General features: G+C 64.9%; 64 protein-coding genes and 4 tRNA genes (1 of these 68 only partly in view). 39 read left to right on the top strand and 29 right to left on the bottom strand.

The genetic code is table 11. The features are described from left to right. Positions 1 to 41 precede the first annotated feature (41 nt). The 5 genes from ACZY1I_RS26805 to ACZY1I_RS26825 all read right to left on the bottom strand — a co-directional run bounded on the left by ACZY1I_RS26805 (position 42) and on the right by ACZY1I_RS26825 (position 3164). The gene (locus ACZY1I_RS26805) at positions 42 to 518 is read right to left on the bottom strand and encodes a GreA/GreB family elongation factor (protein WP_463759616.1); all 477 of its coding nucleotides are present in this window, start codon (positions 516 to 518) and stop codon (positions 42 to 44) included. Positions 519 to 722: 204 nt separating this feature from the next. Then, on the bottom strand, positions 723 to 1865 hold the full coding sequence (locus tag ACZY1I_RS26810; protein WP_463759618.1) for an SPFH domain-containing protein: 1143 nt from the start codon (positions 1863 to 1865) through the stop codon (positions 723 to 725). 28 nt (positions 1866 to 1893) lie between these two features. Beyond that, a complete protein-coding gene (locus ACZY1I_RS26815; protein ID WP_463759621.1) occupies positions 1894 to 2115 on the bottom strand; it encodes an NfeD family protein in 222 nt (73 codons plus the stop codon). A gap of 60 nt (positions 2116 to 2175) precedes the next feature. Continuing rightward, the gene (locus ACZY1I_RS26820; RefSeq protein WP_463759623.1) at positions 2176 to 2694 is read right to left on the bottom strand and encodes a 6-carboxytetrahydropterin synthase; all 519 of its coding nucleotides are present in this window, start codon (positions 2692 to 2694) and stop codon (positions 2176 to 2178) included. Further along, a complete protein-coding gene (locus tag ACZY1I_RS26825; protein ID WP_463759625.1) occupies positions 2691 to 3164 on the bottom strand; it encodes a GTP cyclohydrolase I in 474 nt (157 codons plus the stop codon). The genes ACZY1I_RS26820 and ACZY1I_RS26825 overlap by 4 nt, the downstream gene beginning before the upstream one ends. Before the next feature lie 121 nt (positions 3165 to 3285). On the opposite strand from ACZY1I_RS26825, the gene ACZY1I_RS26830 reads away from it, so the two are divergent. Beyond that, positions 3286 to 3987, top strand: a complete 702-nt coding sequence (locus ACZY1I_RS26830) for a C39 family peptidase (protein WP_463759628.1) — start codon at positions 3286 to 3288, stop codon at positions 3985 to 3987. Between the two features lie 87 nt (positions 3988 to 4074). Here ACZY1I_RS26830 and wzm read toward each other — a convergent pair whose 3' ends face one another. Genes wzm through ACZY1I_RS26855 form a run of 5 tightly spaced genes read right to left on the bottom strand, consistent with a single transcriptional unit; the run spans position 4075 to position 9217 of the window. Then, on the bottom strand, positions 4075 to 4905 hold the full coding sequence (gene wzm / locus ACZY1I_RS26835; protein ID WP_463759630.1) for a galactan export ABC transporter permease subunit Wzm/RfbD: 831 nt from the start codon (positions 4903 to 4905) through the stop codon (positions 4075 to 4077). Further along, complete coding sequence (gene glfT1 / locus ACZY1I_RS26840) at positions 4902 to 5816, bottom strand: galactofuranosyltransferase GlfT1 (protein WP_463759633.1); 915 nt, start codon at positions 5814 to 5816, stop codon at positions 4902 to 4904. The genes wzm and glfT1 overlap by 4 nt, the downstream gene beginning before the upstream one ends. Next, on the bottom strand, positions 5813 to 6661 hold the full coding sequence (gene wzt / locus ACZY1I_RS26845) for a galactan export ABC transporter ATP-binding subunit Wzt/RfbE (protein ID WP_463759635.1): 849 nt from the start codon (positions 6659 to 6661) through the stop codon (positions 5813 to 5815). The genes glfT1 and wzt overlap by 4 nt, the downstream gene beginning before the upstream one ends. A 3-nt stretch (positions 6662 to 6664) precedes the next feature. Beyond that, positions 6665 to 7234: a bacterial proteasome activator family protein gene (locus ACZY1I_RS26850; protein ID WP_463759638.1), complete on the bottom strand. Its 570-nt coding sequence runs from the start codon at positions 7232 to 7234 to the stop codon at positions 6665 to 6667. Between the two features lie 3 nt (positions 7235 to 7237). Then, the gene (locus ACZY1I_RS26855) at positions 7238 to 9217 is read right to left on the bottom strand and encodes a DUF6541 family protein (protein WP_463759642.1); all 1980 of its coding nucleotides are present in this window, start codon (positions 9215 to 9217) and stop codon (positions 7238 to 7240) included. 120 nt (positions 9218 to 9337) lie between these two features. On the opposite strand from ACZY1I_RS26855, the gene ACZY1I_RS26860 reads away from it, so the two are divergent. Both ACZY1I_RS26860 and ACZY1I_RS26865 read left to right on the top strand, forming a co-directional pair. Beyond that, entirely contained in the window at positions 9338 to 10534 is a 1197-nt protein-coding gene (locus ACZY1I_RS26860; protein WP_463759644.1) for a cysteine desulfurase-like protein, read from the top strand. Further along, positions 10531 to 12906, top strand: a complete 2376-nt coding sequence (locus ACZY1I_RS26865; protein ID WP_463759647.1) for an ATP-binding cassette domain-containing protein — start codon at positions 10531 to 10533, stop codon at positions 12904 to 12906. The genes ACZY1I_RS26860 and ACZY1I_RS26865 overlap by 4 nt, the downstream gene beginning before the upstream one ends. Here ACZY1I_RS26865 and ACZY1I_RS26870 read toward each other — a convergent pair. Continuing rightward, positions 12903 to 13880 carry an NAD(P)H-quinone oxidoreductase gene (locus tag ACZY1I_RS26870; protein WP_463759651.1) on the bottom strand — a complete coding sequence of 326 codons (978 nt, stop codon included), beginning with the start codon at positions 13878 to 13880 and terminating at the stop codon, positions 12903 to 12905. The two genes, ACZY1I_RS26865 and ACZY1I_RS26870, sit on opposite strands and share 4 nt — an antisense overlap. 37 nt (positions 13881 to 13917) lie before the next feature. Here ACZY1I_RS26870 and ACZY1I_RS26875 point away from each other — a divergent pair. Then, positions 13918 to 14004, top strand: a tRNA-Ser gene (locus ACZY1I_RS26875). Between the two features lie 86 nt (positions 14005 to 14090). On the opposite strand, the gene ACZY1I_RS26880 is transcribed toward ACZY1I_RS26875, so the two are convergent. From ACZY1I_RS26880 to lipE, 3 genes are all read right to left on the bottom strand, one after another. After that, positions 14091 to 14816 carry a DUF6882 domain-containing protein gene (locus ACZY1I_RS26880; protein ID WP_463759654.1) on the bottom strand — a complete coding sequence of 242 codons (726 nt, stop codon included), beginning with the start codon at positions 14814 to 14816 and terminating at the stop codon, positions 14091 to 14093. A gap of 130 nt (positions 14817 to 14946) precedes the next feature. After that, complete coding sequence (locus ACZY1I_RS26885; protein WP_463759657.1) at positions 14947 to 16053, bottom strand: Rv2629 family ribosome hibernation factor; 1107 nt, start codon at positions 16051 to 16053, stop codon at positions 14947 to 14949. 48 nt (positions 16054 to 16101) lie between these two features. Beyond that, positions 16102 to 17346, bottom strand: a complete 1245-nt coding sequence (lipE, locus tag ACZY1I_RS26890) for a lipase LipE (protein ID WP_463759911.1) — start codon at positions 17344 to 17346, stop codon at positions 16102 to 16104. A 60-nt stretch (positions 17347 to 17406) separates the two neighbouring features. Between lipE and ACZY1I_RS26895 the strand changes: the two genes are divergently transcribed. Next, complete coding sequence (locus ACZY1I_RS26895; RefSeq protein WP_463759661.1) at positions 17407 to 17805, top strand: hypothetical protein; 399 nt, start codon at positions 17407 to 17409, stop codon at positions 17803 to 17805. On the opposite strand, the gene ACZY1I_RS26900 is transcribed toward ACZY1I_RS26895, so the two are convergent. Continuing rightward, complete coding sequence (locus tag ACZY1I_RS26900) at positions 17792 to 18616, bottom strand: crotonase/enoyl-CoA hydratase family protein (protein ID WP_463759663.1); 825 nt, start codon at positions 18614 to 18616, stop codon at positions 17792 to 17794. The genes ACZY1I_RS26895 and ACZY1I_RS26900 overlap by 14 nt on opposite strands. Positions 18617 to 18639: 23 nt before the next feature. On the opposite strand from ACZY1I_RS26900, the gene ACZY1I_RS26905 reads away from it, so the two are divergent. Continuing rightward, positions 18640 to 19227, top strand: a complete 588-nt coding sequence (locus ACZY1I_RS26905; RefSeq protein ID WP_463759666.1) for a TIGR03086 family metal-binding protein — start codon at positions 18640 to 18642, stop codon at positions 19225 to 19227. A 71-nt stretch (positions 19228 to 19298) separates the two neighbouring features. On the opposite strand, the gene ACZY1I_RS26910 is transcribed toward ACZY1I_RS26905, so the two are convergent. Beyond that, a complete protein-coding gene (locus ACZY1I_RS26910; protein WP_463759669.1) occupies positions 19299 to 20354 on the bottom strand; it encodes a histidinol-phosphate transaminase in 1056 nt (351 codons plus the stop codon). Between the two features lie 81 nt (positions 20355 to 20435). Here ACZY1I_RS26910 and ACZY1I_RS26915 point away from each other — a divergent pair. The 3 genes from ACZY1I_RS26915 to ACZY1I_RS26925 all read left to right on the top strand — a co-directional run bounded on the left by ACZY1I_RS26915 (position 20436) and on the right by ACZY1I_RS26925 (position 21830). Further along, a tRNA-Ser gene (locus ACZY1I_RS26915) sits at positions 20436 to 20527 on the top strand. Positions 20528 to 20573: 46 nt separating this feature from the next. Continuing rightward, a tRNA-Arg gene (locus ACZY1I_RS26920) sits at positions 20574 to 20646 on the top strand. 335 nt (positions 20647 to 20981) lie between these two features. Next, positions 20982 to 21830 (top strand): PE family protein, encoded by an 849-nt coding sequence (locus ACZY1I_RS26925; RefSeq protein WP_463759673.1) that lies wholly within the window; start codon positions 20982 to 20984, stop codon positions 21828 to 21830. Between the two features lie 20 nt (positions 21831 to 21850). On the opposite strand, the gene ACZY1I_RS26930 is transcribed toward ACZY1I_RS26925, so the two are convergent. Next, positions 21851 to 22891, bottom strand: coding sequence for a phosphotransferase family protein (locus ACZY1I_RS26930; RefSeq protein WP_463759676.1), 1041 nt, complete (start codon positions 22889 to 22891; stop codon positions 21851 to 21853). After that, on the bottom strand, positions 22888 to 23235 hold the full coding sequence (locus ACZY1I_RS26935; protein ID WP_463759680.1) for a nuclear transport factor 2 family protein: 348 nt from the start codon (positions 23233 to 23235) through the stop codon (positions 22888 to 22890). The genes ACZY1I_RS26930 and ACZY1I_RS26935 overlap by 4 nt, the downstream gene beginning before the upstream one ends. 115 nt (positions 23236 to 23350) lie before the next feature. Between ACZY1I_RS26935 and ACZY1I_RS26940 the strand changes: the two genes are divergently transcribed. Continuing rightward, positions 23351 to 24292: a class I SAM-dependent methyltransferase gene (locus ACZY1I_RS26940; protein WP_463759683.1), complete on the top strand. Its 942-nt coding sequence runs from the start codon at positions 23351 to 23353 to the stop codon at positions 24290 to 24292. 94 nt (positions 24293 to 24386) lie between these two features. Here ACZY1I_RS26940 and ACZY1I_RS26945 read toward each other — a convergent pair whose 3' ends face one another. Then, a complete protein-coding gene (locus tag ACZY1I_RS26945; RefSeq protein WP_463759685.1) occupies positions 24387 to 25208 on the bottom strand; it encodes a hypothetical protein in 822 nt (273 codons plus the stop codon). A 79-nt stretch (positions 25209 to 25287) separates the two neighbouring features. Between ACZY1I_RS26945 and ACZY1I_RS26950 the strand changes: the two genes are divergently transcribed. From ACZY1I_RS26950 to ACZY1I_RS26970, 5 genes are all read left to right on the top strand, one after another. Then, the gene (locus tag ACZY1I_RS26950; RefSeq protein WP_463759689.1) at positions 25288 to 25719 is read left to right on the top strand and encodes an MmcQ/YjbR family DNA-binding protein; all 432 of its coding nucleotides are present in this window, start codon (positions 25288 to 25290) and stop codon (positions 25717 to 25719) included. 120 nt (positions 25720 to 25839) lie between these two features. Continuing rightward, positions 25840 to 26091, top strand: a complete 252-nt coding sequence (locus ACZY1I_RS26955) for a hypothetical protein (RefSeq protein WP_463759691.1) — start codon at positions 25840 to 25842, stop codon at positions 26089 to 26091. A 12-nt stretch (positions 26092 to 26103) separates the two neighbouring features. Beyond that, the gene (locus tag ACZY1I_RS26960) at positions 26104 to 26259 is read left to right on the top strand and encodes a DUF6131 family protein (RefSeq protein WP_463759694.1); all 156 of its coding nucleotides are present in this window, start codon (positions 26104 to 26106) and stop codon (positions 26257 to 26259) included. A gap of 180 nt (positions 26260 to 26439) precedes the next feature. Next, the gene (tcrX, locus tag ACZY1I_RS26965; protein ID WP_463759915.1) at positions 26440 to 27144 is read left to right on the top strand and encodes a two-component system response regulator TcrX; all 705 of its coding nucleotides are present in this window, start codon (positions 26440 to 26442) and stop codon (positions 27142 to 27144) included. Next, positions 27122 to 28615: a sensor histidine kinase gene (locus tag ACZY1I_RS26970; protein ID WP_463759697.1), complete on the top strand. Its 1494-nt coding sequence runs from the start codon at positions 27122 to 27124 to the stop codon at positions 28613 to 28615. The genes tcrX and ACZY1I_RS26970 overlap by 23 nt, the downstream gene beginning before the upstream one ends. Positions 28616 to 28681: 66 nt before the next feature. On the opposite strand, the gene ACZY1I_RS26975 is transcribed toward ACZY1I_RS26970, so the two are convergent. Then, positions 28682 to 29158 (bottom strand): lipoprotein LpqH, encoded by a 477-nt coding sequence (locus tag ACZY1I_RS26975; protein WP_463759700.1) that lies wholly within the window; start codon positions 29156 to 29158, stop codon positions 28682 to 28684. Positions 29159 to 29337: 179 nt separating this feature from the next. Here ACZY1I_RS26975 and ACZY1I_RS26980 point away from each other — a divergent pair, with 179 nt between their 5' ends. Continuing rightward, positions 29338 to 31218 (top strand): alkyl/aryl-sulfatase, encoded by a 1881-nt coding sequence (locus ACZY1I_RS26980; protein ID WP_463759702.1) that lies wholly within the window; start codon positions 29338 to 29340, stop codon positions 31216 to 31218. A 20-nt stretch (positions 31219 to 31238) separates the two neighbouring features. Here the strand turns inward: ACZY1I_RS26980 and ACZY1I_RS26985 are convergent, their stop codons facing one another. Genes ACZY1I_RS26985 through ACZY1I_RS27005 form a run of 5 tightly spaced genes read right to left on the bottom strand, consistent with a single transcriptional unit; the run spans position 31239 to position 35962 of the window. After that, complete coding sequence (locus ACZY1I_RS26985; protein WP_463759705.1) at positions 31239 to 32207, bottom strand: NADPH:quinone oxidoreductase family protein; 969 nt, start codon at positions 32205 to 32207, stop codon at positions 31239 to 31241. Further along, complete coding sequence (locus ACZY1I_RS26990; RefSeq protein WP_463759707.1) at positions 32207 to 32809, bottom strand: TetR/AcrR family transcriptional regulator; 603 nt, start codon at positions 32807 to 32809, stop codon at positions 32207 to 32209. Before ACZY1I_RS26990 ends, ACZY1I_RS26985 begins: the two co-directional genes overlap by 1 nt. Continuing rightward, positions 32806 to 34113: an acyl-CoA dehydrogenase family protein gene (locus ACZY1I_RS26995; protein ID WP_463759711.1), complete on the bottom strand. Its 1308-nt coding sequence runs from the start codon at positions 34111 to 34113 to the stop codon at positions 32806 to 32808. The genes ACZY1I_RS26990 and ACZY1I_RS26995 overlap by 4 nt, the downstream gene beginning before the upstream one ends. Positions 34114 to 34143: 30 nt before the next feature. Continuing rightward, positions 34144 to 34908, bottom strand: coding sequence for an SDR family NAD(P)-dependent oxidoreductase (locus ACZY1I_RS27000; RefSeq protein ID WP_463759716.1), 765 nt, complete (start codon positions 34906 to 34908; stop codon positions 34144 to 34146). 4 nt (positions 34909 to 34912) lie between these two features. Continuing rightward, entirely contained in the window at positions 34913 to 35962 is a 1050-nt protein-coding gene (locus tag ACZY1I_RS27005; protein ID WP_463759718.1) for a phosphotransferase family protein, read from the bottom strand. An 86-nt stretch (positions 35963 to 36048) separates the two neighbouring features. Here ACZY1I_RS27005 and ACZY1I_RS27010 point away from each other — a divergent pair, with 86 nt between their 5' ends. Further along, a complete protein-coding gene (locus tag ACZY1I_RS27010; RefSeq protein WP_463759720.1) occupies positions 36049 to 36657 on the top strand; it encodes a histidine phosphatase family protein in 609 nt (202 codons plus the stop codon). A gap of 111 nt (positions 36658 to 36768) precedes the next feature. After that, positions 36769 to 37818, top strand: a complete 1050-nt coding sequence (locus ACZY1I_RS27015) for a phosphotransferase family protein (protein WP_463759722.1) — start codon at positions 36769 to 36771, stop codon at positions 37816 to 37818. Between the two features lie 6 nt (positions 37819 to 37824). Here the strand turns inward: ACZY1I_RS27015 and ACZY1I_RS27020 are convergent, their stop codons facing one another. Further along, on the bottom strand, positions 37825 to 38202 hold the full coding sequence (locus tag ACZY1I_RS27020; RefSeq protein WP_463759724.1) for a LapA family protein: 378 nt from the start codon (positions 38200 to 38202) through the stop codon (positions 37825 to 37827). Positions 38203 to 38317: 115 nt separating this feature from the next. On the opposite strand from ACZY1I_RS27020, the gene ACZY1I_RS27025 reads away from it, so the two are divergent. Genes ACZY1I_RS27025 through ACZY1I_RS27045 form a run of 5 tightly spaced genes read left to right on the top strand, consistent with a single transcriptional unit; the run spans position 38318 to position 42433 of the window. Beyond that, a complete protein-coding gene (locus tag ACZY1I_RS27025; RefSeq protein ID WP_463759918.1) occupies positions 38318 to 39250 on the top strand; it encodes an ABC transporter substrate-binding protein in 933 nt (310 codons plus the stop codon). Between the two features lie 9 nt (positions 39251 to 39259). Then, complete coding sequence (locus ACZY1I_RS27030; protein ID WP_463759726.1) at positions 39260 to 40351, top strand: ABC transporter ATP-binding protein; 1092 nt, start codon at positions 39260 to 39262, stop codon at positions 40349 to 40351. Then, on the top strand, positions 40351 to 41028 hold the full coding sequence (locus ACZY1I_RS27035; protein ID WP_463759729.1) for an ABC transporter permease: 678 nt from the start codon (positions 40351 to 40353) through the stop codon (positions 41026 to 41028). Before ACZY1I_RS27030 ends, ACZY1I_RS27035 begins: the two co-directional genes overlap by 1 nt. Continuing rightward, positions 41025 to 41777, top strand: coding sequence for an ABC transporter permease (locus ACZY1I_RS27040; protein WP_463759731.1), 753 nt, complete (start codon positions 41025 to 41027; stop codon positions 41775 to 41777). Before ACZY1I_RS27035 ends, ACZY1I_RS27040 begins: the two co-directional genes overlap by 4 nt. A gap of 56 nt (positions 41778 to 41833) precedes the next feature. Further along, positions 41834 to 42433, top strand: a complete 600-nt coding sequence (locus ACZY1I_RS27045) for a putative glycolipid-binding domain-containing protein (RefSeq protein WP_463759734.1) — start codon at positions 41834 to 41836, stop codon at positions 42431 to 42433. On the opposite strand, the gene ACZY1I_RS27050 is transcribed toward ACZY1I_RS27045, so the two are convergent. Next, positions 42396 to 43340 carry a prephenate dehydrogenase gene (locus ACZY1I_RS27050; RefSeq protein ID WP_463759921.1) on the bottom strand — a complete coding sequence of 315 codons (945 nt, stop codon included), beginning with the start codon at positions 43338 to 43340 and terminating at the stop codon, positions 42396 to 42398. The genes ACZY1I_RS27045 and ACZY1I_RS27050 overlap by 38 nt on opposite strands. Positions 43341 to 43533: 193 nt before the next feature. Here ACZY1I_RS27050 and ACZY1I_RS27055 point away from each other — a divergent pair, with 193 nt between their 5' ends. The 3 genes from ACZY1I_RS27055 to ACZY1I_RS27065 all read left to right on the top strand — a co-directional run bounded on the left by ACZY1I_RS27055 (position 43534) and on the right by ACZY1I_RS27065 (position 44727). Further along, positions 43534 to 44055, top strand: a complete 522-nt coding sequence (locus tag ACZY1I_RS27055; protein WP_463759736.1) for a tRNA adenosine deaminase-associated protein — start codon at positions 43534 to 43536, stop codon at positions 44053 to 44055. Positions 44056 to 44149: 94 nt separating this feature from the next. Next, positions 44150 to 44608 carry a nucleoside deaminase gene (locus ACZY1I_RS27060; RefSeq protein ID WP_463759740.1) on the top strand — a complete coding sequence of 153 codons (459 nt, stop codon included), beginning with the start codon at positions 44150 to 44152 and terminating at the stop codon, positions 44606 to 44608. Between the two features lie 29 nt (positions 44609 to 44637). After that, positions 44638 to 44727 (top strand) — tRNA-Ser (locus ACZY1I_RS27065). A 37-nt stretch (positions 44728 to 44764) separates the two neighbouring features. Here ACZY1I_RS27065 and ACZY1I_RS27070 read toward each other — a convergent pair. Beyond that, positions 44765 to 45901 carry a tyrosine-type recombinase/integrase gene (locus tag ACZY1I_RS27070; protein ID WP_463759745.1) on the bottom strand — a complete coding sequence of 379 codons (1137 nt, stop codon included), beginning with the start codon at positions 45899 to 45901 and terminating at the stop codon, positions 44765 to 44767. Next, complete coding sequence (locus ACZY1I_RS27075; RefSeq protein WP_463759748.1) at positions 45888 to 46544, bottom strand: helix-turn-helix domain-containing protein; 657 nt, start codon at positions 46542 to 46544, stop codon at positions 45888 to 45890. The genes ACZY1I_RS27070 and ACZY1I_RS27075 overlap by 14 nt, the downstream gene beginning before the upstream one ends. Positions 46545 to 46681: 137 nt before the next feature. On the opposite strand from ACZY1I_RS27075, the gene ACZY1I_RS27080 reads away from it, so the two are divergent. From ACZY1I_RS27080 to ACZY1I_RS27140, 13 genes are all read left to right on the top strand, one after another. Continuing rightward, complete coding sequence (locus tag ACZY1I_RS27080) at positions 46682 to 46894, top strand: helix-turn-helix transcriptional regulator (protein ID WP_463759924.1); 213 nt, start codon at positions 46682 to 46684, stop codon at positions 46892 to 46894. Beyond that, on the top strand, positions 46894 to 47073 hold the full coding sequence (locus ACZY1I_RS27085) for a hypothetical protein (protein ID WP_463759750.1): 180 nt from the start codon (positions 46894 to 46896) through the stop codon (positions 47071 to 47073). Before ACZY1I_RS27080 ends, ACZY1I_RS27085 begins: the two co-directional genes overlap by 1 nt. Before the next feature lie 43 nt (positions 47074 to 47116). After that, on the top strand, positions 47117 to 47533 hold the full coding sequence (locus ACZY1I_RS27090) for a hypothetical protein (protein ID WP_463759752.1): 417 nt from the start codon (positions 47117 to 47119) through the stop codon (positions 47531 to 47533). Between the two features lie 361 nt (positions 47534 to 47894). Then, positions 47895 to 48275 carry a hypothetical protein gene (locus tag ACZY1I_RS27095; RefSeq protein WP_463759754.1) on the top strand — a complete coding sequence of 127 codons (381 nt, stop codon included), beginning with the start codon at positions 47895 to 47897 and terminating at the stop codon, positions 48273 to 48275. Beyond that, on the top strand, positions 48272 to 48649 hold the full coding sequence (locus ACZY1I_RS27100) for a hypothetical protein (protein ID WP_463759756.1): 378 nt from the start codon (positions 48272 to 48274) through the stop codon (positions 48647 to 48649). Before ACZY1I_RS27095 ends, ACZY1I_RS27100 begins: the two co-directional genes overlap by 4 nt. Then, positions 48646 to 48813 (top strand): hypothetical protein, encoded by a 168-nt coding sequence (locus ACZY1I_RS27105; protein WP_463759759.1) that lies wholly within the window; start codon positions 48646 to 48648, stop codon positions 48811 to 48813. Before ACZY1I_RS27100 ends, ACZY1I_RS27105 begins: the two co-directional genes overlap by 4 nt. Continuing rightward, entirely contained in the window at positions 48806 to 49192 is a 387-nt protein-coding gene (locus ACZY1I_RS27110) for a hypothetical protein (RefSeq protein ID WP_463759761.1), read from the top strand. The genes ACZY1I_RS27105 and ACZY1I_RS27110 overlap by 8 nt, the downstream gene beginning before the upstream one ends. Positions 49193 to 49215: 23 nt before the next feature. Further along, positions 49216 to 49779 carry a hypothetical protein gene (locus tag ACZY1I_RS27115; protein ID WP_463759763.1) on the top strand — a complete coding sequence of 188 codons (564 nt, stop codon included), beginning with the start codon at positions 49216 to 49218 and terminating at the stop codon, positions 49777 to 49779. Between the two features lie 96 nt (positions 49780 to 49875). Beyond that, entirely contained in the window at positions 49876 to 50139 is a 264-nt protein-coding gene (locus ACZY1I_RS27120) for a hypothetical protein (RefSeq protein WP_463759767.1), read from the top strand. Positions 50140 to 50275: 136 nt separating this feature from the next. Further along, the gene (locus tag ACZY1I_RS27125) at positions 50276 to 50584 is read left to right on the top strand and encodes a hypothetical protein (protein WP_463759769.1); all 309 of its coding nucleotides are present in this window, start codon (positions 50276 to 50278) and stop codon (positions 50582 to 50584) included. A gap of 790 nt (positions 50585 to 51374) precedes the next feature. Further along, complete coding sequence (locus ACZY1I_RS27130) at positions 51375 to 52457, top strand: hypothetical protein (RefSeq protein WP_463759771.1); 1083 nt, start codon at positions 51375 to 51377, stop codon at positions 52455 to 52457. A 110-nt stretch (positions 52458 to 52567) separates the two neighbouring features. Then, positions 52568 to 53416: a hypothetical protein gene (locus ACZY1I_RS27135; protein WP_463759773.1), complete on the top strand. Its 849-nt coding sequence runs from the start codon at positions 52568 to 52570 to the stop codon at positions 53414 to 53416. 19 nt (positions 53417 to 53435) lie between these two features. Further along, on the top strand, positions 53436 to 54684 hold the 5' portion of the coding sequence (locus tag ACZY1I_RS27140) for an AAA family ATPase (RefSeq protein WP_463759775.1). It continues 626 nt past the right edge of the window; only the first 1249 of its 1875 coding nucleotides appear in the window; it begins with the start codon at positions 53436 to 53438; its stop codon lies beyond the right edge, outside the window.

Consider the following 54684-nt stretch of genomic DNA (forward strand, 5'->3'; position numbering starts at 1 on the left):
CGGGCCCGCCGCGCCCGGCTGCGCCGCGCTTGCGACCCGAGCTAGCTGGGCAACTTCACCGAGAGCAGTTCGACCTGACTTTGACCCTGCGGGGTCGAGTAGGTCACCGTCTCGCCCGGCTGACGGCCGGCCAGCGCCTGACCCAGCGGGCTCCGGGCGGTCAGGGTCTCGCCCTCGTGGCCGGCCGGCGTTTCCTCGACGATCGAGATCACGTGCATCGTGACCACTTCGCCGTCGGAGAACCGCACCGTCACCTGCGTGCCACCCGGCAGCGTTCCCGACGAGTTCGACCGGGACGGCGGGGCCTTCAGCCGCCGGTCGAGTTCGTTGATCCGATCGGTGAGTACGGCGAGTTCCTCGGCGCGCTGGATAGCCTCGGCAGCGTCGCCGTGATCACCGATCATCCCGCGGTCGTTCTTGACCTCGATTTCCAGCAGCTCGCGTCGATGTTTGAGTCGGTCGAGTTCGGCTGCGAGGTTCTCGCGCGCGGCTATCGCCAGGTCCAATGACTCGCTCACGTCCGCCGACCTTTCGCCCTGTGGGGCCTGCCTTTGGGTGCCGGTTACCACGTGCTCCGAAAGGGGGTCGGAGTGCGCGGCGATTAAGTGATACACCACAAAGTGCCGGTCGTCACCGGTATTTGGCAGACGTTTACCGCCCCGTAGCGCGGCTCGTATCTGGGCGTCGGCCTAGTCAGCTAGCCTGCGAGGCGAATCAGCCTGTCAGGAACCATCTTTCGGCACAAACGGCACGATGGAGTTGCTGGTTGAACCGTCGGTTTCGTCGTCGTACGACGAAAGCCCATTGCGCACTGCGTCAAAAATTGCTAGACCCTGCGAAACCAGCCCGCTGGTCACCTGACTCAGGCCCTCGGCTCCGTTGAGCACGGTCAGGTTGGAGCCGGCCAGACCCCGAGCCGCCTTGTCCACGATCTCGGGCAGCTGGTCGATGATCATCCGGTCCAGTGCCACCCGATTGTGCGACGCCGCCGCTTCGGCCTGAATCTTCATCTTCTCGGCATCGGCGACCGCGAGGATCCGAACGCGTTCGGCTTCGGCCTCAGCAGGTTTCACGACCTCGGCGACCAACTCCTGCTGGCGCAGCTCGGCGGCTCGCTCAGCCAACTCGGTGCGCATCGCCAGCACCTCACGCTGCGCCTGGGCTTCGGCCAGCGGGCCGGCCTGAGCTGCCTCCGCCTGAGCCTTGTCGACCTCCGCCTTGTACTGAGCCTTGACAACGGCTGTCTTACGGGCGAATTCGGCTTGCTGGCGTTGCGACTCCTGCTCGGCCTCCGCGGATCTTTGGTTCGCCTGCGCCTGTGCGATCTGTGCCTGCTGCTGCACGGCTGCGTTGTGCGGGGCGGACATCGCCTTGATGTAGCCCAAGCCGTCGTCGTCGATCGACTGGATCTGCAGCGCGTCGACGCTCAGTCCGATCCGGGCCATCTCTTCTTTGGATCCGTCGAGCACCTCGGTGGCCAGCTTCTGGCGCTCCCGGATGATCTGCTCGACGGTCATCGAGCCGATGATCGAGCGCAGGTGGCCGGCGAAGATCCGCCCGGTCAGCACCTGCATCTGGTCCTGTTCGGACAGGAATCGTTGCGCCGCGGAGATGATGCTCTCCGGGTCGTTGCCGACTTTGAACGCGATGACGGCCCGGACATTGAGGGTGATGCCCTGCTGCGTCACGCACTTTTCGGCGACCTCGGCCTCACACATGGCCAGCGTCAGGAAGGCAGCCTTGCGGAAGAAGGGCGCGACGAAGGCGCCGTGGCCGGTGACCACCCGGAACGGCGCGTTGCCCTTGGCTTTGCCGCCGGATATCAGCATGGCCTCATCCGGAGCGGGCACCCGATAACCGAGCATTGTTGTACTCCTTGTGTTTTCGTCGTAATCAGGGCACTGGGGTGTTGTCTTGCCAGGGTTCCACGATGACCGTTCGGGCGCCGTGGGTGTCTACGACAAGAACCTTGGTGCCCTTGGGTAGCGGCTCGTCCGAGCGAGCCAGGAACGCCTCTCTGGAACCTCGCACCGTCACCAGGACCTCGCCGGCTCCGTCGGCACCGCGCGTGGGCACGATCAAGATGCCCACGCAACCGATGACAGAGGCGCTCACGACTGCATACTCCCCCTTACCGTGGCCAGCGTCGACCCCAGGATTGCAGCAGACGGGGAATCAATTGGCGGCGCTCAGGGTGAAGACATTGTTGCGATCCTCCCGGGCCTCCACTCGCGATACCCAGACCCGTCCGCCAGTTGCCAGCCCGACAATGCGCTCCACGGTGTCGAACACCCAAGCGGCCGATGCCTCGATTCCGGTGCACCGCATTATCCGCAGGTCGATGACTCCCTGGCCGGCCAACTGTTCGAACAACTCGAGCTGTGGGTCGTCGGCCGCGATCAGCGTGGTGTGGTCGAACTGCCCTCGCAGGGTGGCGCGGACCTCTTTGAGATAGTGGCCGTCTAACACCAAGTTGGTTTCGGGATCCATTTCGGCGCAAGCGAATTCGACATCGAAGAGGCGCTCGTAGCCGTGCAGGAAGAAGCGCTTGTCCTGCCGGGACCACGAGCGATGGCAACACGGCAGGTCACCGAAGCGCTTGCGTAGGTGGAACCGGGCGCTCCGACCGACGGGTGCGTCGGCGCGGTGCATGGCCGAGGTGTGGACGCTGTCGACGAACGTGAGGTCAGTCATGGTCGTCCAACTTCGACAGCGGCCTTTTCCCTGGTGCGGGTGAGGAACTCGCGTTGCTGGTCGGCGCTGTCGAGCATCGAGCCGTAGAACGCCATGGTGGTGGTCGGCCCGGCCAGGGCGGCGCCGTCCCGGACCGGCGTGCAGGCGTACCCGGCCTCCACCAGCACGCCCACCCCTCGTGAGGCGAGCTGGTGGTCCAGCCAGAGGCCGATCCGGGTCGTCATCTTCTGTTGCACCTGGACACCGCTTGAGCAGGCTTCGACAATTCGCGCGAGTTCAGGCTGACTCAATCGGATTTCGCCCTTCACATAACCCACGTGCACCACCCCGTAGAACGGCAGCAGGTGCTCTTCGCAGATCGACTGGAACGGAACCGCACGCAGCAATTCGATGCGACGGACGGGAAGCTCCGGCACTGATCCGAGACTGTGGGCGGAGTCATGCTCGTAACGGACGAGTGTTTGTGGCACCGCCATAGCCTCCGGGGAGGTTCTTGGAAGATTCTTGGAGGATTCTTGGCGACCGCCCGCCGCAGGGGGCCGTCAAGAAATCGCAGAGCTTTTCCAGAGGCCGGCGTCCGAGCCTTCTGGCATGAGAATCAACCGTATCGGCCGTGTCGTGCTGGCGATTGTCGCCGCCGCCATGGCACTGGGATTGGCAACCGCAGTTGCCCACGCCGCATCGCACACGCACACTTCCCAGTCCCGCAAGGTATACGGCAACCCGGCCGCTGCCGCCGCCTACTGGCGGCAGCAATCCTTCGACGACTGCGCCCTGATGGCCGCCGCGGACGTGATCGGGCAGCTCACCGGACGCCAGCCCACCGAGCAGGAGATCATCGGCGTGGCGCAGCGGCTGGGCAGCCGGTCGCACCCGGGCCCGATCTACACGCTGCCCCGCGATGTGAACAACCCGAACGGCACGGGATACGGCACCGACCCCGACGACATTCCGACGTTGCTGGGTCAGTACGGCATCTACGGTGTGGCAGTCGGCCAGGAGGACTCCGGCCTGGACGCCCTCGAGCACTACCTGGCCGACGGCCACAAGGTCATCGTCGGGGTCAATGCCGAACTCATCTGGGGCATACCGGTCCAGACCAGGGACGCCGGCGGCAACCCGATGAGCGACCACGCCGTCGTCGTCACCGGGGTGGACCTCGCCACCGGCAAGGTGCACCTCAACGACAGTGCCAACCCGAACGGCCAGGACGAGACGGTGTCGATCGAGGTCTTCCAGCGGTCGTGGGCTACCGGCAACGACGAGATGGTCGTCACCCGGGAAACTGCCTGACCCGTCGGTTGCCGGCCGTGTGGGTCACGCTGGCGTGACGCTCGGCGGTCACGGTTGCTCTGGCGTGACGCTCGGCGGGCCGAAAAGCTAGACCCAGTAGGGCACCCGCGCCCGATACTGCCGCATCGCGAACGCCGCCATGATCCAGCCGATAATCGTCAGCGCCACGACCACCGCCCAGTGCCGCAGCTCCTGATGAGCTCCCAGCAGCGGTGCCCGCACGATGTCGAGGTAGTGCAGCAGCGGGTTGAGCTCGACGATCTTGGCCCACTGTCCCGCGCCTTGCTGCCGCAGTGTGCTGTCGTTCCAGATGATCGGCGTCATGAAGAACAACAACTGCACCAAGGAGTTCAGCAGCGGTCCGATGTCGCGGTAGCGGGTCGCGAGGATGCCGAAGCACAGCGATACCCACACGGCGTTGAGCATGATCAGCAGCAGCGCCGGGAACACCGACAGATCGGCCCACGACCAGGGCTTGGGAAAGATGATGGCGACGACGACAAAGATCACGATGTTGTGCAGGAACAGGATCATCTGCCGCCACACCAGTCGGTAGACGTGCACGCTCAGTGGTGTCGGCAGTTGCTTGATCAGGCCTTCGTTGGCGACGAAGACGTCGGCGCCCTCCAGAATGGCGGCGTTGATCAGGTTCCAGATGATCAGCCCGAGCGTGACGTACGGCAGGTGCACAGACAGGTCGAGGTGAAACAGCTTCGAGTACAGCCCGCCCATCGCGACCGCAGTGGTTCCGGTGGCGATGGTGATCCAGAACGGTCCCAGCACCGACCGGCGGTAGCGCTGCTTGATGTCCTGCCAGCCCAGGTGCAGCCACAGTTCGCGGCGCCGGAACCCGGCGTCCAGATCACCCCAGGCGCGGGCAAAGGTCTTGGACTGGGCCGCCGCGTCAAAGAACGTCATGCCGAACCTCCTGGGCGTCCGAACTTCTCCTGGCGCCCCAGCCGGCGCAGTCGAAACCACTCCAGCAGCCCCTTCGGGTCGCGACGGGTCACCAGGAAGAACCAGCTGAACCGGACCCATTCCTGCGGCAGCAGTTTGCGCAGGCCCGGCTGCGACAGCACGTAGCCGCGGTTGCGGTAGGTGAAGAACCGTTTGGTCGGATTGTCGGGATACTGCGTATGCATGCGGCCGCCGAGGATCGGCTTGAACTCATCCGAGCCGCAGGGGTGCAGGTAGACCGCGTCCAGACAGGTGCCGAAGGGCAAGCCGGAGCGGACCAGTCGGCGATGCATCTCCACTTCGTCGCCGCGGATGAACAGGCGCAGGTCCGGAACGCCGATCGCTTCCAGCGTCGACGCCCGGAACAGCGCTCCGTTGAACAGCGACGCGATCCCGGGCAACAGGTCCTGCGTGGTTTCGGTACGCAGTTCGCTGACCAACCTGCGCCAGACCAGGCCCCGACGCAACGGAAACGCGAGCCGTTCCGGGTCGTCCATGTTGCACACCATCGGTGACACCTCGGCCAGGTCGTGCTTCTTCGCACACGCGAGCAGAGTCTGCAGCACGCCGGGGTCCTGCGCGTGTCCGTCGTCGTCGGCCAGCCACACCCAATCGGCCCCGTGCGCGAGCGCGAGCAGGATGCCGAGCGCGAAACCTCCTGCGCCACCCAGGTTCCGGCGGGAATTCAGATATACCGACGGGATCTCTTGTCCGGCGACCATGTAGTGCACACGGCTGTCACCGGAGTCGTCGTTGTCGATGACGATGAGCTTCTCCGGTGCCACGGTCTGCGTGCTCAGCATGTCCAGTGAGCGGGCGAGTTCCTCTGGGCGCCGGTGGGTGACCACGACGGCGATGACGGCGTCATTCAACGTTGCTCATCCACCGACGTTGTTTGCTGAGTCGCCTTCTGCAGGGCGGTCTGCGCTTCGGTTTCGGCGAGCACCTCGCGGACGTGACGGGCCGCGTCTTCGCCCTCGTAGGCGCGAACCACGTCCTCGATACCGCCGGTCTGCCTGATGACGCCGTGGTCGATCCACATCGCGGTCTTGCACAGTCGCGCCAGGAATTCGTTGGAGTGGCTTGCGAATACCAGGATTCCGGAGCGCTCCACGAGTCCCTGCAGGCGCGATTGCGCCTTCTTCAGGAACTCCGCGTCGACGGCGCCGATCCCTTCGTCGAGCAACAGGATCTCCGGATCGATGCTGGTGACCACGCCCATCGCCAGCCGAACCCGCATGCCGGTGGAATAGGTGCGCAACGGCATCGACAGGTATTCACCCAACTCGGTGAAGTCGGCGATCTCGTCGACCTTGGCCAGCATCTGCTTGCGCGTCTGCCCCAGGAACAGACCGCGAATGATGATGTTCTCGTAGCCGGAGATCTCGGGGTCCATGCCGATTCCGAGATCGAAGACCGGCGCCACCCGGCCGGTGACTTTCGCCCAACCGCGGGTCGGTTCGTAAATACCCGAAAGCAGCCGCAGCAGCGTCGATTTCCCGGCTCCGTTGTGCCCGACCAGGCCGACACGATCACCGAGTTCGAGCGACATGGTGATGTCGCGCAACGCCTCGATGACCACGACGTTGGAGTTGTTGCGTCCGATGGTGCCGCCGGCCTTGCCCAGCACCGCCTTCTTCAACGACCGCGACTTGGCGTCGAAGATGGGAAATTCCACCCACGCGTCGCGTGTCTCGATGTGCGGACCGCTTGCCACGGATTACAGATACTGTCCGGTGCCGTGCGCGCCACCGGGGGGCCCCGGTATGCCCATGCCCGGGGGTAGGGCGCCCTGGCGCATCTGTTCCAGCTGTGCACGTGCGGCCATCTGCTGCGCGAACAAAGCGGTCTGGATGCCGTGGAAAAGCCCTTCCAGCCAACCGACCAGCTGAGCCTGCGCAATGCGCAACTCGGCGTCCGAGGGCGGTCTTTCCTCGCTGAACGGCAATGTCAGCCGTTCCAGCTCCTCGCGGAGTTCGGGTGCCAGCCCGTCCTCGAGTTCGCGGATGCTGGCGGCGTGAATGTCGCGCAGCCGGGTGCGGCTCGCGTCGTCGAGCGGTGCGGCGCGCACCTCCTCGAGTAACTGCTTGATCATGGTGCCGACCCGCATCACCTTGGCGGGCTGCTCGACCAGATCGGTCAGGGAGCGTTCGTCGGCGTCGTCTTCCTCCGATTGGCGCATTGCCATCAAGCGCGGATCGACGCCGCCGATTACCTCGATGCCGTCATCCGCAACACCGGCATCGAAGTTCTCGTCCCCGTCGTGTCGAGTCCCCAAACCAATCACCATCCTTCAGCGTGTCTGCTCGGGGCGTACCGGAGTGTCGCCGTGCCATTCATAGATTTGGGCGCCGCCGTTGTCGTAGATCAACGTCCAGTACGGCGACTTGTCCAGAAAATATAGACCCTCGGGGACTTTGAACCCTCGGATCGTTGGACCGCTGGCCAGCACGTAGCGGATATTGAGCGCTTTGATCGCCTCGGGCACCCTCGGATCGGTGTCGCCCTTCTTGGCTAAAGCCCAGAAGATGTAGCGGTTGTAGCCCGGACCCATCTGCACCGGGTAGTCGTAGTGGGTCCACAGCGGGTGCAGGCCCGCCACCGCGTACATCCAGGCGGTGCCGTCGACGTTGGAGTCGCCGATCAGTGTGTCGTGCGCGCCGGGCAGTTTCGACAGGTAGGCCATGGCTTCCAGGTCGCGCTGGTCGACGATGATCGAGTCGTACTTGTCGCCGAAGAGGAACCGGTGCCGTGGGAAGTAGTGCCCCGCAAGACCGACGCTGATCCCGACCAGCAGCACGGCGGTGGCTGCCGCCCAGAAGCGCGAGGACATGGGCTTGCGTTGCTCGCTCAGCCGCTTCGCCTGCCCAACCACCAGCATGACGATGGTGACCAGCGCGACGGCCGCCATCAGGTTGAACAACGGGGTCATTGCCGCCGCGATGCGCCGCGGGTCCTTGTAGAAGAACTCGCCGAATGCTCCGGCCACCCGGCCGAACGGACCCCACAGCGGAGTGCCCGCATCGACGTTGATCACGACGAAAAGCAGCCAGACCGCCAGCGGCCACCACACCTTTTTGAACAGCAGGAGGAACCCGCCGACAGCGCACAGGAAGCTCAGCGCCCACTGGTACGGGAAGTCGTTGAGATGGCGCGAGTGCATGAACACGGCGTCGAACAGGCCGTGTCTCATGCTGAGGTACGTCAGAAACGAGTGGCCGGCGATGATGTCTTCCTGCTTGGTGACGCTCAAGAACTGCGGAAGCAGAATCAGCCCGGAAGCCCCGGCCACGCCCGCCAGGGTCAGCAGATCACCGAGTCGGCTGCGCACCGGATGCCGCAGCGCCTCGAAGAGCCACCACGCGCCGACCAGCAGCACGACGATGATGCCGCCGGTGATGTGCACCGAGAAGACACCGACCAGCGCCAGCACCGCCACCGGGATGCGATCTCGATGCCGTACCGACGAGGTGATCAGCGCCATGGCCGGTATGGCCGCCCCGTATGCCGCCAAGTTGGGCATGGCGGCGGTGTCGAACTCGACGTAGGGCACCGCGGTGAAGGATGCGGACAGCGCAGCAGCGGTCGACGCAGCGACGGCGGTACGCCACTCGGTGGTGTGCGTGCGCAGGGCACGCCAGGTGAGTACGGCCGCGCTGGTCGGGAACAGCCAGAGCGCCACCGCCAGCGAGCTCAGCGTGTAGCCGGTGGTGGCCGCCGCGCCGGTCAGCTGACAGAACACGGCGGCCAGGGCGTGGAAGACCGACGGGTAGTACAGCAACTGGTGCGTCTCGACGTTGCGTAACTCACCCATGTGCGTGGAAGACGCCTGGCCGGTGTCGAGGATCCAGCGCACGGTGTTGCCGTGCCAGACCGCGTCCCAGGTACTCGGCACCGATTGCCAGTGCGGGAGGCCGCTGAACGCCGCCCAGCCGATCAGCACGACGCCCAGCAGCACGCCGGCCGCCACGACGATCGCCGGCCCGGGATTCACCGCCAGCGCCTCGGCCTCGGTGTCGCGGAAGCGGGCCAGAAGCAGCTGCAACGCAACTGCCAGCACGCACACCACAGCCAGCGCGGCCAGTGCCGTCCACCCGTTCCAGGGGACGCCTAGCGCGCCGTAGGGGATGATCGCCAGCGCAACGACGCCGTATGTCAGCGGAGGGCCGACCGCTAGTGCGATCGGCCAGTTCAGCTGCACGATACGAGCGACGATGGCGCCGGGTGCGATCAGCAGGATCAATGCGATCAGCGTTCCGAACCACAAACTCACTCGACTAGTATGGCTGCCCGGGTGTCCCGTCTCGGGAAGCCGTCACGGCTGGAACGTCTACGGCGCACCCACGACCGTCACCAATTTTGACGAAAGCGCGAAAGCTTTAAGGTGGCTGGCATGGCCTACGACGTCGCCCGGGTGCGTGGACTGCACCCGTCTCTTGGCGATGGTTGGGTGCACTTCGATGCGCCGGCCGGAATGTTGATTCCCGATTCCGTGGCGACCACCGTGTCGACGGCTTTCCGTAGGTCGGCTGCCAGTTCGCTCGGATCGCACCCGTCGGCGCGGCGCAGCGCCGCGGTCCTGGAGGCGGCTCGCGAGGCGGTCGCCGACCTGGTCAACGCCGACCCCAGCGGCGTCGTGTTGGGCGCCGATCGTGCGGTGTTGCTGTCGTCGTTGGCCGAGGCATCGTCCGCGCGCGCCGGCCTCGGGTACGAGGTGATCGTCAGCCGCCTGGACGACGAGGCCAACATCGCGCCGTGGCTGCGCGCCTCTCATCGCTACGGTGCGAAGGTCAAATGGGCCGAAGTCGACATCGAGACCGGCGACCTGCCGACGTATCAGTGGGAGAGCCTGGTCAACAAGTCGACCCGGTTGGTCGCGGTCACGTCCGCCTCGGGAGTGCTGGGCGCGGTCACCGATCTGCGCGCGATGACCAAGTTGGTGCACGACGTGGGTGGCCTCGTGGTGGTCGACCATTCCGCGGCGGCGCCCTACCGGTTGTTCGACATGAAGGACACCGAAGCCGACGTGGTGGCGGTGAACGCGGTCGGATGGGGTGGGCCGCCGATCGGCGCGATGGTTTTCCGCGAACCGGCGCTGATGAGCACCTTCGGCTCGGTCTCGACGAATCCGTACGCGACCGGCCCGGCCCGCCTTGAGGTGGGCGTGCACCAATACGGTTTGCTGGCCGGTGTCGTCGCCAGCATCGAATACCTGGCGTCGTTGGACGAGTCGGCCCGCGGCAGCAGGCGCGAGCGCCTGGCGTTGTCGATGCAGTCCGCCTCGTCGTACCTCAACCGGATCTACGACTACCTGATGGTCTCGCTGCGGTCGCTCCCGCTGGTGATCGTGCTCGGCCGCCCGGAGTCGCGGATCCCGGTGATCAGCTTCGCCGTCAACGAGGTGCCGGCTGACCGGGTGGTGCAGCGCCTGGCGGACAACGGGATTCTGGCGATCGCCAACGCCCATTCCCGGGTGCTCGACGTGCTGGGCGTCGACGATATCGGCGGCGCCGTCACCGTCGGGTTAGCGCACTACTCGACGACGGCCGAAGTCGATCAGTTGGTGCGCGCGTTGGCGTCACTAGGTTGAAATTTGGCGACGAGCTGACCTTGGCTCAGCCGGCCGACAGCCACGATCGGATCCGCGTGCACGGTGCACGCGAGAACAACCTCGACGACGTCAGCATCGAGATCCCCAAGCGTCGGCTGACGGTGTTCACCGGAGTGTCCGGCTCGGGCAAGAGCTCGCTGGTGTTCGACACCATCGCCGCTGAATCGCAGCGGTTGATCAACGAGACCTACAGCGCCTTCGTGCAAGGGTTCATGCCGACGCTGGCCCGACCCGATGTCGATGTGCTCGAAGGCCTGACCACGGCGATCATCGTGGACCAGCAGCGGATGGGCGTCGATGTCCGTTCCACCGTCGGCACCGCGACCGATACCGGAGCGATGCTGCGCATCCTGTTCAGCAGGTTGGGCAGGCCGCACATCGGCTCGCCGCAGGCATTCTCATTCAACGTCGCCTCGATCAGCGGGGCCGGTGCGGTCAACGTGGAACGTGCCGGGCGCACGGTGAAAGAGCGCCGCAGCTTCAGCGTCACCGGCGGCATGTGCCCGCGCTGCGAGGGCAGGGGCTCGGTGTCCGACATCGACCTGACCGTGCTCTACGACGACAGCAAGTCCATCAACGAGGGCGCGATCACCATCCCCGGCTACAGCATGGACGGCTGGTACGGCCGAATCTTCAATGGCTGCGGCTTCTTTGACACCGACAAGCCGATCGCCAAGTTCACCAAGAAGGAGCTGCTCTCACTTCTCTACAAAGAGCCGACCAAGATCAAGGTCGACGGCATCAATCTGACCTACGAAGGCATCATCCCCAAGATCCAGAAGTCGATGCTGTCCAAGGAGATTGACGCTTTGCAGCCCCATGTGCGCTCCTTCGTGGAGCGGGCGGTGACGTTCATGTCGTGCCCGGACTGCGACGGCACCCGCCTGTCGGAGCTGGCCCGATCGTCAAAGATCAAGGGACGCAACATCGCCGAGCTCTGGTCGATGCAGATCAGCGATCTCGCCGAGTGGCTCAAGGATGTCGACGACCCGGCGGTAGCGCCGCTGTTGAAGTCGCTGCGACACGCCCTCGATTCGTTCGTGGAGATCGGGCTCGGGTATCTGTCCCTGGACCGGCCGTCGGGCACGCTGTCCGGCGGTGAAGCCCAGCGCGTCAAGATGATTCGCCAACTCGGGTCCGCGCTCACCGATGTCACCTACATTTTCGACGAGCCGACGATCGGTCTGCATCCGCACGACATCAACCGGATGAACGATCTATTGCTGCGGTTGCGGGACAAGGGCAACACCGTGCTGGTTGTCGAACACAAACCCGCGACGATCGAGATCGCCGACCACATCGTCGATCTGGGGCCCCGCGCCGGTTCCGAGGGCGGTCAGGTCGTCTTCGAAGGCGACGTCGCCGGGTTGCGTGCCAGCGGCACCATCACCGGCCGACACTTCGACGACCGTGCTGGTCTCAAAGAGAGCGTCCGAACACCGCGAGGCGTACTGGAAGTGCGGGGCGCCGCCACCCACAACCTGCGCGACGTCGACGTCGACATCCCACTCGGGGTGCTTGTCGTCGTCACGGGGGTGGCCGGCTCCGGTAAGAGTTCGCTGCTCTACGGATCGGTGGCGGGGTGCGACGCCGTGGTGTCGGTCGACCAGACCCCGATCCGGGGGTCGCGGCGCAGCAACCCGGCGACCTATACCGGACTGCTCGACCCGATCCGTAAGGCGTTCGCCAAGGCCAACGGTGTGAAGCCGGCGCTGTTCAGCGCCAACTCCGAAGGCGCCTGTCCGAATTGCAATGGCGCCGGGGTCATTTACACCGACCTGGCGATCATGGCCGGCGTCACCACCACGTGTGAGGAGTGCGAGGGCCGTCGGTTCGACGCGTCGGTGCTCGAGTACAAACTCGGCGGTCTCGACATCAGCGAGGTGCTGGCGATGTCGGTCTCCGACGCTTCGGAATTCTTTGCTGACGGCGAAGCTCGTACCCCCGCCGCGCATGCGATTCTCGAGCGGCTCACCGACGTCGGGGTCGGGTACCTCGGCCTCGGCCAGCCGCTGACAACGCTGTCCGGCGGTGAGCGGCAGCGGGTCAAGCTGGCCACCCGGATGGCGGAAAAGGGGGGTATCTACCTGCTCGACGAGCCGACCAGCGGGCTGCATCTCGCCGATGTCGAGCAGTTGCTGGGACTGTTGGACCGGCTGGTCGACGGCGGCAAGTCGGTGATCGTCGTCGAGCACCATCCGGCGGTGATGGCCCATGCCGACTGGATTATCGACCTCGGACCGGGCGCCGGACACGAGGGCGGTCGCGTCGTCTTCGAGGGAACCCCGCGGGAACTCGTCGAGGCGCGCAGCACGCTCACCGGCGAGCATCTCGCTCATTACGTCAGCTAGACGGTTAGGACGATCTTTCCGGCCACCTTGCCCGACACCATCAGTTGATGCGCATCGGCGGCCTGCTCGATGGGCAGGCGAGCGCCGATAATCGGCCGAACCCGCTCGCTGGCGAACATCGGCCAGACCGATGTCGTCACCGCATCCACGATGGCGCTCTTGCTGTTCGGCCCACTGACCGGGCGAGCCCGCAGGGTGGTGCCGATCACCCGGGCCCGCTTGCCCATTAACTTGCCGATGTTGAGTTCCGCTTTCACTCCGCCCTGCATGCCGATCACGACCAACTGTCCGTCGGCGGCCAGCGCGTCGATATTGCGGTCCAGATACGAGGCACCCATGATGTCGAAGATCACGTCGGCGCCGCCGCCGTCGGTCTCCTCCTTGAGGCGCGCGACGAAGTCCTCGTCTTTGTAGGAGATAGCGATCTGAGCACCAAGGTCGCGGCAGAGTTGCAGCTTCTCCGGCGACCCGGCGGTGACCGCCACCCGGGCGCCGAGCGCACGGGCCACCTGGATCGCATGGCTACCGATGCCGCTGGCTCCGCCGTGCATCAACAGCAGCTGGCCGGGGCTCAGATGTGCCGTCATCACCAGGTTCGACCAGACCGTGCAGGCCACCTCGGGTATGCCGGCGGCGTCGATGATGTCGACGTGTGCAGGCAGCGGCAGCACCTGGCCGGCCGGCACAGCGACGTACTCGGCGTATCCGCCGCCGGCCAGCAGAGCGCAGACTTCTTGGCCGACGGTCCACTCGGTGACATCGTCGCCGAGTTCGGCTACGACGCCGGAAACCTCCATGCCGATGATCTCGCTGGCGCCCGGCGGGGGCGGGTACTTGCCCGCTGCCTGGAGCACGTCGGCGCGGTTGACACCGGCGGCGCTGACCTTGATCAGCACCTGGCCGGGGCCGGCAGATACGTCGTTGACTTCTTGCCAGATCAATTGTTCGGCGGATTCGGCGACGATGGCGCGCATGTCGGCCACGCTACCGCCGCCCGCTACGCTTATCGGCGGTGGCGTGGCAGAGCGGCCCAATGCACTCGCCTTGAAAGCGAGAGACGGCTAAAACCGTCCGGGGGTTCAAATCCCTCCGCCACCGCAGTGTGATGTCGCAGGACATCGGAATAGCCCGAACCCTCGGTCAGGGTTCGGGCTTCACCATTCATGGCGTGTCGGTGGGTCTGGTCAGCCCAGCGAGCCCTGCAGCGACGTCAGCCGGGCGTAATCGTCGAACTCCGCCGCGGCGGAGTTACCGGTAACGGGATCGGTGAGTTCCACGCGAATGCGGTTCGCCGTCCAGTCGCTGGTCCATCCGGACATGGCCGCAAGGCCGTCCACCGCGGCTCGGTGATCCCGGATCGTTCCGGCCCCCAGCGCCATCGGCACTCGGGTCAGGAAACGGTGGTCGATTCGGGGCCGGGCGAAATCGAGGTCGCCGAGTAGCAGCACAGCGACGGTGCCGCCGCCGACGGCGACGAGGTAGGTCAGCCCGCCGCCTGTCACCGTGGCCACGACCGCGCCGATCTCGAGTGCCGCGGACTGAGCGACGTCGTCGGGATCCCCACCGACGGGGAAGGGCACCTCGTCGTTGAGCAAGCTGGGGAGCCCGTCGGCGCGACCGCGCTCGAGAATCATTTGTGCTGCCGCGCGGCCTCCGGATGGCAACGCCCGACCCCACAGCATCGTTTGCGGGCCGGGCGCGACACTGGCCATTAACTCGACGGTGGTCTCGATCGTTGCGCCCGTGGCCTGGGCAGTGAAGACGAGGGAGTCCCTGTCGAGGTCCGCTGCGTAGTTGAATTCGCCGCCGAGTCGCTCTTTAACGCCCTCTTGCAGCAGAAGCTGACTCAGCGCTGCGTACACGGCTCCGAAATCGTGCAGTTCTCGCAGGTCTTCGAACGCATTGTCCACGCGTCGACACTAGCGACGCTGTGTCGGCGGAGTAGCTCTCCCGCACACGGGACAGCCCGGCATCGCTGTCGGTGATGGTGAGCGTGAGTCGGTGCGCGACGACGATGCGCTGGGCCACCTGCGCACGGCGTCAGCGCAATGTCGGCGAGTACCTCAGCACCGCGGCGACGCCGTCGGCCGGCGAAATCCGCTCGTCGGTGCGAACCAGCGAGGCGCCCACCGAGATGGCGAACAATGGCAACGCTTCGTCGGCGCGCAGCTTCTTCACCGCTGTTTTCCCCTGCTCGGACAGCGAGTACGCATTCGCCGCAACCGTGGTCATGCCTTCGTCGGTGACCACCGTGGCGTCACCGACTTCGCCGACGATGAGCGTGTCGACTGCACCTTGGCGCAGCGCCGAGCACACGGCCTCCAGACCCTCGGCGGCGCGCCCTGACCGGCGTCCGATCTCGGAGTCGTAGCGCGCCAACGCGTTGTCCATCACACTCACTCGCCGACTGCGCGACCACCCCTCGATTGCACGCTGCACCTCGATGACGTCATGACCACCGTTGCGGGCACCGATCCGTAGCGGTACGACCCGCTCCTGCACTCTCTGGCACACCGTGGCCAGCAGGTCTGATCGCGACCGCACTTCGCCGACCACGAACACCGCGTCGATCACCAATTTGTCCACCAATTCGGTGACCCGGTCGGCGACAGCGCGGATGTTCTTCCGGCCGGCTTCATCCGTGCGCGCCTGAGGATCGCCGTATCCCGCGGTTTCGGCGCTCGATGCCTGGTGGATGGGGTAGCCACCACCGTCCACGGTCTCGGTGCGGAAGATCCCGTCGAATTGGATCGTGATGTCGGCGCCGGCGTAATCGACGATCACCAGCAAGTAGTCGGGGTATTCGAAGCCGTGCTGGAGGATCGGGACTATGTAGGGCAGATCGGATACGCGGACCACAGGCTGCGCGGTCGGCCGCAGGAGGTGTTCGTTGACCAACACCCCGTCGGCGCCGGCCACCACCGCCCGACCGCTCCGGCCGATCTGCGGTTGCAGGTCGTTGACCGCTTGCTCGATGTCGGAGATGACACCGTCCGGGGCACCCTGCGACTCGAGTTGATCGCGCAGTCCGCGCCACTTGGGGTCGAGCTGCATCGACCCGTCGTGGGTGTTGAGCGAGTCGTCGAAAAACACAGATGCGAACGGGCCCGGCGCATCAAGCAATTGTCGGAACCGTTCCGAGTCCATGCGGCAGGGTTCCCGACGTCGGCAACGGGGAAACTTGAGTTAGCCGACCTAAGCGAGCTGTGACCGGGGGATCTCTGCCGCGATGGTGTTCATCAGGGCCGCGTAGCGCCCGGCTTCGGGGTCGCGTCCGGGTTTGCCGCTGCTGATGACACTGGCCGCCAGTTCGCGCTCGGGATCAGCCCAAACGGCGATGTTGACCAAGCCGAGGTGGCCGAATGCGGCGGGCGCATTGCGTCCGAACGGCCCGTACTTGGTCGATCCCAGCATGTAACCGGTGCCCCAGCGCAGCGGCACCAGACCGGTAGCGAAGTCGGGTCGCAGCCGACGGCTCTCTTTGACCGCGCCGCGCAGTGTCTCGGGCCGCATTACCTGCACGCCGTCCAGTTCGCCGCCGCGGCGCAGGATCTCCATGAATCGGGAAAGCTCGTTTGCTGTGGACACCGTGTTGGACGACGGGATGATCGTGCCGAGGAACAGCGGTTCATTGGTGAGCGGAATCACCTCGTGCACTGTCCCGCCGATAGCCTTCCGGAAGATCTGGGCGATGACCGGCGGCAAGGTTCTGCCGGTGGCGTGACTGGGTGCGACCAGCGGAATGTCCTCCTTGGACACACCGAAGTTCGTCCAGCGGAAGCCGAGCGGGTCAAGGATCTCGGTGCTGAGAATTTCTCGGATCTCTTTGCCGGTCGCCCGCCAGATGAGCTCGCGCATCAGCGGTCCCCAGGTCAGTGCGTGGTAGATGTGCACCAAACCCGGGCGGTAGACGGGCTTGAGTTCGCCCAGCTTCTCCAACGCGTAGTCGTGGTCGTCGGCGCGCATGACGTCGGGGCGGGGTCCGCTGGGAAATGGGATGCCCGCGCTGTGCGTCATCACGTGTCGGATGGTGATGCGGTGCTTGCCGTGGCTGGTGAAGGTGGGCAGGTAGTCACAGACGCGGTCGTCGAGGGAGAAGGTTCCCCGCTCGACGAGCATGTGCACGACGGTCGCGGCGATGGCTTTGCCCGAGGAGTAGGCGCAGAACGGCGTATCCGTCGTCACCGGAATCTTCTCGGCGTCCGGGCCGTCGGTTGGAGCATTGCCCCAGCCGTGTCCGATCGCGCGGTTCAGCACGACCTTGCCCTTGTGCCGCAGACACAGTTGGATCGCGGGGTGCATGCCGGCCTGATACCAGTGCCGGACGGCCTGCCAAATCCGCTCGACGGTAGCGCTGTCGATGTCGGAGTGGTCCTCGTCGGCGACCGCGGTCACCGCGTCCAGGTCGGCCGGGACGCGGATCTTGCCGTCTGGGGTCACTGGTGCAAGTCTCGCCACCTCAGCGAGGGTACGTAAGCCGAAAGCGCTTAGCGTGTTCGCATGGCCCTGCGCGCACGCTACGTCGACGTCATCCTGCTGGTCTTCGGCTTCTACTCCGTCGGGCTCGGACTTTTCATGGTGGTGGCGCCGGACCTGTTCTTCGACACCCTGGGGACCTTCGGGATCCGCAACAACCACTACATCTTCGACAACGCGTCCTTCGAGTTCCCGCTGGGCCTGCTGCTGCTGGCCGCCCTGCGCTGGCCGGCCTGGCGGACACCGGCACTCGCTTTCGCCACAGCGCACTGGGCGATGCATGCGCTGAGCCACCTGGTCGACACCAACCACCGCGCCGGCGCCACGGTCGGCTGGCTGGAATTCGCCGGCCTCGCGATCTCTACCGGCTGGCTCGGGGTTGCCCTGTGGTTTTCCGTGCGGGAGGGTGCTACTCGCCGGTGAATTGCGGCGGGCGCTTGGCGAACGTCGCCGAGATAGCCTCCGTGAGGTCCTTGGAGGGCAGGAACGCGGAGTTCCATGCGGCGACGTAGCGCAGACTTTCCGACACCGCCGAAATCCGTTGCTGATCCAGGACGTCCTTGACGCCGTGCACCGCCAACGGTGGATTGGCGGCAATCTCGGCTGCGGTGGCGTGAGCGGCGGCCAGCGTGGCCTCGGCGTCGGCGTAGACATCGTTGACCAGGCCGATTTTCTCGGCCCGAGCCGCATCGATGTCTTTGCCCGTCAAGGCGAGTTCGCGCAGGTGCCCGTCATTGAGGATGAATGGCAGGCGGGCGAGGCTACCGACGTCAGCGACGATGGCCAGACGCACCTCGCGCACCGAGAACTTGGCGTCAGCGCTGGCGTAGCGGATGTCGACCGCTGAGATCAGGTCGACGCCGCCGCCGATGCACCAGCCCTGCACTGCGGCAATGGTGGGGGTCCGGCAATCGGCCACGGCGGTGATCGCGGCCTGCATGCGCCTGAGCTCGGCGTGGAAGTCCGCGCGCGGCCCGGCAAGTGCGCCGTCGGCCATCATCGGGGCGAAGGACCCGCCCATGGCGGGCAGATCCAGCCCGTAGCTGAAGTTTCTGCCAGAGCCGGCGATGACGATGGCCCGGACGTCACGGTCGGCGTCCAGTGTGGCGAATACATCCGGCATTTCCGACCAGAACGCGGGGCCCATCGCGTTGCCCTTGCCGGGCCCGATCAGCGTCACCTGCGCGACCTGATCCTTGATGTCGACGGTGACGGACTCATATGTTCGGGCCATATCGAGACCGTAGCGTGGTTGGTATGCCCTCAGACTTGCGCCCCGGACCGGATTCCGTGCCGACCGACGAACTGCGAAGTGCCGAGATGACCTTGGGGATCCTGCACCGAGTGGTGAAGACCATCTCCAAGGACGAGATGTCCCGTCAGACGCCGTGTGCCGAGTACGACGTGGCGGCGTTGACGAGTCATTTGCTGAGTTCCATTACGGCAATCGGTGGCATCGCGGACGCCGATTTCCCTGAAGTTGACGAGAACGATTCGGTGGAGCGGCGACTCATCCTTCGGGCCCGCCCGGCCTTGGACGCGTGGCACAAGCACGGACTCGAGGGCGACGTAGCGTTCGGATCAAGCTCGATGCCGGCAAAGGCCGCCGTGGCGATCTTCTCGCTCGAATTCTTGGTCCACGGGTGGGATTACGCGGTCGCCGTCGGGCGTGAGATCAGCGCGCCGGACTCGCTGTCCGAATACGTGCTGGAGCTGGCGCAGCAGGTGATCCGGCCAGAGCAACGCAGCGCCGCAGGCTTCGACGACCCGGTCGAGATGGCCGAGCATGCGTGCCCGCTGGACCGGCTCGTCGCCTTCACCGGCCGCAATCCGGTCGAGGGCTAACCCGGTCGCCCGAGTGTGCGGCCAGCCGCCGCAATCGTGTGGCGACCCCGTTCACGGGCCAGGGAGGCGCGTCAAATCCAGCCGCGGGCGAACCGCAGCAAGGCGTCGTTTTCTTCGGCCGCTGCGGTGACGGTCACCCGGACTCCGTCGCTGCCGTAGGGGCGAACCACGATGAGCGCGTTGGCGGCCTGCTCCACAAAGTCAAGGGTGCGGGAGCCCAACGGCAGCCAGACGAAGTTGGCCTGCGACTGCGGCAGTGTGAAGCCGGCGGCGCGCAATTCCGCGCTGACGCGCTCGCGTTCGGCGACGACGGTATCGGTTCGTGCCAGGAGTTCGTCGGCGGCCTCTAACGAGGCGATGGCCGCGGCCTGCGACACGCTTGTGGCGGTGAAGGGCACGTAGACCTTCCCCAGTGCGGTGATCACGTCGGGGTGGCCGATCGCGTAGCCGACCCGCAAGCCCGCCAGGCCGTACGCCTTCGAAAAGGTGCGCAGCACCACAACGTTGTCGTGGGCGTGGACCAACCCCAGGCTGTCGGGTGTCATGTCGCCGCGGATGTATTCGACGTAGGCCTCGTCGATGACGATCAGGATGTGCGGCGGTACTGCCTCGACAAAGCGGGTGAGTGCGTCCGGGTCGATGACTGTGGAGGTCGGGTTGTTCGGATTGCAGACGAAGATCAGCCTGGTGCGGTCTGTGACCGCGGCGAGCATCGCGTCGAGGTCGAAGGTGTGATCTGTCAGGGGCACCTGGATCGGGGTGGCGCCGGCGACCCGCACCTGCGAGGGATACAGCTCGAAGCTTCGCCAGCCGAAAACCACTTCGTCGCCGATGGACGCGGTGATCTGCACGAGTTGTTGGCACAGGCTGACCGAGCCGCAACCCACGGCGACATGTTCGGATGTGAAGCCCGGACCGGCATGGTTGGCCAGCGCCGCCTTGAGCTGCACGCAGCCGTTGTCGGGATAGCGGTTGATCAGTTCGGTGGCGTTCTCGATGGCGGCGCGGACGCTGGGCAGCGGGCCGAACACCGTTTCGTTGCTGGCCAGCTTGATGGCGCCGGGCAGGGTCTTACCTGGGACGTAGACGGGCAATCCCGCCAACGCGGGCCGCAGGCGGGCGGTCACTTCGACAGCATATGTTGCGGCTGTGTACGCTATGCCTCCGGCGGCTGTGGGTTCCCGAGTCGGGTAACCTTTGAGTGCCATGGAGGCGTGCCAGAGTGGCCGAATGGGACTCACTGCTAATGAGTTGTCCCCCTTACAGGGGACCGGAGGTTCAAATCCTCTCGCCTCCGCCACGCAACACCTGCTAGACAACTGAAGTGCTAGACAACTGAACACAAGGCGCCCGTAGCTCAACGGATAGAGCATCTGACTACGGATCAGAAGGTTAGGGGTTCGAATCCCTTCGGGCGCGCTCATCTCGTATTCGCCACAGAATCCCCGGCCATCGGCCGGGGTTTTATTTTGCGCCGACTTCGGTCACAGTTGGACGACAACTCCGACGCTGACGAGGGACTGCAGGTCGTGCTTCGAGCCGGTCAGCCGGGGGTCTCGGCTTGGCGACGCGCGCACTGATGTCAAGCAAATGGACACGGGCGAAAAAAGCCTGCTTAGGGCTATTTTGCACACGCGTTCTATATAACAAAACAATAACGATGCTGGCACGTTAGAATTACGGACGGCTCTGACCTGTACTTTTCTATTACGATCCGCTGAATCCCAACCGCCGATATGACCAAGGGATACTGAATGTCTTTTATGTTTGCGCAGCCGCAACTGCTGATGGAGGCCGCGTCGGATTTGGCCGGAATCGGTTCGACGCTCAGCGCAGCCAACAGTGCAGCGGCTTTGCCGATCTCCGGCGTGATGGCTGCCGGCGCCGACGAGGTTTCGGCTGCCATGGCGGCGGTCTTCGGCGCCCATGCCCAGAATTACCAGGCGATGAGCGCCAAGGCAGCGGACCTGCACTCGCAGTTCGTCCAGGCGATGAACTCGGCCGGGAACTCGTACGCCCAGGCTGAGGCGGCGAACGCTTCACCCCTGCAAGGCACGGATCGGGGCGGGCTGAACACCGTCAACACTCAAGCCCAGGGATTGCTCGGCGGTCCAGGCATGGGCGGCCAATCGCGGATGGGACAGGGCGGCGCACCAATGGTGGGTAGCGGCGGCGGCGCGCGGACGGCGTCACCCGGCCGGCTCGCGGGCGCCGGTAGCACAGTTCCGACCGGTGGTGCCGGGGGATTCGGGGGCGTGGGCCGGGGCAACGAGAAACAAGCCCAAACCGTCGCCCGCGGCAGTACCGGCAAGGCGGTCGCTTCGTTTGGCCCCGGCGGTCCGGGAGGTGTCGGTACCGCTCGGGATCTGCAGGCCACCTATGCGCCCGACGGCAGCCCCGCAACGCAGACTTTTGCAACAAGCAGGGCAGGCGCCGGAGGGCCACTGGGTAGCGTTGGGTCCCCCACCTCGAGCGCATCGACTGATCCAGCTGATGGCGGCCGACTGCGTCCGGTTTCGGACCGCTTGCGGCCAACCCCTGCCGACTTCGCCGCGCCCGCACCTGCGCCTGCGCCGCGTTACACCGCGCCCGCGCCAGCTTAGGCGCCGCTCACAGCTGGCTACTAGCTCGTTTCGATCAGCGTCAGTGCCCGCTTGAACAGGTGCACCGTCGCGGCGTGCAACTGGTCGCCGACCGACTTCTCGGCCTTGCCCGCACATGCCCTGGCCAGGGTTCCCTCGATCACGATGCCGAGCTTGAAGCAGGCGAGCACGGTGTACCAGGTGATGTCCGACAGGTCGCGTGTGGTGTTGGCGGCGTAACGATCCAACAGGTCGCCGGTGCTGGCCAGGCCGCTCTCGCCACCGAGGGCGTGGCTGAACACGCTGGATCCGTCGGACTGTTGCCAGGTGGCTAGTAGCCAGCCGAGGTCCAGCAGCGGATCGCCGATCGTGCACATCTCCCAGTCGACGATCGCGACCACGTCGGGCCCGGTGCGGGAGAACATCACATTGGCCATGTGATAGTCGCCGTGCATGATGCCGGGTTTCCAGTTCTTCGGCCGGTGGCTCTCGAGCCAACCGGAGACCTCCTCGATGCCGGGAATCTCGGGGCCCGGGTAGCCGTCGTATTGCTGGTAGGACTCCAGCTCCGAAAGCCAGCGCGGTACCTGGCGTTCGAGGAAGCCGTCCGGCTTGCCGAAGTCGGCGAGCCCGACGGCGACGTGGTCGATTGCCCCGAGTTTGGCCAGCGCGTCCGCCATCGACAGCCCCATGCCGAAGCGCACCTGGGCATCTCCGGCGTGCAGGGGTAGCAGGCCCTCGCCGGCGTTGAAGCCGTCGATGGGCTCCATCAGGTAGAAGACCGCGTCCCCGAGCACAGTGGGGTCGTCGCAGGTGGCGATGAGGTGCGGGTGCGGCACGTCGGAGCCGGCGATTGCCGCCAGCACTCTGGTTTCCCGAAGAATCACTGTGTTGCTGCGCGACCGCAGGTGGCGCGGACCGCGCCGCAACACGTACGGACGGCCGGATCTGCTGAAGCGCAGCATGACGTTCTGGGTTCCCCCGGTCACCGCAGTGACGTCGGTCAACGGACCTTCGCCCAACCCTCGGGCAGACATCCAATGCGCTACCGCCGCCAAATCCACGGAGTCCGCAGCCGTCATTTCTTGGCCTGCGGCGTGTAGCGGACCGTCTGCGCCCAGATCATGCCGTCCCGAAAGACGAAGGTGTCGACGCCGTCGTCCGCGCGGTTCAGCGCCGAGTCGGCTGCCCACTCCAGAAAAAGCAGGTTGCCGTCAAAGATCTGAGTTGTCAGGTCCCAGGCCGCGGCGGGCAGATCGTCGAGCAGTTTGATGAAAACCTGCCGAATCGCGTCTTTGCCGCGAGCGACGCCCGCCGAAGTGATGACCACCGACTGTTCGGTGTAGTCGGCGACGATCTCGTCCAGATCGCCCGCCACGAGTGCCTCCCCGTGATGGGCGAAAACTTCCTGCGGCGTTCGTGTCATGGTGCTCCCTTGCAACCTGTAGACCGTCTGTGAAGAAGGGTAGGACAGCGGCGCCGGGCTCCGGCGGCGGGAAGAATAGTTTGCATAACTCACTATCTGTCGAACGGGGAATGCGATGCCGCGTACCGATAACGATTCCTGGGAGATCACTCAGAGCGTCGGATCCACCGCCCTCGGTGTGGCCGCAGCGCGGGCCGCCGAGACCGAGAGCGAAAATCCGCTGATCAGGGACCCGTTCGCGCGGGTGTTCGTCGACGCTGCCGGCGAGGGGATGTGGAGCATCTACGCGAATCCCTCGCTGCTGGCGCAGGCCAGCGAGATCGAGCCCGAGATGGCCAAGCGCGCGCGGATGATGGTCGACTTCATGGCGACGCGGACTGCGTTCTTCGACGAGTTCTTCCTCGGCGCCGCCGACGCCGGAGTTCGGCAGGTGGTGATCCTTGCCTCTGGGCTGGATGCGCGCGCCTGGCGGCTCCCGTGGCCTGACGGCACCGTCGTCTACGAACTCGACCAGCCCAAAGTGCTCGACTTCAAGAGCGCCACACTGCAGCAGCACGGCGCGCATCCGACCGCAAAGTTGGTCAACGTGGCCATCGACTTGCGTCAAGACTGGCCGAAGGCGCTGCAAGACGCGGGATTCGACCCGGCCAAGCCGACGGCGTGGTCGGCCGAGGGGTTGGTGCGTTACCTGCCCGCGCAGGCCCAAGACCTGCTCTTCGAGCGGATACATGCACTCAGCGCGCCCGGTAGTTGGCTCGCTTCCAACGTTCCCGACGACGGTGCAATCGATCCTGAACTGCTGCAGCGTCAGCGCGAGGAAATGCAACGGATGCGGGCCGTGGCGGCGCGACTGGTCGAGGCGGAGATTCCCAACGTGGAAGATCTCTGGTACCCCGAGGAGCGCACCGCGCTCCCCGGCTGGTTGCGTGAACATGGCTGGGAGGCTTCGGCGGTGGACTTCCCCGAACTGATGACCCGCTACGACCGCACGGTTGCGGGAAGCGAGGAGCACCCGCTGCCACCGACTCTGTTCGTGTCGGCGCAGCGATCGGTTTGATTTTGACCGGACATTAGCGTTAGTTTCCGGTCCGACCGATGCACCGGTCTGACCTCAAGTTCGACTGTGCAGCAGCGATTTTCGCGCCTGGTAGCTAGTTCGGAGCTTTCTCCACGTCCTTCTTGATCGCGGCGATGGCATCGACCGGTGTGAGATTCGCGCCGGCGCTGTTCTTTCCCAGCTGCGGCCAGCCCGCCCCATCCGGCCCGAGCAGTTGATCCCAGATTTCGCGGACTTTCGTCAACAGCTCAGCTTGCTCGTCGGCAGTCAGTGCCATCAGCCATCCTCCGTTCGTCGAGATACCGCAAGCCGCGGCAAATTGTTGCGGTGCAAGTCCATTGGCGGAATTCATGTCGCACCGGCCGAAAGGCGGCGCGCCCTGCGGCAGGTTCGGGCTGTAGCCGTTCCCGTCGGTGTATTGGTGCGCGACCTGTCCGGGCAGATTCGGATTCGCCCCGTACCCCGCCGCTACCACGCGGAGGCCGGCCGGTCGGACCCGCCACATATTGAAGAAGTCATAGGTGTTGGCATAGCCGATGATTCGTGCAGCCGAGCCGGCGTAATCGGCCAGATTCCAGTACAACGGGTTGATCCAGCTCGAACCGTCACCCGGCGGGTTACCTCCCGATTCGACGTCGAGCATCAACGACACGCGTGGATGTAATCCGCCTTCGGCGTCGATCATTGCCCGGACCGTATTGGCATTGGCCTGCCAATTCGGCCGGGCGTAGGTGTAAACGATGCCGAATGTCAGTCGGCCACTGTCTATTGCCGCGCGCATCCACGCGTAATTGCGCGCAAAGTTGTGATCCCGGTACGTGCCGTCACAGACGCGGATGGAGAGCACCCGGTATGGGTACGAGTCGTTCACCGGCACTTGATATTCGGAGACGTCGGCGAAAAGGGTATCGACCAACCTGCCCAATCTCCCTTCACCACAATGCTTGTCGCCTCATGTTACCGACGCACCCGTCATGCCGGCGTATTGTCGCGGCATGGCCGATCGACGGCGCCCGGGAGGCTCCCGAATAGTCCACCAGATCGCGTCGTCGATGCCCTACGTCAAGCGATTGGAAGGGCCGAAGGGAAACTCGATCTACCAGGTGGGCGGCAAGTCATTCGTGTTCTTCCGAACCCCGCAGCCTGACGCCGCCGATCCGGTGACCGGCGAGCGCTACACCGACGTCATCATGCTCTGGGTGGAGTCGGAGAGCGACAAACTCGCACTGGTCCAGGACCCGGCGTCGCCGTTCTTCACCACCGCCCATTTCGACGGGCATCCTTCTGTGCTGGTGCGGGCCAACCGACTCGGCGAGATCGGTGTGACCGAGTTGGCCGAACTGGTCCAGGATGCGTGGTTGTCCCGCGCATCGAAACGGCGAGCGGCGGCCTGGCTCGCCGATCAACCGGGCGTCCAAGAAAATTAGCGCCGCGCCCACCGAGTCGCGCACTGCGCGCAAGAATACGCGCCATTTTCATGTTTAGGCACGAGTACAACGGGCCATCCTCACCCCACGGGAATTGTTTCGGGATCAACGGAGGTCGCTATGGTGAGAGGTCGCGGATTTATCGGCGCAATTGTGCTGGTTTGGTTACTCATCGGGGTCCTCGCGGCTTGGCAGCGCGACTACTTCAAAGGTCAGGAAACCAGCTGTGCCTCAGCGGGAACCGTCGCAGTGACGGTAATCGCCGGGCCACTTAATTACATGGGCGTAAATCCGAAAGTAAAGGATTGCCGTGCGCCTCGTTTGCCCCAACCCAGTGCTATGCCGTCAATTGATCACATCCCTGCTAGGTAAAGGAAAATTGCCATGATTGCCGTCGGTGCTATCTTGCTCGTTCTTGGATTTGTGTTTGGTGTGCATATTTTGACCGTGCTCGGCGTGGTTTTGCTCGTCGTCGGTGCCGTGATGTGGGCCATGGGCTCAGTCGGCCGCCCGGTCGCCGGCAGGCGCAACTGGTACTAATCGCGGTGCCCCTCGGGGAACCTCTCGAGCCAGTAAGAAAAGGTCGCGTGATCGCAGTAGTGGTCACGCGACCGTTTTCGTTTCACAGGACGTACACAGGGATGCCATAGCGTCGGCCTAATCCGTGCGCGGATACTGGAATTCGTGTCGGCTCCCAGAACTTCCGTCGAGCGCGTGGTCATGTGCCGTGCTGACGGCCAACCGGTCACCGTGCTGGTGGTGGATGACGAACCCGTGCTCGCGGAAATGGTGTCGATGGCCTTGCGCTACGAGGGCTGGAACATCGCGACCGCCGGTGACGGCTCGTCGGCCATCGCAACCGCCCGTGCCGAGCGCCCCGATGTGGTGGTACTGGACGTCATGCTGCCCGATATGAGCGGCCTCGACGTGTTGCACAAGCTGCGCCAAGAGAATCCGCGCCTGCCGGTGTTGTTGCTGACGGCCAAGGACGCGGTCGAAGACCGTATCGCCGGATTGACTGCCGGTGGCGACGACTATGTGACCAAGCCTTTCAGTATCGAAGAGGTCGTGCTGCGGTTGCGCGCACTGCTGCGACGCACCGGGGTGACGACGGTGGACAGCGGCGCTCAACTGGTCGTTGGGGACTTGGTCCTCGACGAGGACAGTCATGAAGTGACCAGGGGCGGCGAGACGATCTCGTTGACTTCCACCGAATTCGAGCTGCTGCGGTTCATGATGCGCAACGCCAAGCGGGTGCTGAGCAAGGCGCAGATTCTGGACCGGGTGTGGAGCTATGACTTCGGCGGTCGATCCAACATCGTCGAGCTCTATATCTCCTACCTGCGCAAGAAGATCGACAGCGGTCGTGAACCCATGATCCATACGTTGCGCGGCGCGGGCTATGTCCTCAAGCCGGCACGTTAGGCGGCCGCGCGTCTGGTCGTTGCGGCTGCGGTTGCTGGTCGGTCAGGTCGCCGTTCTCGCCATCGTGTGTGTGGGGATCACCGCGGCAACCGAGCTGGCGTTGCGCCACCATTTGCTGGCACAACTCGACAGTCAACTCAGCGGGACCTCGTACCGCTCGTCGCTGCTGTATCCCGAACCGCCTCATCGGCGGCATGAACCGCGCTACCCCAAGACGATCGGTCCTGGGCCCAGGTTTCTCGATGCCCCTGGGCAGCCGGCCGGCATGGTCGCGGCCGTGATCAGCGGCGGCAGGACGGTCGACTCCGGTTATCTGACCAGCAGTGGTGCGCGGGCGGCCCTGTCCGCCACCGCCCAACACCAGCTGGAACAGATCGCCGGCAGTCGCTCGCCGGTGACCCTGAACCTCGACGGCCTCGGCCGCTATCGCCTCGTCGCCGCGCCCAGCCGTAACCAAGAGGACGCCATCGTCACCGGCTTGTCGATGGCGAACATCGACGCCACCGAGCTGCGGATGCTGATCATCTTCGGCATCGTCACCCTGATCGCACTGGTTGCTGCCACCACCGCCGGCGTAGTGATCATCCGCCGGGCGCTGGCACCGTTGCGCCGAGTCGCGCAAACCGCAACCAAAGTCGTCGAATTGCCCCTGGACCGTGGTGAAGTCGAACTGCCGGTCCGGGTGCCTGAACCCGACGCCAATCCCGACACCGAGGTGGGGCAACTCGGCTTGGCAGTCAACCGGATGCTCGACCACATCGCCGCCGCATTGTCGACGCGGCAAGCCAGCGAAACCCGGGTCCGCCAGTTCGTCGCGGACGCCAGCCACGAACTGCGTACACCGCTGGCCGCGATTCGCGGCTATACCGAACTGGCACAACGAATGGGCAAGTCCGGTGGAGACGACGAGGCGGTCGCGCATGCGATGAGTCGGGTGGCGTCGGAGACCGGGCGGATTACCCGCCTCGTCGAGGATCTTTTGCTGCTGGCGCGCCTGGATTCGGGCCGGCCGCTGGAACGTGAACCGGTCGATTTGTCCCGACTGGCGGTCGACGCGGTCAGCGACGCACACATTTCCGGACCGGACCAGCAGTGGGAACTCGACCTGCCTGCTGAACCGGTGGTGGTCACTGGGGACGAGGCCAGATTGCATCAGGTGATGGCGAATCTGCTTGCCAATGCCCGCATTCACACCGGCGCAGGCACCGTCATAACTACTCGACTCAGCGCCGCACCGACCTACACGCTGTTGCAGATCATCGATGACGGGCCCGGCATTCCCGCGGCGCTCCAGTCAGAAGTGTTCGAGAGGTTCGCACGCGGTGACACGTCGCGCTCCCGAAAAGGTGGCAGCACCGGGCTGGGTCTGGCGATCGTTTCCGCAGTCGTCAAAGCGCATAACGGCACGATCACGGTAACCAGTGCACCCGGCCACACCGAGTTCGCGGTGCGGTTGCCACTGACAAGCTAGTGAATGGCACTAGCTAATGAATGGCAACCGCCCGCGCTTGCGACCGCTCTTAACTGCTTCGGGTAGTTAGCCCGAGCAGGTGACGTCGATTTCGAACGACTTCTTGACCGGCTGCATCGGGTTGGCCATGTCCACCCCGGTGGCGGTTCCGCTGATCTTGTAAGCGTTGCCATTCTTGGTGGCAGATGCGCTCGCGTCCGGTGTGCCCGGCGCGTAGCCGAGGGAAATGCCGTTGACGTTGCCCAGCGCAACCGACTTCACGTCCGGAGGATTTGCGTCGGAGAGCACCGCGCCGATGCCGGTCGCCGCTCCGCCGATCGCGATGTTGACCGTGCCGCCCACCGTGGTGCAGACGGTTGTGCCGCTTACGGCCTGGTCTTTTCCGTCGATGAGAACCTTGGTGCCGGACCCGCCGCCGCTGCTGGCCGATGTTGCTGCGCTTGAGGATCCGCCGCCCGAACTCGATTTCTTGTCCGAACAGCCAGAAAGTCCGACGACCAGAATGGCCGCGCCGGCTACCGCGACTGTCAGTCCACGATTCACGTGTGCTCCTTTGCCCGATGTAGCGATCCACCCTCGTTGCAGACCGCTTCGGCAGTATGCGGGTTAACTAGACCCAAGGTCTAGGTTCATCGAAGAATTAGTTTCGGCATTGTTAACCCGGCGGGACGGCGGGACCCCACCGGAAGACCTTTCGGGCGCTCGTCGTTAATGGCAAGGTATTGCCGGTGGATCACAAGCCTCCTACCGCAACCATCGAGTCCGCACACAGCACGCACTCGCTACCGCTGCATGACACAAGGGATTTCGACGACGCCGACCGCGGATTCATTGCCGCGCTGTCGCCGTGCGTCATCAAGGCGTCCGACGGTCGGGTGGTGTGGGACAACGACGTTTACGCATTCCTGGACGGCCCGGCCCCGACTTCGGTGCACCCCAGCCTGTGGCGGCAATCCGCGCTGGTCGCCAAACAGGGCCTCTACGAAGTGGTACCGGGGATCTATCAGATCCGCGGTTTCGACCTCTCCAACATGACCTTCATCGAGGGTGACACCGGCGTTATCGTCATCGATCCCTTGGTATCCACCGAGGTAGCCGCTGCCGCGATGGAGTTCTACCGTGCCAACCGCGGCGGTGACCGGCCCGTCGTCGCGGTGATCTACACCCACAGCCACGTCGACCACTTCGGCGGCGTACTCGGCGTCACCTCGCAAGCCGACGTGGATGCAGGCAAGGTCGCGGTGCTGGCGCCGGAAGGCTTCACCGCACATGCCATTCAGGAGAACGTCTACGCCGGTCCGGCCATGACGAGGCGCGCGACCTACATGTACGGGACGGTGCTGGACCGCGGGCCGTTGGAGCAGGTGGGTTGCGGGCTCGGCCAGACGCCGTCCACCGGCGAGGTCGCGCTGATCGTGCCGACGGTCGACATTCGCGAGACGGGGGAGACCCACACCATCGACGGTGTGGAGATCGAGTTCCAGATGGCGCGGGGCACCGAAGCGCCTGCCGAGATGCACTTCTACTTCCCGCAATTCCGAGCGTTGTGCATGGCCGAGAACGCCACCCACAACCTGCACAACCTGCTGACGTTGCGCGGCGCGCTGGTGCGCGACCCGCATGCTTGGTCGGGCTACCTCACCGAGGCCATCGACGCGTTCGCCGACCGGGCCGACGTGGTGTTCGCCTCCCATCACTGGCCGACCTGGGGCCGCGACCGCATCGTCGAGTACCTCTCGCTCCAGCGCGACCTGTATGCGTACCTGCACGACCAGACGCTGCGCTTGCTAAACCAGGGGTACACGGGCGTCGAGATCGCCGAAATGTTCGAGCTGCCACCGGCATTGGAGCAGGCGTGGCATGCGCACGGGTACTACGGGTCGGTCAGCCACAACGTCAAGGCCGTGTATCAGCGTTACATGGGGTGGTTCGACGGCAACCCGGGTCGCCTCTGGCCGCACCCGCCCGAAGCGCTGGGCCCACGCTACGTGGAGGCCATCGGTGGGATTGACCGAGTCGTCGAGTTGGCCCGTGCCGCGTTCGATTCCGGCGATTTCCGCTGGGCCGCAACGTTACTCGATCACGCGATGTTCACCGACGAGCATCACGCGGGCGCGCGCGAGTTGTACGGGGACACGCTGGAACAGTTGGGCTATGGCGCCGAGTGCGCGACGTGGCGAAACTTCTTCATGAGTGGTGCCACCGAGCTGCGGGTGGCCAATTTCGGTACCGCATCGCAAGCCACTTCGCCCAGCCTGCTGTCTCAGCTGACACCGGAGCAGGTCTTCGACGGTCTCGCGATCCGGGTCAACGGTCCGCGTAGCTGGGACCTGGATATCACCATCGACATCACGTTCGCCGACCTTGGTGTCAACCACCGACTGGCACTGCGTAACGGCGTGCTCGTGCACCGCCGAGCGCCCGCGGATCCCGAAACAGCGTCGGCCACCGTGCAGTTGGCCAACAAGTTCCGGCTGCTGCTGGTGGCGATCGGTGACTTCACCTCGCCCGGGCTCGAGCTGTCGGGAGACCAGTCGGCGCTGCAGTCGCTGCTCGCGGTGTTGGATCAGCCGGACCCGAACTTCAACATCGTCACGCCGTAGTCAGTTGGCGCTCGGCATGGTCACGCGACGTCGATGATCACCTTGCCCAGCACCTTGCGGTCGGCGACATACCTCAGTGCCGCAGCGGTTTCGGGCAGCGGAAAGCGGGCGCCGATGTATGGCCGGATCTTGCCGTCGGCGAACATCTGCGACAGCTCGGCCAGGTCGCGTGCGCACTCGTCCGGGTAGTCGTTCGCGAAGGTGCGGATCTCCATGCCCCGAATGGTGACGTCTTTGAGCATCACAAGATTGAGCGGAATCGCCGGGATGGTTCCAGCGGCGTAGCCGAGGGTGACGAAGGTGCCGCCCCGTGCCAGCCCCCGCAACGCGGGCTCGGCGTAGGAGCCGCCCACCGGGTCGAGAGCGACGCGGGCTTTGTCGCCGGTGAGTTCGCGGATGCGCAGCTTGAGGTCCTCGTTGTCATAGTCGACGGTGGCCTCGGCCCCGCGCTGTCGGCACAACTCGAGCTTTTCCGGGCTCGACGCCGCTGCCAGCACTCGGGCGCCCATTGCCACTGCCAGGTCGACAGCGGCCAGACCTACTCCGCCCGCCGCCCCGAGCACCACCACCCAGTCGCCCTCCGAGACCGGGGCCACGGATCGCACCGCGTGATAGGCGGTCCGGTAGGTGACGCCAAACGCAGCGGCAGAAGCGAAGTCGACGCCTTCGGGCACCGATTGCGCCAGCGTCGCGTCGATCAGTGCCAGTTCGGCGAATGCTCCGAACGTGGTACCGAACACTCGTTGCCCAATACTGGCCGTCGCTCCGGCGCCGACGGCTACCACCTCGCCGGCAATCTCGTTGCCCGGTATGAACGGCGGCGGAATCTTGACCTGGTACTTGCCCGCGATGAACAACACATCGGGAAAGTTGACCGCCGCCGCGTGCACTCGCACCAGAAGCTGGCCCGGTGCCGGAATAGGGTCGGGCACCTTGGAAAACTCCAGGTCCTCGGGTGGACCGTAGGCATTGCAGAGGATCGCACGCATCAACCGACTCCCAACCCGAGCAGGCAGAACCGCACCAGGTGCTCGATGTCTTCTCGGCCCGGCCGTTCGGCCGACCCCACATATCGCCGCATCGTTGCGACCGTGCAACCGTAAACCGCCTCGACGTCGCGATTGACGTCGGAGCTACCCAACTCGGTAACCGGTTCGATGAGCAGATCGCGCAGGGGCCGCAACATCTCCCGGTCGGTGACAAGCCAATTCGACATCTGGCCCGCCGCCGCACGGCTCATGCTGATCAGGTGTGGGTCGGCCACCTGGGCCAGTGTGCCCTCAATCCAGCACTCGACCTTGCCGGCCGGACGATCCGCCTTGGCCATCTGATGCTGGAGGTAGGACACCACGATCGCCACCCCACGCTCCATCACCGCCAGGATCAGCTCGTCCTTCCCGGCGAAATAGCGGTAGAAGGCCTTGTTCGACGAACCGGCCTCCGAGACGATGTCGCTGACCCGGGGTGGGTCCGGCGCGACCCGTTCCATGACCCGGACCGCGGCGGCCAAGATCCGCTCCACCTCCTCGGTGGCTTCGCGCTGCCGATCGTCGAGGGCCCGCTCCACGGCCGCGGTGACTCTACTCGTCATGACGAATCAGGCAGCGCCGGAACACGATCGATGATTCCCGCGTACTTCTTGCGGGCGGCCTCGCGACGATTTTCCAGCATCTCGCTGGGCCACTCGCCCTCTTCGGCCTCGTAGCCCTTGAGTAGCATCCGGGCCAGATTGACCTTGTGAGCTTCGGTCGGCCCGTCGGCCAGGCCCAGTGCGATCCCGCCGAGCAGTGCGTTGACCAGTGGAAGCTGATCGCTGAGACCGAGCGCGCCATGCACCTGAATCGCCCGCAGCGCAATGGATTTGAGCACCTGAGAGGCGAGGATCTTGCAGGCGCCGATCTCGGCGCGGGCAGCCCGTTCGTCGCCGTTGTCGATCAACCAGGCGGCGTGCAGGACGGTCAGCCGGAACGGTATCAACTCGGTGTAGGAGTCGGCGACGAACTCCTGCACGAGTTGCTTGTCCGCCAGCGGACTTCCTTGTGTGAAGCGGCTTTTCGCCCGGCGCGACATCATCTCGACGGTGCGCTGCGCGATTCCGATGGAGCGCATCGCATGATGCAGGCGCCCGCCGGCCAGTCGGGTCTGCAGAATCAGGAAGCCTTGACCGGCCTCCCCGAGTAGCGCCTCGGGTCCTACCCGCACGTCGTTGTAGCTGATGAGGGAATGGCCCGGTTCGTGTGGATCCGATCCCACCAGATGGTGGTTGGCTTCGATGTTCAGGCCCGCTGTTCCCGCGGGGATGAGGAAGGTCGACGCGCCATGGTGGACCGGGACGTCGGGATCGCTGATCGCGACGACGATGAAGAACGACGCGACGGAAGCGTTGGAGGAGAAAAATTTTCGGCCGGTGATCACCCAGTCGTCGCCGTCCCGCACCGCACGGGTCTTGAAGACGCGCGGATCGGCGCCACCCTGAGGCTCGGTCATGGAGAAGCAAGAGAAGATCTCACCGGACAGCAGGCCGTCCAGGTAGCGGTCCTTCTGTTCTTGAGTGCCGAAGCGCGCAAGGATCTCGGCGTTGCCGGTGTCGGGGGCCTGTGTCCCGAATATGATTGGCGCCCAGGGGCTGCGGCCGAGGATCTCGTTGATCAGCGTCAGCTTCACCGCGCCGAAGCCTTGGCCGCCCAGTTCCGGGCCCAAATGCGGCGCCCACAAGCCCTGGTCGCGAACCTGCTGTTTGAGTGGGTCGACAATGCGGCGACGCTCGTCGTTCAGTGGCAGGAATTCACAGCCCGGAAAAAGCACTTCGAGCGGTTCGACCTCCTCGCGGACAAACTCGCGGACCCACTCGAGTTTCTTCTCGAACTCTGGCTCGGTGGAGAAGTCCCACGTCATCTGAATATTCCTTTCGCGCGCAAAGCAGGGTTAGGGAATACCGCCGTCGGCCCGCACGATCGAACCGGTGGTGAAACTGGACGCATCAGAGGCCAGAAATATTGCGGCGCCGATGATTTCGGGAGGGTTGCCGGCACGGTTGAGCGACAGGTGCCCGAACATGTTGGTATCGCGCTGATCTAGACCCCAGGCCTTGCTGACGTCGGTCAGAAACGGTCCGGCCATCAACGTGTTGACCCGCACGCTGGGTCCGAGGGCACGCGCAAAGCCTTCGGTCATCGCGTTGAGGCCCGCCTTGGCCGACGCGTACGGAATGATGTCGGGCGACGGGCGTAGTGACCCAGCCGAACTCACGTTGATGATCGAGCCGCGGCCGGCGGCGACCATCCGTTCGCCCACCAAGGCCGAAAGCCGGAACGGCCCTTTGAGATTGAGGTTGAACACCGAGTCGTAAAGCTTCTCGGTGACGTCGGTCAGCTTGTCGTACAGCGGGGACATGCCGGCGTTGTTGATCAACGTGTCGACCTTGCCGAACGCGTCGTAAGTTGCCTCGACCAAGCCGTCGAGTTGATCCCAGCGACCCACGTGGACCTGATAGGGCAGTGCTGTGCGGCCGGTTTCCTCTTCGATCTCTCGGGCGACGGTCACGCAGTTGTCCATGTTGCGGCTGGCGATCACCACGTCGGCCCCGCAGTGGGCCATCGCGAACGCCATCTCACGGCCGAGTCCACGGCTGCCGCCGGTGATCAGCACCACTTGATCGGTGAGATCGAAAAGCCGATCTGCATAACCCATTACGTCACCCCCCGCTCGACCGGGCGAGCTCGGCCGCGGTGGCGATGAGGCCCGGGATCATCGCTCCGAATGCGTCCTTGATCTTGGGATCGACTATTCCGCTTTGTGGTCCGGTCCGCACCGCGGCGGCGTACGTCTTCTCCAGCACGATGCCGAGCTTCCAGTTCGCCAGCACCAGGTAGTAGTCGATGTGCTCGGTGGACAGTCCGCTGACCGACTCGTAGTGGTCGAGCAACTCACTGCGTCGGGGCATGCCGCGCATGTCCAGGTAGAACCCGTCGCCTCGCGGTTCTTCGCCGTCATAGCCCAGCAGTGCCCACGCCAGGTCTAACAGTGGGTCACCGACGGTGGTCATCTCCCAGTCCACAATCGCGGCCAGCCGGGCCGTTTGCTCATGCGCGAACATCACATTGGCGAACTGGTAGTCGCCGTGCATGATGCCGGGCGTGTAGTGCGCGGGCCGGTTGCGGCGCAGCCAGTCCGCCGCCTCGTCCAGGCCGGGCAGTTCGCGCACTTTGTAGGCGTCGAGAAATGCCAGCCAGCGGTCGACCTGGCGATCGTGGAACCCATCCGGGCGGCCGAAGCCTGCCAGACCTTGTGCTTGCCAGTCCACTCGGCCGAGCTTGGCGGCCCCTTCGACCAGCTGGAACGCCAACTCGCGCCGGGCCACGAGATCGGTGTCAAAGGGTTGGCGCCAGCCGCCGTCCATGGGGCTCCAGCCGTCGATCGCTTGCATGACGTAGAACGGCAGGCCGAGAACCGCGCCGGTCTCGTCGGCAGCGATCAGTTCCGCGTGCGGCACGTCGGTTCCCGACAGAGCCCGCACCAACCGGATCTCGCGCAGCAGGCCGTCGATCCGGGCGGCGTCGGCCCGGGGGCCGGGCATGCGCAGCACCATCCGTTCCGATCCGCGTTTGACCAGGTAGAGGGTGTTCTGCGAGCCGCCGCTGAGCTGTTCGAGCACCGGCTGTTCGCCGGGGCCAGGCGCACTGGCCGAGTCGAGCCAACGGCCTAGAATTCCGGGATCCAGTTCGGTTCCGCCCGCAATCGTCATCTTCCGCACACTCCGATCTCCACCAGGAGAATAGCATTCTCCACCAGCGTGGCGGCGACGCTGACGGCTCATGCGAGGCTTGGCGCATGCAACTGCTCCTGGTCCGGCATGCCTTGCCGCTGCGCAGCGAACACGGTCAGGGTTCTGACCCGGACCTGTCGGACGTGGGATTCCAGCAGGTAGCGAGGCTGCCCGAGGCGCTGGCGCGGTTTCCGATCTCGCGCGTGGTGAGCAGCCCGCAACGCCGTGCCGTGCAGACGGCCGAGCCGGTCGCGGCGGCCACTGAGCTGACCATCGAGATCGACGACCGGCTCGCTGAGTACGACCGCGATCTGCAGTCCTACATCCCGGTCGAGCAGATTCGCACCGAGTTTCCCGAGGAGTGGGCGCGCATGGCGCAGGGTCAACTGCCCAGCGCTGTCGACGAGGACGCCTTCCGGGCGCGGGTCCAGGCGGCGATAGACGATCTGGTGGCGGCCGCTGACGCGGACGAGACGATCGCGGTATTCAGCCACGGTGGGGTGATCAACCTGGTGCTGCACGAGATTCTGGGTACCGCCCGGCTGCTGTCGTTCCCCATCGACTACGCGTCGGTGACCCGACTGCTGTTTTCCCGCGCTGGTCAGGCGACGGTTGCGACGGTCAACGCCACCGATCACGTGTGGGACCTGTTGCCGCGAAACCAGCGGTGGTGACGTGCTGCCGGAGACTCAGTTTGCCGGGCACGCATCTGGACGCCCGTCGGAGCGGCAAATTTCACCGTGCCTGGACCACCGTCGGGCAATCAACGGTGGTAAACAAGTCCGGTGACTTCGGTTGACCGACTCGAGGGGCTCGAGTTGCCTGCGCTGGACGGGTACCTGCGTTCACTCGGCATAGCGCGCGACGGAGACCTCCGCGGCGAGTTCATCTCGGGTGGTCGCTCCAACCTGACCTTCCGCGTGTACGACGACGCCACAAGCTGGTTGGTCAGGCGTCCGCCGCTGCACGGACTGACCCCGTCGGCACACGACATGGGCCGCGAATACAAAGTCGTTGCCGCGCTTCAGGACACCCCGGTCCCGGTGGCGCGCACGGTTGCCCTGTGTGACGACGACTCAGTGCTGGGCGCGCCCTTCCAGATCGTCGAATTCGTTGCCGGGCAAGTGGTGCGGCGGCGGGCTCAGCTCGAATCGCTGGGCCGTCGCGCCATCGACGGCTGCGTGGACGGGCTGATCCGGGTGCTCGTCGACCTGCACAGCATCGACCCGGACTCGGTCGGACTGGGCGATTTCGGCAAACCCAGCGGCTATCTGGAACGTCAGGTGCGCCGGTGGGGTTCGCAATGGGAACTGGTTCGTCTGCCCGACGACCGCCGCGACGACGACGTCGCGCGACTGCATTCGGCACTGCAGCAGACCATTCCACAGCAAAGTCAGACGGCGATCGTGCACGGCGATTACCGGATCGACAACACCATCCTGGATGCCGACGACCCGACGAAGGTCCGTGCGGTCGTGGATTGGGAGCTCTCCACGCTCGGCGACCCGATCAGCGATGCCGCGCTGATGTGCGTGTACCGGGACCCTGCGCTGGATCTGATCATCGACACACAGGCCGCCTGGACGTCGCCGCTGCTGCCATCGGCCGACGAACTTGCGGACCGGTACTCGCTGGTGTCGGGCCACTCGCTCGGCCAGTGGGAGTTCTACATGGCACTGGCGTACTTCAAGCTGGCCATCATCGCCGCGGGTATCGACTTCCGTAGGCGGATGTCAGAGCAAGCCGATGGCAAAGACGATGCGTCCGATGACGCACCCGAGGTGGTGGCGCCGCTGATCTCGCGCGGTTTGGCGGAGATCGCCAGGCTGACCTAGCGGGGCCTAACGCGGGCCCGCGAAGTTCTTCTTGGCCACCTGCCGCAACTGAACGATCCGCGCAGTGCCGGCGGCCACGGTGATCAATCCACCGACTACCGCGGCCAGCAAGATCGCCACACCAAGCGGCAGGGTCCAGTGCCAGCCGAGGAACTGGAACGCCGCCGATCCCGTGTTCTGAGCGATGAAGATCAACAGCAGAATCAAAATCAGGAAGCCGGCAATCAGCGCCGACCACAAGGCGCCCGCCCGGGTGAGTTTGGCGGCGGGATCCTTCGCCCTGGCACGGGACCGGGACGCAGGGGGGCGCGGCGGCACCGGTGGGGGCTGGTTGGGCACGGCCGGGCCGGAAGGCTGGGGCGAGCCGGGGGAATTGCTGCTCATAACATCCATCTTCTTCCCATCCCGCGCGGAATGAAACCAAACGGCGGGGAAAGTCTTTGATGCCCCGCGACCGCAGCGCCGCGCCATCGCTCGGGATAGTGTCGGCAACGTGAGAATGCTGCGACGCGCGGCACTCGCCGCAGCAGTGTTGCTGACGACGGTGTGCCTGGTCGCGTCGTGCGGAAATTCCGATCCGCTCGGATCGGCCACGGGCAGCCCGAAATCCATCGTGGTCGGCTCGGGCGACTTCCCCGAATCTGAGATCGTTGCCGAAATCTACGCACAGGTGTTGCAGGCCAACGGCTTCGATGTCGGAAGACGGATGGGTATCGGGAGCCGTGAGACGTATATCCCCGCGCTCAAAGACCATTCGGTCGATCTGGTGCCCGAGTACATCGGCAATCTGCTGCTCTACTTCGAGCCGAACTCCAAAGCGACCCTGCTCGACGCCGTCGAATTAGAGCTTTACCAGCGCCTACCCGGTGACCTGTCGATTCTCACTGCGTCGCCGGCCTCTGACACCGACACCGTCACCGTGACCGGTGGCACCGCCGCCAAGTGGAACCTCAAAACGATCGCAGACCTGGCCGCGCATTCGGCCGAGGTGCAGTTCGCGGCGCCGTCGGCGTTTCAGGCCAGGCCGTCCGGATTGCCTGGGCTGCGGCAGAAGTACGGACTCGACATCAGCGCGGGCAATTTCATGACCATCAACGATGGCGGTGGATCGGTGACGGTGCGGGCGCTGGTGGAGGGAAAGGTGACTGCCGCAAACATTTTCAGCACATCGCCGTCGATTCTGCAGGATCACCTGGTGGTGCTGCAGGATCCGGAACACAACTTCCTGGCGGGAAACATTGTCCCGCTGGTTAATTCGCAGAAGAAGTCGGATCGACTCAAGGACGTGTTGGATGCAGTGTCGGCCAAGCTGACGACCGAGGGCGTCGCTGAGCTCAACGCCGCCGTCTCGGGCAATGGCGGCGTCGACCCCGATCAGGCCGCTCGGAAATGGGTGCACGACAACGGTTTCGATCACCCTATCGGATCGTGAGGGCTGTATTTGATCACCTTTGACGATGTCAGCAAGGTATTCGGCAATGGGGCCACGGCTGTCGACCGGCTCAGCCTGCACGTCCCCGAGGGCAAGTTGACGATCTTCGTCGGTTCGTCGGGATGCGGCAAGACCACGGCGCTGCGCATGATCAACCGGATGATCGACCCGAACTCGGGCACCATCACCGTCGACGGCGCCGATGTGTCGGCCGTCAACCCGGTGAAGCTGCGACGCGGCATCGGCTACGTCATCCAGAATGCCGGCCTGATGCCACATCAACGGGTGATCGACAACGTGGCTACCGTGCCCGTGCTGCAGGGCCAGTCGCGGCGCGCCGCCCGGAAAGCGGCTTATGCGGTGCTTGAGCGGGTCGGCTTGGATTCCAAGCTTGCAACGCGGTATCCCGCACAGCTCTCCGGCGGCGAACAGCAACGCGTCGGGGTGGCACGGGCGCTGGCGGCCGACCCGCCGATCCTGCTGATGGACGAGCCATTCTCCGCCGTCGACCCCGTGGTGCGGCACGTGCTGCAGAACGAAATCCTGCGTCTGCAAGGCGAACTGCGCAAAACCATCGTGTTCGTCACCCACGACATCGACGAGGCACTCAGGTTGGCCGACCAGGTCGCGGTGTTCGGGTCGGGCGGGAAGTTGCAACAATACGACGAACCAGCCCAACTGCTGTCGCGTCCGGCCAACGATTTCGTGGCGAAGTTCATCGGGCTGGGCCGCGGATACCGCTGGCTGCAACTCATCAACGCGGCCGGGCTACCGATGCACGACATCGAGCAGGTCGCCGCCAGTGACCTGGAGAGCGTGCAACCGCCGGACGGCTGGGCGCTGGTGGTCGATGCCGGTGAGCCGATGGGCTGGATCGATGCTGAGGGCCTGCGCCGGCACCGGGCCGGTGAACCGCTGTCGCAGACCATGACGTCCGTGGGTTCGGTGTTTCATGTCGAGGGCAACCTCAGCCAGGCACTGGATGCCGCCCTGGCATCGCCGACGTCGGTGGGTGTGGCGGTGGATCGCGAGCACAAGGTCGTGGGCGGCATCTTGGCCGCCGATGTGCTGGCCGCGGTGGAAGCCAGGCGGCAGCGCTGATGCATTACTTGCTGACCCACCTGGCAACGGCGTGGGCGCTGACTTTGGTTCATCTGCGGCTGTCGCTGGTTCCGGTTCTGATCGGGCTGGCGATCGCGGTGCCACTGGGCCTGCTGGTGCAACGCGCCCCGACGCTTCGCCGACTGACCACGGCGACCGCCAGTCTGGTCTTCACGATCCCGTCGCTGGCACTGTTCGTAGTCTTGCCGTTGATCCTCGGAACCCGGATCCTCGACGAGGCCAACGTGATGGTCGCGCTGAGCGCTTACACCACCGCGCTGATGGTGCGAGCAGTTCTCGAGGCTCTGGACGCGGTACCGGCCCAGGTGCGCGACGCGGCCACCGCCGTCGGCTACGCGCCCATCGCGCGAATGGTGAAAGTCGAACTGCCACTCTCGATTCCGGTTCTGATCGCCGGATTGCGGGTCGTGGTTGCGACCAACATCGCGATGGTTTCGGTGGGTTCGGTGATCGGCATCGGTGGTCTCGGCACCTGGTTCACCGCAGGATTCCAGACCAACAAGAGTGACCAGATCCTGGCCGGCATCATCGCGATTTTCGTGCTGGCCGTCGTTGTCGACACGATGCTCAGCCTGGCGGGCCGACTGGTCACGCCGTGGGAGCGGGCGACGCGCACGCGCCGGATCAAATCCCCGCTGGTAGGCGGTGCCCGATGAACTTCATCGGCCAGGCGGCATCGTTCCTGACAACCGCGAGCAATTGGACTGGCCCGGCCGGCCTGGCCGTCCGCACCTTCGAGCATCTCGAGTACACCGCACTGGCCGTGATCGCCTCGGCGGTCATCGCTGTTCCCATCGGGATGATCATCGGGCACACCGGTCGTGGGCAACTGCTCATGGTGGGCGTGGTGAACGGTCTGCGCGCACTACCGACGCTGGGTGTTCTGCTGCTGGGCGTGCTGCTGTACGGGCTGGGCCTGGGACCGCCGATTGTGGCGCTGATGCTGCTGGGCATCCCGTCGCTGCTGGCCGGCACGTATGCGGGGATCGCCAGTGTCGATCCCTTGGTGGTCGACGCCGCGCGGGCGATGGGACTGACCGAACTCCAGGTCCTGCTGCGCGTGGAGGTGCCTAATGCGCTGCCGCTGATCCTGGGTGGCCTGCGGAACGCGACGCTGCAAGTGGTCGCCACCGCGACGGTCGCTGCCTACGCGAGCCTCGGTGGGCTCGGACGCTATCTGATCGACGGGATCAAAGAGCGACAGTTCCAGATCGCCCTGGTTGGCGCGGTGATGGTGGCCGCGCTGGCGCTGATCCTGGATGGCCTGCTGGCGTTGGTGGTGTGGACGTCGGTGCCGGGCACCGGACGGCTGAGCTGGACCAGTCGCGATCGCAAGCGCGGCGAGCAGCCGGGCGCAGCGGGTCGTGACAATCGAGATCAAGCGCCGCTCACATCGTCACGATGACGCCGCAGTTGAGGGCAAAGCTGCCACGGTCGACGAACACGTCATACGGTAGGGGTGTGACACCAGCCCCCTCTGATCCGACTACTAGCGTTTGGCCGCAGATGCTGACCTGGCGAGCGCAGGACGTCTCGCGTATGGAATCAGTACGAATCCAGTTGTCCGGCAAGCGAATCCGCGCCAACGGGCGCATCGTGGCCGCGGCCACCGCAAGCAACCCCGCGTTCGGCGCATTCTACGAACTGCAAACCGATGAGTCCGGCGCCACGAAGCGGTTGGGCCTGACTGTCACGCTTGCTGAGCGGGAGCGGCAGCTCGCCATCGCTCGCGACGAGGAGAACATGTGGTTGATCACCGACCACCAAGGCGAACGGCGGGCCGCTTACAACGGTGCCCTTGATGTCGACTTGGTCTTCAGCCCGTTTTTCAATGCGCTGCCGATCCGGCGGCTCGGGATCCACGAGCGGGCGGATTCGGTTGTCCTGCCGATGGTCTATGTGAACGTGCCGCAGATGTCCGTCGATGCAGCCACCGTGAGCTACACCAGCGAGGGCCGTCTCGACGGAATAAAGTTGCGTTCGCCGGTGGCCGACACCACCGTGACCGTCGATGCCGACGGGTTCATCGTGGACTATCCAGGGTTGGCAGAGCGGATCTGATCACTCCGCCGGCACGGCCGGCGGCGGCGAGTTGCTGGCGCCAATTGCCTGCGCCGATGACGACGTTGCCGATGTCCAGTCGGGGGAAGCTCTCGTAGCGCGTGCGTGCCGCGTGGCCCTCGTCGGCGAGGTCGGCTACCGAACCGTTGTGTGCGAGTGAATCGCGGGCTCGGCCGAGCAGGTCGATGATCCGGTCGGTAGCGGGCACCAATTGGCTGGAGTTGGCTTCGCACATGGCGCGCACCAGGTCGGGAGCAGTGCCCGCGACCCGGGTGGCGTCCCGGAATGAACCAGCGGCCAGCGCGAAAGCAAGGGGAACCTCGGCTGCGGTGACGGCGAGTGCCTCGGCGAGTAGGTGCGGTAAGTGCGAGATTGCGGCCGCGGCGGCGTCGTGCTCGTCCGACTTGGCCGGTACTACCACCGCGCCGCAGTCCAGCGCCAACGTCATCACTTCCGACCAGACCTCGGGGTCTACATGGTCATCCACACTGACCACCCAGGGCGCCCGGTTGAACAACCCGCCGTGACCCGCCGTCCAACCCGAGTGCGCGGTGCCAGTCATCGGGTGACCACCGACGAAGCGCGCCAGCAGACCGGCCGCGGCGACTTCCTCGAGGACCGCCGTCTTGACGCTCGTGACGTCGGTGAGCGGACAGTCGGGCGCCGAGTCGTGGATGTGGGCAAGCATGTTCGGCAGGGCCGGCATCGGCACAGCCAGCACGATCAGGGCATCGCTGCCCGCGGCGCGCGCCAACGTTTCATTGAGGTCAGTGATGGCGTCGTACCCGTCGGCACGGGCGCCGTGGGCGCCCTCGACCGAGCGGTTGTAGCCAAACACTTCGCGGCCCGCTGCGGTGGCAGCTCGCAAGATGGAGCCGCCGATAAGACCCAGGCCCAGCACGCACACCGGTCTGTTCGCCACAGTTCAAGGTTGGCATAGTTCGCCCCCCGGCGCGGTCGCAGCCCATCCGGCCTAGCGATCGCAAGTGCGGCGTGAGCCGGGCGCAGCGGGTCGCCGACCACCTGATTAACGGGGTTGCGCGCCGCCTAACGGCCCTCGTCTGGCCAGGGGACCAGCTCAGCGACTAGCGTAAGCGGCCATGGGCGCACAACGGGCTTCAGCAGCAGGCCCGTCAACGGACACTCCGGACGGCTTCGGCGTGGCGGTCGTGCGCGAAGAAGGCAAATGGCACTGTTCGCCGTTGGGCGCCAAAGCACTGACCAGTCTTTCGGCCGCCGAAACCGAACTGCGTGAGCTGCGCAGCGCCGGAGCGGTGTTCGGGCTACTGGACGTGGACGACGAGTTTTTCGTCATCGTGCGCCCAGCGCCGTCAGGCACCCGGTTGCTGCTGTCGGATGCCACCGCCGCGCTGGACTACGACATCGCCGACGAGGTGCTGGACCACCTGGACGCTGATATCGACCCGGAGGACCTCGAGGACACCGATCCGTTCGCGGAGGGAGACCTGGGCCTGCTGTCCGACATCGGGCTGCCGGAGGCGGTGCTTGGGGTCATTCTCGACGAGACCGACCTGTACGCCGACGAGCAACTGGGCCGCATCGCCCGGGAGATGGGCTTCGCCGACCAGTTGTCGGCGGTGATCGACCGCTTGGGTCGGTGATCGCAAGCGCGGCCGTGGCGATCGCAAGCGCGGCGAAGCCGGGCGCAGCGGGTCGACACGATTGGACTGACTCGGGCGCAGCGGGTCGCGGTCGGTGATTCGCGACGAAGATCTGATTCGTGCCGCCCTGGCGGTCGCTGGGACGGCCGGGCCACGTGATGTGCCGATCGGCGCGGTTGTCATCGCAGCCGACGGCACTGAACTCGCCCGGGCGGTGAATGCCCGCGAAGTGCTGGGCGATCCCACCGCGCACGCGGAGATCCTGGCGTTGCGGGCGGCGGCCGGTGTGCTCGGCGACGGCTGGCGGCTGGAAGGCGCCACGCTGGCCGTCACGGTCGAACCATGCACCATGTGCGCCGGCGCGCTGGTGCTGGCCCGGGTGGCTCGCGTGGTGTTCGGGGCGTGGGAGCCCAAGACCGGCGCGGTCGGCTCATTGTGGGACGTGGTTCGTGACCGACGGCTCAACCATCGGCCCCAAGTGCGCGGCGGAGTGCTTGCCGAAGAGTGCGCCGAGCCGCTGGAAGAGTTCTTCGCCCGGCAGCGATTGGGTTGAGACCGGGGTGGCCCGGTAAGCTCCTTGGCGGTGGCGTGTCCGAGCGGCCTAAGGAGCACGCCTCGAAAGCGTGTGACGGCTAAAACCGTCCGAGGGTTCAAATCCCTCCGCCACCGCCATAGCCCCGAGCCTGCTAACCCAGGTGAGGGGCTATTTTTATGTTTGCTGCGCCACGGTCTGCTCATCTTCTGCCCACACTTTGCCCACACTTGAGCGCGAGTACCGGCTATGAAGCGTGACCGCGACCGCATCGAGGTCGTCGTCGAACAGGTCGCTATAGGTGTCGAGGGTGACCTTCGCCGACGTGTGTCCGAGCATCCGCTGTAGCGCTAAGACGTTGACGCCGGCACTGACCGAGAGGGATGCGCAAGTGTGTCGCAAGTCGTGCGGTGTGATGTGCTGGACGCCGGAGCGCTTCACCGCCGCGGCGAACCATCCGCCCGACGACTTGGGGCGTGGGAGATACCCCGCGCCCTCCTTGCCGGTGAACACGAGCGCGTTCCCGGCCTTGTCGGCGCACAGCGTTGACAGTTCGTCGAGCACGAACGTGGGAACGGGCACCGACCGCGCCTTGCGGCCCTTGGTCGCCCCCACTGCGTGGTCCACGCCGAGCTGCACGGCGTTCTCATGAATCGATAGCCGCCGTCGCAGGAACTCAATGTCCCGCACTCGTAGCGCCACAGCCTCGCCCCATCGGATGCCGCAGTAGGCCAGCGTAAATACGAGCGCGCGGTGATCGCCGGCTTCGTCGGCCAGGCGCGCGACGTCATCCGACGATAAGTAGATGTGGCGTTTGGCTGACTTTCGCGGTAGCCCTTCGATGCCCTTGGCCGGGTTGACCGCCAGGCGTCTCCCTTTGACCGCATCGGTCAGGATGCCTGACAGGACCCCATGTGCGCGAAGAACCGTCGTGGCGCCGGCCCCCTCGCGGACCATCTCGGTCACCCACGCTTCGATGGCGAGAACGTCGACGTCGACCACGCTGACCCTGCCCCAGCGTGGTCGGACGTGGACTCGCCATGCGGACTCAATCATCCGGTAGTTGCTCGGTGCAGTGGCTTGCTGTTTGCGGCCAAGCCATACGCTCGATAGTTCAGCGACCGTGATCTTGCCGAGTGCCGGTGCGATGTACTCGCCGCGCATCTTTGACACCTCGACCTCGGCGGCGAATGCCTCGGCGGCGCGCTTCGTCTTGAACCCGCGCTTATCGGTCTGGCGGTGATCCGGGGTGCGGTATCGGACACGGTAAAGCGTTGCACCGTTAGCTGTTTGATACTTGCTAATCGTCGCCATCGAGCACCGCTTTCAACTCGGCCTTCAGGGCGCGGGCCACGCGCCCCTTCTTCTGCGCATTCGCCTCCGCACCTGCTCGAAAGTCGCGCTCGGCGCTGAAAGATCGGCGCCACAGCGCCAACATTTCGGCGGCAAGTCGCGCACGGTCGATGCCGAGCTCACGGGCGAGTCGTTCTTCGGGCTCGCCGATTTCTCCGAGCATCCGCATAGTGGCGCCCTTCGGCACCGATTGAAGGCGGGTGGGCCAGTTTTTGCGGTAGTCGCCACTGACTACCGAGTGCAAAGTCGCGCCGGCCTTATGTCGGATTTGGTCGGCCGCCGTAACGGCGTCTCCTGACAAGTAGCCGCGCAGTTCGTCGCTTGTGACGCTAATTCGTGTTGTGACAGCGATGTTTTCATCGGCGCGAACGAGGTCACCCAATGTCACGGGCCGGCCGAGCAGCTCCGAGAAAATCAGAGCCAAAGCGACCAGCGTCGGCAGTGTTGGTGACACCTTGCCGTGTTCGAGGTCCGAGATCCGCCCTGTGCCCCAGTTCAAGCCGCATGCCCGCGCCAGCTTGGCGACATCGTCGAGGTTCGCGTCACCACGTAGTTCTCGCGCGTTGCGGCCCATCACCGCGGCTAAATCGACCGTGTCCGTCACGACACGCAACATACCCCGTTTTCGCGAGGCTTGACAGTAAGCCACTCTCGTTGCAGTGTGAATCACAAGCCCGTGATTCACGGGGGTTGAGAATCCCATCGGAGGTAGGCTTGAACGTGAGCGTCGACAGAACCAGCTTGAACACGTCACCGCCCGAGACTGCCGGTCCTAAAGAGGTTGCAGCAGTGCTTCATACGACGGAGCAGGGACTCGCGCAGATGCGCTATCGCGGTATAGGGCCTAAGTTCATCAAGGTCAATCGGAAAGTCTTGTACCGATGGAGTGACGTCAACTCGTACCTTGACGCGAACACTGTGCAGCGCACGGACGATCCGCGCGGTGCTGCGTGATGCGGAAACCACCCGATCAGCCCGCCGTTCATGTCGGGGCGAACGCGTCGTGGCCGGGGCTGGTGCGCGACGGCATCGGCAGCGGCATGCTGGTGTACTACATCACACCCGAGCACGCCGAAGAGCTGCTCGACGCCGCTGCTTACGCTCGGCGTTTGGCGGGTCTGGTGTCCGGCTGATGTTCGGCGCGGGTCCGGCCCGCCGCGCGCCGGCGGTGCGCTAATGGGCCACCCAATTCACGTAGTCGGCGACCGCCCCCGCGACGGCTACTTCTACCTGGGCGACGAGCTAGTGCGCACCGGCGCAGGGGAACTCGGCTCTGACGGGGTCGTACTGCTCGCATACCTCCTGTCACGCGCCGGCACCAGCAGAGGCAAGCGGTTCGAGACGTCGCCAGTTCGCATCTCCGATGACCTCGGGTGGGGGCGCAACCGGGAGCGCGTTCGGCGCGCCCTTGCGATCGCCGAGAAGCAACAGCGGCTTGTGATCCAGCGGTTCGAGCGTGACGGCCGCGAGTTGGAGACGCGGTGGACGTATGTGGTGGCGGCCGGTGGCCGGAAGTTTACCGATTGGGAGCTAACGGAGTACGGCCGATCGATCGTGTTGCCGTCGAAGCTGCGCCCAGAGGGTGACACATGAGCGCCGCCGTAGTGCACGATATCCGTGCACTAGAGGAGGCTCGACACTGCACGGAATCCGTGCAGTCCAGCGCCGTCCGAACTGCACCATATCCGTGCAGTTCGCAAGCGCTCAAACTGCACGGTTTTTTGTGCAGTTCAACGGCTCTCAGACTGCACTCCTGGCGTGCAGTTCAACTGCACCCCCGTGGGTGCACCAAAGGAATACACACCTACTTACGTAGGTATGGACGACCCAAACCGTCCTGCACTGGCGTGCAGAACGGGCCGACAACCTCTACCGCAACTAGCCTGCCGTGTTACGCAAATCGGGGACTTCTCGATAACCCACTGACCGCGCGTGCGTGGAGTGAGGCGCCGGGATGAGACCACCTATTCCAACGGTCTACCCCGGAGCGATCGACTCACCATGTTCGACGTGCGGCGCCGAGCCGGGCGAGTTCTATCTCGTAGCCGACGACCGCCTTCTCGGCCCGCGCCGGCGACGGGTGCCGTGCGTGCGTCGCCGCCGATCCAGCCCGGCCAAGTTTGAGCCTCAGGCCGCGCCGGCCCGATCGGGCAGATCGTTCTCTGAGCCAATCCACGAACCCAAGGCCGAGCTGACCCCGTGCGGCTCGTTGTGCATCGGCGTACACACCATCGCGTGTCTCGACCGCGAGCCGGACCGCAGGCGGAGGATCGGCCGCAAGCGGTCGTTGACCGGCGGATCCGATCTGATTCAGGCCGGCGAGGTCAACTCGTGAGCGACGCAGAACCGGGCGCCTTCACGTTCACAGCGGCAGAGATTCTTGCTCTGCACCACGGCTTTCGTGATTTCATGGTCCGCCAGACATTCGGCAGTAAGCCCGTCTTGGCGCGCGAGTTTCACGCTGTGCATGTCAAGCTCGTCGGTTTCGTCCGCGAAACCAAAACTTGTGTGACGCAGCCTCACTCGGCACCATCGGAGGCGGAGGAACTCATCGACACGAACGAAGCAGCCGCGATACTCGGCTGCTCACCACAATGGGTCGGGCGCATCCGAGTCGAGCTTGGCGGGCGCAAGGTTGGCTGTCGATATGTCTTCCGGCGACAGACCGTAGTCCAATGCGCCGAACGAAAGGCAGGGCAGCACAAGTGAACCCGACCGACTTCCTGAAGCTTGGAGTCGAGCAGTACCTTCGCGAACTGCCCGACGACGAATTCAACGAACTCATGCAGCTGGTGCGACAGCCTGACGGCAAGCGGGCGGACAACAGCCAGGCCGCGTTCGCGCACAACCTCTTTGGTGGTCGCGGTGAGTAGCGCGCCGGCCGGGCTGACCATGCTCGAACGCTGCAAGAGGCAGGTCGACCGCGCCGCCGTGGAACGCGCCGAACAGGACCGAGCTGCACAAGCAACCGCGGAACGCATCACGTTCCTGTACTCCCGGCTTTTCGGAAACGTTGTTCCCAGTCGAGACGTAGCAGCTCTCCGCACCGAAAACGCGGCGCGCGAGGTGCTGGCGACTGCCCTCGGCAGCGCCGACAACCTCCGACAAGTCGAGATCTTGCGCGTCGCCGTCGACAACCGATGGGCCTCTGTGGTAAGCGCCTTCATCAAGGTCTGGGACGGCGAGCACCCCATCGCAGACACCGCCAAAGAACTCTGGCACCTGACCACCACAGGCCGCGCCTCAGCCTGAACACCGAAAAGGAAACGCAAGCAATGTCTCTGACACAACTCGAATCCCAGATCGACGACCTGCGCGCGCAAGCCGAGCGCATTCAGAGCCGATGGGCCCGCACCACCGACCGGCTCGCCGCCGACAACACCCTCACCGACACCGGGAAACGCGCCAAGCTCGACAACGAACACGCACAGGTGAGCGCCAAACTCAGCGACCTGCGCAAAAAGGAAACCGAACTAATCACCGCCAAGAAACGGTCGCTTGAGAAGCGGCTATTCGGGCTGTCCTATGTGACGAGCAGCGACCCCAGCCAAATCATCGCCTACCGAGACGCACAAGACCGAGCTGCGCGGCTCACCCGAAGCGACGACGCAGCAGAGCTATTCGCGGCAGCCATGCGTTCCGACGACGGGACTCTCGCCGCCGCGATACTGGCGCGAGCACTCGCCAACGGCTGGAACGGCATCGTCGCCGAATACATCAAGCAGCACCCGACCGCTGCCGAAGACCTCGACGACCTCGACAAACTCCAGCAATACGACTCGTTCGGCGCCGGCCTGTCCTACGCGACCATGAGCACATCACGCCGCGGCGGCTGGTAGGCGTCTTCGCGCCGATGCCCACCTCCAAGAAGACGACGAAACAACACGACCAAGCGCCAAGTTCCGCGACCAGCAGTAAGTGAAAGGAATCAAAGAGTGAAAACTTTCTACAACGACACCCGAGTCAGCGAGTCCGTCCGGACCGACAACGACACGGAAGTGATCGTCCTCCGGCGCTCATATCCCAGCGGCTCCGCCGATGTCGCCATCACATTCGCCTATGAGTGTCCGGAGTCGGGCGCCGCGACGTCTTTGACCGTTGAACTCAGCCCAAAGGACGCCCATTGGCTCGCCGACAATCTGGTACGTGCCGCCGAAATCCCACCACGTTATGACCCCGACTTTGTCCCGCCTTTTTGACGAGCACCCCACGCGGTAGAACCCCCACCCCCCACCGACACCGCACCCCGTGGCATAGGCGCCGCCCCCTCTGCCCCGATTTCTTTTTCGCACGAGCAGAAGGGTCTATAACGTGACCGAGCGCAGACTGCGCGCTGTGAAGGAGGGCCAGAATACGCCGGCGAAGCGGGCACCACGGAAAGCGGCGCCGAAGTCGGTTGTCGATGCGGCGAGGAGTGGTGATCGCCGGCAACTGCTCGTTGCGTTGCAGCATCGGATCGCGAAGGCGATCGACGACCCGAAGACTGCGGGTCCGGCGTTCGCAGCGTTGATCAAGCAGCAGCGCGACATTGCGTTCGACATTCACGCGATCGACCTGGCTGCTGAGGCCGGCTCGCGGAGGTCGGGTCCGCAGTCGGCGATCGCCACGACGCCGGACGAGCCGTGGGACGAGTCGATGATCTGAGCGCGTCGGCGGGCCGCGTGGTACTGGTCGTCGGCGTGGGATCGCCGGACCGGGCCCGCGCGGTTGCATGCTGGCCGGGTGATGATGCGGCGCGCACTGTACGAGGGCTCACTCGCCAAGCTCGTTGAGTGCACCGTATGCCGGCCGGTCGCTTGTCCTCTCGAAACTGTGGATGCGCGGGTATCGCCGCGTGCTGCTCGTCCGGGTCAACAGTTCGCCAGGCGATGCTGGCACATGGGCCTCGGCCTGGACGGAGCAAGCCGCGCTACCGCAGCCGCTGTTGGGGCGCGTGTACGGGATGCGCGCCCTGAGGCGCAAAAGCTGATCGGGCGTGTTCTCCATTCCGCCTGGTGCATCATTGACGAGGAACCGCAGACGGCGAATTGGTCGGCAGGACGGGGTAGAGGCGCGTGGCGCGGCTAGCACTGGATGGCTTGCGTGCCCGCCTTGGCCTCGGCCCGCCGGAGGGTGAGGCGTGGTTTCATCTGCCCGATAAGGACCTACCGTTCGCGCCGCATAAGAACAAGAACAGAGCGATAGTGCTTCGCCGGTGGCCGGAGTCGGGGCCGCTCGCGGTCGTCTACGCCCGAACGACCCAGAAGCACAGGGCTGAGCCGCTCAATCCGGCTCACAGCCATCGCGCCGAATGGCCTGGATGCTGGCTCGACAAGGAGGGCTGGGTGGTCACTCGACTACCGATGCCGGTCAGCAAGGACAAGTTGTGTGACGCGAATCGTCTTTGTTCAGAGGACGATCAAGGCACGGTGAGCGCCGTGATGACAGGCCCGATATGACCGATGGCACACCGCCGAGTGAACTCGGCTCGAACGCAGCGCCGGATGCAATCTACGAGATCGCCGAGGCAGCGCCGCCGGAGGTCACCGAGGACGCCGAGGACTCCGACGACCGACCAACGCGCGGGGGGCTCTTCGACGATCTCGTCCGCGAGCATCGAATCGAGGGCATCGGCGAGTTGTGGGTCGCCGAAGTCGAACGAATGTGCCGGATCGTCGCCAGCCGCTATGCGCCCCAGACGTATTCGGGAACCGCCACCTGGGACGACGCAGCGCGCGAAGACCTGCTTCAGGACGTCGTCGAGCACCTGCTGAGAAAGCGCCAGATCGAGTACATCTGCGAGATCGCCGACGATCTGGACTCGGCTCGTCGGCTGCTGTGGCGACAAACCAAGTTCGCGCTGTCCTCCCGACGTCGTTCACGCCGCACCGTGGTCGACAATCTGGTCGACCGCGCCGTGCAGGCACTGGTGGCGCCCGACTACGAACCGTCGACCGAGGCCGACGGCGAGGCATGGCGCCGAACCAACGGCCGATCACCCGCCAGCCCGCCGGACTCGCAGCAGCGACATCGGCTAATAACGCGTCTGAAGGAGCTTCCGCGCATGCCGGGAGTGTCGAGCGAACGCGCGAGTCCGGTGTGGGCCCGCGCCGAACTCGAGGCGGCCGTCGCCGACGTCGCCGCGACGTACCCGTCGGTCACCCGCGGCCTGATCGACGAATTGTTCGGTGAGGCGTTGACATTCCTGGTGCCTAGCGAGCTTGAGGCAAATGAGGAGCATTTCGAGCTGAAATCGTCTCCCGGCCCCGAGGTAGCAGAGGTGGTGAAGGAGACCGTGGATCAGGCGGTAGCCGCTCTCAGTGCCGTGGAACGAGCGGTGCTGGTCGGTAAGTTGCGCGGCGACACGGACAGCACCTTGGCGAGGATGTTCCAGATCAGCCGACCAACAGTCGACAAACACAAGCGCAACGCCGTCGCGCAACTTCAAGTCGCGCTAGCCGACCTCGGAAACGTATCGGATGACGCCGTGACTGACGCGTTGATGGTCGCACTTTCGACGACGAAGGAATCGCCATGAACACACGCCGTGACCTGTGGCTGTCGCAACTCAAGGCGAAATACCCGCGCATCGACGCCGACGGTGGTGGCGGGCAGCCGTCCATCGGCACCATCTGTCGTGCGGAACCGATGGAGCGCTTAGCGGACAACGTTCTTGTGCTGGTGGTGGACTCCGACCCGCGGTCGTATTCGTTCACCGTGGTGCTCTTGACCCCGGACGTGGAATTGGCGACCGATAAGGACGTCTATCTGTCGGCGGAGGCGACCGGATTGCCCTATGGGCTCGCCGCACAAACAGACATCTTCGGATACGTCTGGAATGTGCAATTGAAAACAATCGGTTCGCTCCCTGGCGAAATGGTTCGAGAACTGTTTCCTCGTAATCCGCCGACGGATGCCATTCCGGATGAATTTAAGGCAGGGCCCCCGCTTGATTCACCGTCGGATCCCCGATGGGCCAACAAAATCGCGGAATTGGATCGGTTGAATGCCGTCACGGGAGATTGCACCCGCCAGTTGATTGAGGGGGAACAGGATCTGATCGTCGATCCCGTTTCGTTCCGACTGGACCCCGCGGGGTTCTCGGATTTCGATTTGGTCGATTTCGTACTCCACGTCGTGAGCAAGATCGAACGCGGCGAGGTCTCGATGCCGGCCTGGCTGATGCAGGGAATTCTGATCGACCGCGAACTCGAGGATTCCTACCGCAAGTCGGGGCTTCTCGATGTTTACAGTGCCCTGACGCAGGTCCTCAACCAGAAGCTGTGGTCGATCGACGACGAGCCGGAAGCGCCCGACACCGCCGCCGACCGACCTGGCCTCGAACTGCTGCAGACTCAGGTGTTACTGGACAGAGCCGCCTCGGGAACGACGTTCGTCAAATTCTTGGGCCGGTCCCGTGACGCATCTCCATATCCGCAACGCCGCACGGTGGGACGCCAAATGTTCCAGTGCGTTCTCATGCCCTGCCATTCATGAAAGACATGGGGAGTTTGACATGATTGAAGAGGACGACGAATTCGACCGCGCCGGTCTTGTACGCGGTGAGGACTACTACATCACGCTGACAGCGTGGCATCTCACCAATTTCAAGTCCGTCAAGGACGAAGAGGTTCACCTACTCCCGTTGACCGTCCTCGTCGGCGCGAACAGTGCAGGGAAGAGCACGCTCATCCAGAGCATCCTGGCCGCGAGTCAGGCCGCCGCGGCGTCACCGTCAGGTGACCGTTTCCCACTCAATGGGACGACAATTCGTCTGGGCACGGTCACCCAGACCCGCTACGCCGGTCCGTCGGAAGTTAGGCCCACGTCGTTCGCACTGGGTGGACGGTTTCAGCTGGCAGACGGCGTGGAGTTGTACCGCGGACCGCTCCCCGCACGGGTTCGGGCACGTCAGCGCCGAGCCATCACGCAACGCGTGGACTGGCAACTGGTCCTCGGCGAGGCCCCCGCGGGCCAGAGCGGGCACGCCTATATAGAGGAGGTTCACTTTTCCGTCTCCGATATCGACGTCCGGAGAGCCCGCAATCGCCAAATCCGGAGTGAACTGCACGCGCGCGCAGTGCCGGCCGAGTCGACGCCGGACGGCGACGTCGTCGCGGAGCGGCTTCTGACCGGCTCCTTCAGTAGCAGCGAGCAGAAGTTGGATTTGGTCCGGGTGAGTTTGCGTGGCGGTCTGCCCTTGGCTGGCACAGTGCGCGAGTCGAAGAGTGGATTGCTCTGGCGAGCATGGCGGAATGCCTTCATGGACAGCTCGATTGCACGACGTCGCTACTTGATGGAGCGCGCAAGGAATGATGATGCCTCCACGCACCAGGACTGGGCGGAACTCGAAGATCTCGTCGTCAGCGACATCCTCAGTGTCTGGAGGACCAGCGAAGCGGAACTGAAGTCCTTTCCGCAGATTCGAAACGCAGTCCGCGCGCTGTTCGAGGAGAAGTACGGCGACGAAAGCAGTCTTGCCGTGGATGCGAATAAGGTCATCGACCCCGCGTTCGGGTCTGCGGTTGTGCAGCGCCTCGACGAGGCCGCGATCACCGGCGAAGTTCCCGTCCTCAACACCTTGCAGCGGACATCGATACCGTCGCGCGCAATCCTGAACTTCCTCCAATCCAAGGTTCGCTATCTTGGCCCGCTGCGTGAGGATCCCCGCGTCGTCTACCAGGACTCCGCCGAAGCCGCCGCGGGATACATCGGCGCGAAGGGCGAATTCCTGGCCGCCGTGTTGCAGAACAGCGGCTCGCGCA

Source organism: Mycobacterium sp. IDUB_37 (genome assembly GCF_055419245.1).

Bases quoted from the DNA above. Each gene is read 5' to 3' on its own strand.
- ACZY1I_RS26810 (WP_463759618.1), bottom strand. From the start codon at position 1,865: ATGCTCGGTTATCGGGTGCCCGCTCCGGATGAGGCCATGCTGATATCC.
- ACZY1I_RS26820 (WP_463759623.1), bottom strand. From the start codon at position 2,694: ATGACTGACCTCACGTTCGTCGACAGCGTCCACACCTCGGCCATGCAC.
- ACZY1I_RS26830 (WP_463759628.1), top strand. From the start codon at position 3,286: ATGAGAATCAACCGTATCGGCCGTGTCGTGCTGGCGATTGTCGCCGCC.
- wzm (WP_463759630.1), bottom strand. From the start codon at position 4,905: ATGACGTTCTTTGACGCGGCGGCCCAGTCCAAGACCTTTGCCCGCGCC.
- ACZY1I_RS26850 (WP_463759638.1), bottom strand. From the start codon at position 7,234: ATGGTGATTGGTTTGGGGACTCGACACGACGGGGACGAGAACTTCGAT.
- ACZY1I_RS26860 (WP_463759644.1), top strand. From the start codon at position 9,338: ATGGCCTACGACGTCGCCCGGGTGCGTGGACTGCACCCGTCTCTTGGC.
- ACZY1I_RS26870 (WP_463759651.1), bottom strand. From the start codon at position 13,880: ATGCGCGCCATCGTCGCCGAATCCGCCGAACAATTGATCTGGCAAGAA.
- ACZY1I_RS26885 (WP_463759657.1), bottom strand. From the start codon at position 16,053: ATGGACTCGGAACGGTTCCGACAATTGCTTGATGCGCCGGGCCCGTTC.
- ACZY1I_RS26895 (WP_463759661.1), top strand. From the start codon at position 17,407: ATGGCCCTGCGCGCACGCTACGTCGACGTCATCCTGCTGGTCTTCGGC.
- ACZY1I_RS26900 (WP_463759663.1), bottom strand. From the start codon at position 18,616: ATGGCCCGAACATATGAGTCCGTCACCGTCGACATCAAGGATCAGGTC.
- ACZY1I_RS26905 (WP_463759666.1), top strand. From the start codon at position 18,640: ATGCCCTCAGACTTGCGCCCCGGACCGGATTCCGTGCCGACCGACGAA.
- ACZY1I_RS26925 (WP_463759673.1), top strand. From the start codon at position 20,982: ATGTCTTTTATGTTTGCGCAGCCGCAACTGCTGATGGAGGCCGCGTCG.
- ACZY1I_RS26930 (WP_463759676.1), bottom strand. From the start codon at position 22,891: ATGACGGCTGCGGACTCCGTGGATTTGGCGGCGGTAGCGCATTGGATG.
- ACZY1I_RS26935 (WP_463759680.1), bottom strand. From the start codon at position 23,235: ATGACACGAACGCCGCAGGAAGTTTTCGCCCATCACGGGGAGGCACTC.
- ACZY1I_RS26940 (WP_463759683.1), top strand. From the start codon at position 23,351: ATGCCGCGTACCGATAACGATTCCTGGGAGATCACTCAGAGCGTCGGA.
- ACZY1I_RS26950 (WP_463759689.1), top strand. From the start codon at position 25,288: ATGGCCGATCGACGGCGCCCGGGAGGCTCCCGAATAGTCCACCAGATC.
- ACZY1I_RS26955 (WP_463759691.1), top strand. From the start codon at position 25,840: ATGGTGAGAGGTCGCGGATTTATCGGCGCAATTGTGCTGGTTTGGTTA.
- ACZY1I_RS26960 (WP_463759694.1), top strand. From the start codon at position 26,104: ATGATTGCCGTCGGTGCTATCTTGCTCGTTCTTGGATTTGTGTTTGGT.
- tcrX (WP_463759915.1), top strand. From the start codon at position 26,440: ATGTGCCGTGCTGACGGCCAACCGGTCACCGTGCTGGTGGTGGATGAC.
- ACZY1I_RS26970 (WP_463759697.1), top strand. From the start codon at position 27,122: ATGTCCTCAAGCCGGCACGTTAGGCGGCCGCGCGTCTGGTCGTTGCGG.
- ACZY1I_RS26985 (WP_463759705.1), bottom strand. From the start codon at position 32,207: ATGCGTGCGATCCTCTGCAATGCCTACGGTCCACCCGAGGACCTGGAG.
- ACZY1I_RS26990 (WP_463759707.1), bottom strand. From the start codon at position 32,809: ATGACGAGTAGAGTCACCGCGGCCGTGGAGCGGGCCCTCGACGATCGG.
- ACZY1I_RS26995 (WP_463759711.1), bottom strand. From the start codon at position 34,113: ATGACGTGGGACTTCTCCACCGAGCCAGAGTTCGAGAAGAAACTCGAG.
- ACZY1I_RS27000 (WP_463759716.1), bottom strand. From the start codon at position 34,908: ATGGGTTATGCAGATCGGCTTTTCGATCTCACCGATCAAGTGGTGCTG.
- ACZY1I_RS27005 (WP_463759718.1), bottom strand. From the start codon at position 35,962: ATGACGATTGCGGGCGGAACCGAACTGGATCCCGGAATTCTAGGCCGT.
- ACZY1I_RS27010 (WP_463759720.1), top strand. From the start codon at position 36,049: ATGCAACTGCTCCTGGTCCGGCATGCCTTGCCGCTGCGCAGCGAACAC.
- ACZY1I_RS27020 (WP_463759724.1), bottom strand. From the start codon at position 38,202: ATGAGCAGCAATTCCCCCGGCTCGCCCCAGCCTTCCGGCCCGGCCGTG.
- ACZY1I_RS27025 (WP_463759918.1), top strand. From the start codon at position 38,318: ATGCTGCGACGCGCGGCACTCGCCGCAGCAGTGTTGCTGACGACGGTG.
- ACZY1I_RS27035 (WP_463759729.1), top strand. From the start codon at position 40,351: ATGCATTACTTGCTGACCCACCTGGCAACGGCGTGGGCGCTGACTTTG.
- ACZY1I_RS27040 (WP_463759731.1), top strand. From the start codon at position 41,025: ATGAACTTCATCGGCCAGGCGGCATCGTTCCTGACAACCGCGAGCAAT.
- ACZY1I_RS27055 (WP_463759736.1), top strand. From the start codon at position 43,534: ATGGGCGCACAACGGGCTTCAGCAGCAGGCCCGTCAACGGACACTCCG.
- ACZY1I_RS27070 (WP_463759745.1), bottom strand. From the start codon at position 45,901: ATGGCGACGATTAGCAAGTATCAAACAGCTAACGGTGCAACGCTTTAC.
- ACZY1I_RS27085 (WP_463759750.1), top strand. From the start codon at position 46,894: ATGCGGAAACCACCCGATCAGCCCGCCGTTCATGTCGGGGCGAACGCG.
- ACZY1I_RS27090 (WP_463759752.1), top strand. From the start codon at position 47,117: ATGGGCCACCCAATTCACGTAGTCGGCGACCGCCCCCGCGACGGCTAC.
- ACZY1I_RS27095 (WP_463759754.1), top strand. From the start codon at position 47,895: ATGAGACCACCTATTCCAACGGTCTACCCCGGAGCGATCGACTCACCA.
- ACZY1I_RS27115 (WP_463759763.1), top strand. From the start codon at position 49,216: ATGTCTCTGACACAACTCGAATCCCAGATCGACGACCTGCGCGCGCAA.
- ACZY1I_RS27130 (WP_463759771.1), top strand. From the start codon at position 51,375: ATGACCGATGGCACACCGCCGAGTGAACTCGGCTCGAACGCAGCGCCG.
- ACZY1I_RS27135 (WP_463759773.1), top strand. From the start codon at position 52,568: ATGGAGCGCTTAGCGGACAACGTTCTTGTGCTGGTGGTGGACTCCGAC.